The following is a 55,489-nucleotide window of genomic DNA, read 5'->3' as shown; positions in this document are numbered from 1 at the left end:
CTCGTCGACGTCGAGACGCCCGGCGGCGAGGTGCTCGCCCAGCGCGTCGAGGGCCGCGGTGCGGTCGGCGTCGCCGACGCGGAGCCCGGCGCGCCCCCGCGGCACGGGCAGGTCCCGGCCGTCCCCCGTGTGCGGATCGTCGGTGTCCACGGCGCCTCCTCACGCCGGTCGGGACGACCCCGGTGCGCCCGTCCGGCTCCTCCATCGTGCGCCTCCCGACGAGGGAGCGGTGTGAATCGCCGACAACGGACTGAGGACAGGCTCAGCTTTCTGGAATCGTTCCAATCTTTGTGGAAAGGTCGGGACATGGCCGGAGACATCTCGGGGGACGTCAGCAACGCCGTCCACCCCGAACCGCACGGCGGCGAGCTGTCCCAGCGCCTGAACTGGCTGCGCGCCGGCGTGCTCGGCGCCAACGACGGCATCGTGTCGACCGCCGGCATCGTCGTCGGCGTGGCCGGCGCGACGATCGAGCGCGGCCCGATCGCCACCGCCGGCGTCGCCGGACTCGTCGCCGGCGCGGTGTCCATGGCCCTCGGCGAGTACGTGTCGGTGTCGAGCCAGCGCGACTCGGAGCGGGCCCAGCTCGCCAAGGAGAAGCGCGAGCTGCGCGAGACGCCCCGCGAGGAGCTCGAGGAGCTGACCGAGCTCTACGAGCAGAAGGGGCTGAGCCGCGAGACCGCCCGCCAGGTCGCCGTCGAGCTCACCGCCCACGACGCCCTCGCCGCGCACGTCGACGTCGAGCTGCACCTCGACCCCGAGGAGCTCACCAGCCCGTGGCGCGCCGCGGCGGCCTCGGCCGTCTCGTTCGTCACCGGGGCGCTGCTCCCGCTGATCGCGATCCTCGCGACCCCGACGTCCTGGCGGGTCCCGGTCACCGTGGGGGTCGTGCTGCTCGCGCTCGGGCTCGCCGGGTGGATCAGCGCCCGCCTCGGCGGTGCGACGCCGCGCCGGGCCGTGCTGCGCGTCGTGGTCGGCGGCGCGCTGGGGCTGGCCGTGACCTACGGGATCGGCTGGCTCATCGGCGGGGCGGTCGGCTGACCGACAGCCTGCGTGAACCGGGCCGCGACGCGGCGGAACTCCTCGACCAGCGTGTCCGGCGACTCCACCGTGAAGTCCGCGTCCAGCCCCGTGAGGATCAGCGCCGCGGACCGCGCGTCGTCGCTCGACAGCGTCACCCGGCACGCGTCGGGGCCCAGCTCCTCGACGCGCACCTGGTCGGTCCAGATCGTCGCGCGGACCTGCGCGGCCGGGGCCTGCACGCGCACGACGCAGCGGAACGGCCGGATGTCGGCGACGCGGTCGGCGACGAACGCCGCCGGGTCGCCGCCGGGGATCTCCCGCGGCGTGAACCGGGGTCCGGTGGGCAGGCCATCGGGCGCGAGGCGCGGGGTCAGCCGGTCGACGCGCAGGGTGCGCCAGTCCTCCCGGTCGCGGTCCCACGCCACGAGGTACCAGCGCCGTCCCCAGGCCACGAGGTGGATCGGCTCGATGCGCCGGCGGGTCGGCGTGCCGTCGCGGTCGGTGTAGTCGATCTCGAGGACACGACGGTCGCGGCAGGCTCCGCCCACCGCGGCGAGCACCGCGGGGTCGACCGACGGCGCGACGCGGGGCGCCACGATCGCCACGGGCATCGCGGCGATCCGGTGGCGCAGGCGGGCGGGCAGGATGCGCTCGAGCTTGACCAGCGCCGCCAGCGCCGTCTCCCCCGTGCCCGCCACCCCGGAACCGGCCGCCGTCCGCAGGGTCACCGCGACGGCCACCGCCTCGTCGTCGTCGAGCAGCAGCGGCGGCAGCGCGGCCCCGGCACCGAGCCGGTAACCGCCGCCGGGGCCGAAGTCGACCTCGACGGGGTAGTCGAGCCCGCGCAGCTTGTCGACGTCGCGGCGCACGGTGCGGGTGGTGACACCCATGCGCTCGGCGAGCTCCGGGCCCGTCCACTCCGGGCGGGACTGCAGGAGCGACAGCAGCCGCAGGAGGCGGGCGGAGGTCTCGAGCACGCGCCCAGTGTGCCCCGGGAGGCGGACAGGAACGGTCCTCGCTGTATCGATGGTCGAGCTCTCGCTCCGCTTCGTCTCCCGCCTACCCGAAAGCCGCCCGCACCCCGTCCAGCGTCCCGAGGATCGCCGGCACGTCCGACCACACCGTGACCAGCGCGAACCCGTCGGCCGCCCGCGCCGCGGCGTACTCCGGCAGCGTCGCGTGCACCGCGGCCCGCGTCCCCGACGCCGCGCAGGCCGCGAGGACGCGGGCGAACGCGTCGTGGATCGCGGGCTCCTCGCGGTTCTGGGCCGGCCCGATCCCGAGGGCCACGCCGAGGTCTCCGGGGCCGACGAACAGGCCGTCGAGGCCGGGCACCGCGGCGATGTCCGCGGCCCGGTCCAGCGCGCCCGCGGTCTCGATCATCGCGAAGGCGAGGACGCTGTCCGCGGCGGCGATCGGGTCGTCGCCGGGGCGCAGGGCCGTGCGGACCGGGCCGAACGAGCGGCGTCCTGCCGGCGGGTAGCGGCAGGCGGCGACGAGCTCGTCGGCCGTGGCCGCGTCGGAGACCATCGGCGCGATCACACCGCGGACCCCGAGGTCGAGCACGAACCCGATGATCGACTCGTCCACGGCGGGCAGGCGCACCAGCGGGGCGAGCCCGTGCGCGGCGATCGCGCGGACGGCGTCGGCGCTGCGGGCGCGGTCGAACAGGCCGTGCTGCAGGTCGAGGGTCAGCGCGTCGAGCAGCCCGTGGCCGGACGCGTGGGCGGCGACGACCTCGGCGAGGTGCGGGTCGGGCACCGTCAGCCAGCCGTTGCGCGCGGCGCGTCCGGCCGCCCAGGCGGCGCGCACGGAGTCGTGATCAGTCACAGGTCGACACCGCCTCCCGGCCGGCGAACCGGCTCTCGAGGAACGGGACCGCGGCGGCGAAGCCAGGCGCGACCCCACCGACGTGGGTGGGCACGGGGGTGGCCACGCACTGCACGGTCGCACCGCTCGCGCACCACCGCTCGGCGAGCTCGCGGTCCTGCGCGAACGGCACGATGTCGTCGGTGACGCCGTGCACGATCAGCACCGGCGCCTCGGGGCGTCCGGTCACCGATCCGCTGCTCGTCGACGCGGGCGCGGAACGGCTCCTCGTCGAGGTGGTCGGTCGCACCCGGACCTCCTCCGGTCCAGGTCAGGCGCCGAGACCTCGGTCACCTTCTCAGGCGCTGCTCCGTTGGAGGGAACCGGGTCGGTGTTCCGTGCCCGTACAGTCGTGGGCGATGGCCGCCCCGACCCGCACTCCCGCGCCCCGGTTCACCTTCGATCGCGACACCGCCTACCGGATCACCGTGCGCGACGAGTCCGGCGAGCGCCGCGACTACACGCTCGACGCCTACCAGGGCTGGCTGTCCGGTCCCGACGGCATCCGCCACCGCTTCGGCACCCACCGGCGCACCCGCACCGAGCTGCGCGACGACAGCATCCGCACCGTCGTCGGCCCCTGATCCCACCGGGTTACTGGCTGGTATCGCTCGCTGGGCGAGCGATACCAGCCAGTAATCCGTGAACATCCCCCTCGCGCGGTGTCCCGCCGCCTCCGACTCGGCAGGACGGGCGCGGGCGAGGTCCGCTCAGGAGACCAGGCCGCAGCGGAAGCCCTGGGCCACCGCCTGGGCACGGTCGGCCGCCGACAGCTTCCGGAACAACCGGCGCGCGTGGGTCTTCACGGTGTCCTCGGACAGGTAGAGCTCGCGGCCGATCTGGCCGTTGCTCTTGCCCTGGCTCATCCCGCGCAGGACCTGCATCTCGCGCTCGGTGAGGTTGACGCCGGCGCCCGGCGAGGCGCTGCGCTGCATCGGCATCGAGCCGGCCTCGGCACCGACGGCCGAGTGGGCGAGCGCGGCGACCAGCTCGGGGCGCGAGGCGTCCCAGCGCAGGTAGCCGCGGGCGCCGCCCGCGATCGCCGCGGCGATGCTGCCGCCGTCGTCGGGCGCGCCGAAGACCATGACGTTGGCCTGCGGGTGCGCGGCCATGAGGCGCCGGGTGGCCTCGGCGCCCGAGGCGACGGCGCGCTGGGTGCCGACGAACACGACGTCCGCGCTCTGGCGCGCGTAGCGGGTGAGCAGCTCGTCCGCGGTGGACACGCAGTCGATGCGCTGGACCCCGGGCACCGCGGACATGACGCGCGTCAGTCCTTCGCGGACACTGCGCCGGTCGTCGCAGATCAGAACCGTCCTCATACAGACTCCAGTCCGAGTGGGGAGACCGCCCGTCCTGGGCGCTGCTCCCCTCATCGGCCGTCCCACCCGTCCGCTTGACCCCCGAATGACAAGAGCGTGGTTATGAACCCCCGATGGAGTGGCGTGTGAACCCCCGCCGCGTGTTGCTCGTCAACGGTCCCAACCTGGATCTCCTCGGCCGCCGCGAGCCCGAGATCTACGGCCGCGACACCCTCGCCGACCTGGAGGATCGTGCCCGGCGCGTCGGCGCCGACCTGGGGCTCGAGGTCGACGCGCGCCAGAGCAACCACGAGGGCGTGCTCATCGACACGGTGCACGAGGCGATGACCGGGCACGGCGGAGTGATCATCAATCCGGGCGGCTACACCCACACGTCCGTGGCCCTGCGGGACGCGCTGGCGGCACTGCCCGTCCCGGTGGTCGAGGTGCACCTGTCGAACGTCCATGCACGGGAGGCGTTCCGGTCGCACTCGTACGTGTCACCGATGGCCACGGCCGTGATCGCCGGGGCCGGGATCACGGGCTACGACCTCGCGCTGCGTTTCCTCGCCGAGCGGATCGTGCGTCAGGCCTGAAGCCCGGCGCGCCGGGCCAGGCCCGCGAGCTCGCCGGCCAGGGCGTCGGGGAACTGCAGGGGCAGGAAGTGCGAGCCCGGCAGGCGGACGAGCCGCGTGTCGGGCAGCACGCCCGCCAGGGCCGCCATGTCGGCGGGCGGGGCGAGGGTGTCGTAGTCGCCGGACACGACCGTCGCGGGCATGGTCAGCGTGCGCAGGACCGCGTCGTCCGGGGCCTCGTGGTCGGCGGCGGCGAGCACCATGCGCGAGAACCAGGTCCAGTCGTGCCGGGCGAACTGCCGGGCCACCTCGGCCAGCGTGATCATCGGGGCGGTCGCGCCGGTCGGGTCCGGCGCGGCCGGGTCGACGCCGGCGCGGTCCAGGGCGTCCCGCGAGGCGTCCATGCCGCGTGGCAGCAGGTCGATCACCCCGGAGATCGGCGGGCCGACCACCCGCAGCAGCCATCCCCCGAGCCGCGCGGCGCGCCGGTGGACTCCCTCGGGGACCGACGAGCCGGGGAACGCGGGCAGCACCCGGAACAGGCCCGTCGCGACGCCACCGAGCGCGAGCAGCCCCGCGACCCGCTCCGGGGCGCGCCGCGCCGCCTCGATCGCCACCGCGACGCCCACCGACCAGCCGACCACGATCGCCCGGTCCATGCCGGCGGCGTCCATGACCGCGAGCAGGTCCTCGGCGTGGTCGCCGATGCCGATGCGCGTCTCGTCCGCCGGGCGGTCCGACCCGCCGAGACCGCGGTGGTGCCAGCTCGTCGCGTGGTAGCCGCAGTCGGGGCCGTGCAGGAAGGGCCACGCCGTCGGGCTCGCGCCCAGGCCGTTGGAGATGACGACGGGCACGCCCGCGGCGTCGTTGTCCCAGCGCCGCAGGCGCGTGCCGTCCCGGGCGAGCACGTCCTCGACGTGCCCGCCGCCGTCCTCGGGGTCGCTCACTTCCTCAGGATGCCGCCGACGCCCGCTGCTTCATCTCCTCCTCGGAGAGGTAGTCGCGCGTCTCCTCGAACGAGGACGTCTCACTCTTGCGGCCGTGCAGGAAGCCGATGCGGATGAAGTCGTCGCCGCCGAACAGGTGGAGGATCCAGTTGAAGACCACGCGGGCCCGCGTGCGGGCCTGCGGCAGCGCGTAGAGGTGGTAGCCGCGGGTCACCAGCTGGGCGAGCATGCCGGTCAGGCGGAGCTTGAGGGGGTGCGCCACCGCCTGGGTGCCGCCGAGGTCGACGACGAGGCCGAGGTCGTGGTGCTTGTACTCGCGCAGCGGCTGGCCCCGCAGCGACGCGACGACGTTGTCGGCCGCGATGACCGCCTGCCGGGTGGCGTGCTGCGCGGTGGGCGGGCAGAGGGCCGACCCGGGCGGGCTCGCGGTGAGGTCGGGGACCGCGGCGGCGTCGCCGAGCACGAACACGTCCTCGTAGCCGTCGAGCCGCAGGTCCGTCGTCGTCTTCACCCGGCCGCGGACCAGCTCGACGCCGAGGGTCTTGACCAGCGGGCTCGCGGTGACGCCCGCGGTCCACACCAGCGTCTTGGTCGGGATGACGCTGCCGTCGGTGAGGGTGACGCTGTCCGCGGTGACCTCCTCGACGCCCGTCTCCAGGCGGACGCCGATCCCGCGGCGGCGCAGCAGGTCGAGGGCCTCCTCGCCGAGGCGCTGCCCGAGCTCGGGCATGAGGCGCGGAGCGATGTCGACCAGCGTCCACTTCACCAGCGTCGGGTCGAGGCGCGGGAAGCGCTTCAGCGCCGCGTCGGTGAGCAGCTCGAGCGACGCCGCGGTCTCGGTGCCCGCGTAGCCGCCGCCGACCACGACGAAGCTGCAGCGGGCCGCGCGCTCCTCGGGGTCGGTGGAGGCGTTGGCCAGCTCGAGCTGGGAGAGCACGTGGTCGCGCAGGTAGGCGGCCTCGCCGAGGTTCTTCATGCCCAGGCCGTGCTCCTCGAGCCCGGGGATGTCGAACTGCCGGGTGACACTGCCGGCGGTGATGATCAGGCGGTCGTAGGGCAGGTCGACCACGTTCTCGTCGATCTTGCGGACGACGGCGACCTTGCGCTGCAGGTCGACCCCCACGACCTGGCCCGGCAGGCGCTGCGCCCGCTTGATGGCCCGCGGCAGCGGCACGGTGACCGACTGCGCGGTGATCACCCCGGCCGCGACCTGGGGCAGCAGGGGGAGGTAGAGCATGTAGTCGTGGGGGTTGACCACCACGACCTCCACCTCGCCACGTGCCAGCTCACCCTTGAGCTCGCGTTCGAGGCGCTGGACGGCCTTCAAGCCGGCGAACCCGGCGCCGACCACCACGATGCGCTGCGCGCTCATCTGAGCATGTCCTCCTAGACCGCGTTCCTTCCGCGAAGTTCTGCCCTGGTCGGGCGTTCAGCACACCTTTCCGTGCCGACACGACCGGGCCCATGACGGTCCTCACAGGGCGACCCGGGACGGGTCGCCCGGCCGACCGTCGCCGTTCATGGTCTCCTCCCCGCACCCGACGGGCATCCCCCTGCAGGACCCGCGTACCGAGGAGACCGCATGCCGACGACCGTGCTGTTCACCGGTTTCCCCGGTTTCCTCGGCAGCGCGCTGCTGCCGCGCACCCTGCGGCGCTCGCCCGACGCCGCCGCGGTGGCGCTGGTGCAGGAGCGCTGGCTCGACCGGGCGCGCACCACGCTGGCGCGCCTCGAGGCCGCTGAGCCCGCGATCGCCGGGCGCACGCGCCTCGTCGTCGGCGACATCACGCAGCCGGGCCTGGGCCTCGACGCCGACGAGACCGACGCGCTGCGGGCGGGGCCGCTGGAGGTGTTCCACCTCGCCGCGGTCTACGACCTGTCGGTGCCCGCGGACCTCGCGTGGTCGGTCAACGTCGACGGCACGCGCCACGTCGTCGACTTCGTCCGCGGCGCCGACGAGCTCGTCCGCCTGCAGTACGTCAGCACCTGCTACGTCTCCGGACGCTACGACGGGATCTTCGCCGAGGACGACCTGGCGCTCGGGCAGACGTTCTCGAACCACTACGAGCACACCAAGCACGAGGCCGAGCGCATCGTCGCGAAGGCCCGGGACGCGGGCACGCCGGTGACGATCTACCGGCCGTCGGTCGTGGTCGGCGACAGCCGCACGGGCGAGACCCAGAAGTACGACGGGCCGTACTACGCGCTGCAGCTCATCGCCCGCCAGGGACGGGTCGCGGTGATGCCGCTGCCCGAGGACCCGTCGCGCGTGCAGTTCAACCTCGTGCCCAGCGACTTCGTCGTCGACGCGATCGCCGCGCTCGCCCCGTACCCGGGGGCCCTGAACCGGACCGTCGCCCTGGCCAACCCGGCGCCGCTGTCGGTGCTGGAGATGTGCGAGGCGTTCGCGGCCCACACCGACAAGAAGCTGCGCGTCGTCCCGGTGCCGAGCGGGCTGTCGAAGTTCTCGATCGACCACCTGCCCGGCGTCGGGCGCCTGTTCAAGCTGCCCTCGTCGACGCTGGACTACCTCACCCACCCGACCGTCTACGACGTCACGGCGACCACGGCGCTGCTCGACGAGGTGGGCGTGCGCTGCCCGCCGTTCGTCGAGCACGTCGGCGCGATGGTCGCCTTCCACCGCGAGCACCCGGACGTCGGCAGCGCCGCGATGGTGTGAGATCGGGGTGGTCCTAGACTGGACCCGATGTCCCGTCGCGTGGCGCTCATCGACTCCGGGTGCGGCCTGCTGCCCACCGCCGGATGGCTGCGCCACCTGCGCCCCGACCTCGCGCTCGACCTCTACCTCGACCCCGAGGGCATGCCCTGGGGGTCGAAGCCGTCGGAGTGGATCGTCGACCGGGTGGTCGGCACCGGGCGGCTCGCGGTCGCCCGCGGCGCCGACGCGATCGTGGTGCCCTGCAACACCGCCTCGGTGACCGCCGTGGTGCCGCTGCGCGCGGCCCTGGAGCCCGACCACCCGGTGGTGGCCACCGTGCCCGCGGTGAAGCCCGCCGGCGCGACCGGGCTGCCGTTCGCGGTCTGGGCCACCGAGCGCACCACGGTCAGCGACTACCAGGCCGACCTGCTCGACCAGTTCGCCGCGCCCGGCCAGGCCGAGTCGGTCGCCTGCCCCGGGCTCGCCACGGCCGTCGAGCACGCCGACGCCGCGGCCGTGCGCGAGGCGATCGCCCTCGCCGCGGCGCGCACGCCGGCCCGGTGCCGGTCGGTGGTGCTGGGGTGCACGCACTACCCGCTGGTCGTCGACGACATCCTCGCCGCCCTCCCGCCCGGCACCGGCCTGCACGACAGCTCGCGCGCCGTCGCCGGCCAGGCCCTGCGCCGCCTCGGCATCCCCGAGGACCCCGCGGCCGAGCCCGCCGAGGTCCGCGTCCACCTCGGCGGCGAGGAGGGCGCGCTGCCGGCGCCGGCGCTCGCCTACCCGATCGGCCGCGCGCTGGCCCGCGGCGGGCGGATCGCGCGCGCCGAGCTGCCGGCCACCGACGAGTCCGGGCGCGGGACGGACCCGGACACCGCGGAGCAGCCGGCGCTGCGGGGAGTGTGACCTCCTCGATCTCCGGTGTGAGCGTCCGATCATTCGGGCGTGCGGCGCTCCCCCGGGTGATCGGATCGTTTCCGTTGCGCACGAGCAGAACGGAGACGAGGGCATGACCACCACCGCGGACGCACTCACCGACACCGAGATGCGGCTGGTGGACCGCTACACCCGCGACGGCGTGCCCGCCGAGCACGTGCGCCTGCTCGTCACGGCCGCGCGCGAGCGGCTGGCCGACGCGCGCGTCAGCACCTTCGTACCGATCCTCGTCGAGCGCTCGGTGCGCAACGCCCTGGCCGTCTGACCCCCTAGGCTCCTCGGCGTGATCCCCGCCGAGAACATCCGCGACTGGCGCGGCCGCCCCGTCGTCGACGCCGAGGACGCGAAGATCGGCACGCTCGAGGCCGTCTACGTCGACACCCTCGGAGACGAGGCGGTGTTCGTGACGGTGAAGCTGTCCTCGCTGTTCGGGAAGGCGCGCCTGGTGTTCGCGCCGCTCAAGGGTGCCGTCGTCACCCCGGACCACCTCAAGGTCGCCTTCGGCCGCGAGCTGGTGCGCGAGGCGCCGGGCATCGACACGGACGGGGAGCTGCACGCCACCGACGAGCCGGGCGTGTTCGCGCACTACGGGCTCGCGTACCAGACGGGCTCGCTGGGCGAGCGGCGTCTCGCGCGCCGCTGAGCCGTTCGCCCGACCTACGGGCGGACCGCCGTCGCCGCGCCGACCGCTTCGCGGCGCACGCGGTCGACGTAGGCCTGGGAGCGGTTGTAGGCGAGCACCGCGGCGCGCCAGTCGTCGCCGCGGCGCAGGTCGCGGTCGTCGGCGCACAGGTAGCGGGCGGCGGCGAGGGCGGCGTCGTCGAGGTCGTCGGGGTCGCTGACGCCGTCCCCGTCGCCGTCGGCGCCGTACTCCGCCCACGTGGTGGGGATGAACTGGAGCGGGCCGACAGCACGGTCGTAGGTGGTGTCGCCGTCGAGGCGCCCGCCGTCGGTGTCCCGGATCTCCCGGTTGCCTCCTGTGCCGTCCAGCTCGGGGCCGCGGATCGGCTCGCCCGGGCGCCCGGCGTCGTCGAGGGCGGTGTCGCCGAAGCGGCCGTGGTTCGACTCGACGCGCCCGAGCCCGGCGAGCGTCACCCACGACAGGCCGCAGTCGGCGAGCTCGTCGCGCGCGGCGGCCTCGGCCCCCGCGTAGGCGACGAGCGCCCGCGCCGGGACGCCCGTGCGGGCGGCCGCGTCCTGCGCCCAGGTGCCACGGGCCACCGCGTCGGCGGGCACCGGGGCGGCGGCGGGCTGGGCGTAGGCGGGCAGCGAGTCCGCTCCGCGGCGGCTGACCGCCACGACCCCCGCCACGCCCGCGCCGACGAGCAGGACGAGCACCACGGCCGCGGCGAGCAGGTTCTCGAGCCTCCGGGCCTCGGTGGGGTCCGCGGTCTTCTCGGTCGGCTCGTCGGGCACGCCCCGACGCTACGGACCGGCCCGTGGCACCCCGGTCAGGCTCCGCCGACCGGAGCAACCGCCCGTCGGGAGGACGCGCCGTGTCGTCGATGCGACACGCGCGTCACCCGCTCGTCCCCGTGCCGCGTGCGCCGGTCACCGACAGCCCCCGATCGGTAGTCCATTCGTAGGAGGCCCCGGCCACGTTGATCGGGCACGCTGTCGTCCTCCGCCGGACAGGGAGGGCCCGGTGGATCGGTGTCGCGGGGAGGGGGCGCCATGGACATCGACGTCCGGCTGCGCATGTTCACGTGGTTCGCCGACGTCTCCGGGGCGGTGGCGGTCAGCCGCATGACCCCGGAGGAGATCGCCCGCGCGCGGGCGCGGCGTCTCAGTCACAACGTCGTCACGTCGCGGGTCTTCGGGCCGATGCCGCGCGGCGTGTTCGTCACCGACCGCATCGCGCACACCGACGTCGGGCCCCGCCCCGTGCGGCTCTACCGCCCGCACACGGCGCGCGCCCTGCCGGTGATCGTCAACTTCCACGGCGGGGGCGGCACGCTGGGCAACCTCGACCAGTCCGACTGGCTGTGCGCCCACGTCGCGGCGCGGGTCGGGGCGCTCGTGGTGTCGCTCGACTACCGCCTCGCCCCCGAGCATCCCTACCCCGCCGGCCGCGAGGACGGGTACGCCGCGGTGAGCTGGGCGGCGCGCGAGGCCGCGACGCTGGGCGCGCGCCCCGACCGTCTCGCGGTCATGGGCGACAGCGCCGGCGGCAACCTCGCGGCCGTCGTCTGCCTGCTCGCCCGCGAGTCCGGGCCGGTGATCGACTCCCAGGTCCTGCTCTACCCCGTGCTGGACCTGACCTTCGAGCGTCCCTCGGTGGCGCGCTTCGGGAACGGGCCGGTGCTCACGCGCGCGGACATGGAGGTCTTCCGCGACCACTACCTGGGCTGCGGGAACGACCCGACCGACCCACTGTGCTCGCCGCTGTTCGCCCCCGACGTCGGCGACCTGCCGCCGGCGCTGATCGTCACCGCGGGCGTCGACCCGCTGCACGACGACGGCGTCGACTACGCGCAGCGCCTCGGGGAGGCCGGCGTGCCGGTACGGCACACCGACCACCCCCGGGCGGTGCACGGCTTCCTCTCGTTCCCCGGCGTGTGCCGGGCGTCGGCGACGGCGCTCGACGACATCTGCGCCGAGCTCACCGACCGCCTGGCCTGAACCTCCGACGACGGGCCCGCGGAGCGACGAAGGAGCTCGCGGGCGCGGTCGTCTCGGAGGATCTCCCGTCACATGTGCAGGCCGCCGTTGACCGAGTAGACCTGCCCGGTGATGTACTCCGACTCGGGGTCGGCGAGGAATTCCACGACGCGCGCGACCTCGTCGGGACGGCCGAGCCGCTTCATCGGGATGCCGGAAACGATCTTCTCGATCGCCTTCTCCGGCACCGCGGCCACCATGTCGGTCTCGATGTAGCCGGGCGCGACGCAGTTCACCGTGACGCCCTTGCGCGAGCCCTCCTGCGCCATCGACATCGTCATGCCGAACAGGCCCGACTTGGTCGCGGCGTAGTTCACCTGCCCGGCGTTGCCCTGCTCGCCGATCACCGAGCTGATGTTGACGATGCGGCCGCTGCCCCGCTCGGCCATGTGCAGGTAGGCGAGGTGGGCCATGTAGAAGGTGCCCGAGAGGTTGACCTGGACCACGCGGTCCCAGTCGTCGACCTCCATCTTCGTCAGCATCTTGTCGGCGGTGATGCCGGCGTTGTTGACCAGGACGTCGACGCGGCCGTGCGCGTTGATGACCTCGTCGAACACGCGCTCGCAGTCGCCCCGCGCGCCGATGTTGCCCTGGTGGATGGTGATCCGGTCGCTGCCGTACTCGGACTGGAGGTTCTCCGCCGAGGTCGGGTCCGACGAGTAGCCGACGCCGACCTTCATCCCCCGCTTGACGAGCCGCTCGCTGATCGCCCGCCCGATGCCGCGGGCGCCGCCCGTCACCAGGGCCACCTGACCGGTCATGTCTCCCATGCGTGCTCCCTCGCTCGTCATCCGCGTCGGGGATTTCTGTACCCGGACGGTGGCCCGCGCCACACGACCCGGGGCCCATGGAAGTCGGGTTCTTCGCCGACCGGAAGTCCAGGACATCCCCTACCCGTGGGTAGGTCGCCGTTGCGAAACATCCCAAGCGGAACGTACGGTCTACACAGCGCCCAACGCCGGGTGCGATCGAGCGCCCGCTCCCCGGGCGTGAGGAGGTGCGCCATGACGGCCCCCACCGACGAGCACGCCGCCGACACCACCGCCGGCGACCCCATCGCGGCCCAGACCGAGGCCCCCTCTCCCGATCCGGCCGCGTACCTGCGCGGCTACCACGCCACCGCCGCGGTGCGCGGCGCCGCCGAGCTCACCAAGGGCGCGGGCTACGTGCTCCGCCGGGCGCTCGAGCAGTCGGTGCGCCCGGGCACCAACACCCGCGACGCCCAGCGCTGGTGGCGCCACGTGCTCACCCGGCGCCGCCCGCAGTGGCACAACGAGCACGAGATCGTCTTCGAGACGCCGATCGCGCGGCTGCGGGACTTCTCGCAGGGGTCGACCGACGACGTCGTCCCGGCGCTCGTGCTGCCGCCGCAGGCCGGGCACGACTCCTGCATCGTCGACTTCCAGCCGCGCCAGTCGCAGATGATGATGATCCGCGAGGCCGGGCTGACCAGGGCGTTCACGCTCGACTGGGTCGGCGCGACGCGCGAGACCTCGGGCACGACGATCTCCGACTACATCGCGGTGGTCGACCGCGCCGTCGAGCACTGCGGCGGCCGCGTCAACCTCATCGGCGACTGCCAGGGCGGCTGGCTCGCGACGATCTACGCGGCGATCCACCCGGACAAGGTCAACACGCTGACCCTCGCCGGCGCGCCGATCGACTTCCACGCCGGCGAGACGCCCATCGGCGCCTCCTCGCGGGTGATGACCCAGCGCTTCGGCCAGCTGCCCTACCGCGCCATGGTCGCCGCGGGCGGCGGGAACATGCCGGGCTCGTTCGTGCTCGGCGGCTTCATCGCGATCCGCCCCGACGCCGAGATCGCCAAGCACGTCGACCTGCTGCGCAACCTCGACGACCCCGGGGCCATCGCCCGCTACGAGGCGTTCGAGGACTGGTTCAAGCACACGCAGGACGTGCCCGGCACGTTCTACCTCTGGCTGGTCGAGCACCTCTTCGCCGGCAACGAGCTGATCCACGGCGAGCTCGAGGTCGACGGGAAGCGCGTGGACATGCGGAACATCGCGTGCCCGCTGTTCCTGCTGGGCGGCGCGACCGACCACATCACCCCGCCGGTCCAGGTCTTCGCGGCCGCCGACCACGTGTCGACCCCGGCCGAGCAGGTCACCCGGCGCACCGCTCCCGGCGGGCACCTCGGCCTGTTCATGGGCAACCAGGCCCTGCGCCACGAATGGCCGCCGCTCATGGCCGCGGTGGCGGAGCACTCTCGCCCGCACGGCGGGCGCCGCAGCGCTTGACCGATCGAGCCCAGCGGTGACGGTGCCCGCGCGGGCCTGGGTTTCGTCCGGGCCCCGCGGGTACTTTCCGAACACACCCGGCGCTGCGCACCGCAGTCGCCCGCCTGTCGGCCACCGACGCGGTGGCGCCAGTCGTCCCGGCCCGTCCCCGGGCCATCCAGCGACCAGGAGGACCCCCATGCCCGGTTCCGTCATCGTCTCCGGCGCCCGCACGCCGATCGGCAAGCTGTCCGGCGCCTTCGCCGGCCTGCCCGTCCAGACGCTGGGCACGGTGGCGATCCAGAAGGCGCTGGAGCAGGCCCGCGTGTCCCCGGAGCAGGTCGAATACCTGATCATGGGCCAGGTCATCCAGGCCGGCGCGGGCCAGAACCCGGCGCGCAAGGCCGGCACCGACGCGGGCCTGCCGATGTCGACGCCGTCGTTCACGCTGAACAAGGTCTGCCTGTCCGGCCTGGACGCGATCGCCCTCGCCGACCAGATGATCCAGGCCGGCGAGTACGACATCGTCGTCGCCGGCGGCATGGAGTCGATGACCGAGGGCCCGTACCTGCTGCCGAAGGCCCGTCGCGGCTACAAGTACGGCGCCGGCCAGGTCGTGGACGCCACCGAGTACGACGCGCTGACCGACGTCTACGACCACGAGTCGATGGGCGCCTCGACCGAGCGCTTCTCGAAGTCGATCGGGCTCTCCCGCGAGGCGATGGACGAGTTCTCGGCGTCGTCGCACCAGCGCGCCGCCGACGCCGCGAAGAACGGCCGCTTCGACGCCGAGCTCGCGCCGGTGACGATCCCGCAGCGCAAGGGCGACCCGGTCGTCGTCACCGAGGACGAGGGCGTCCGTGGCGACACCACCGCCGAGGGACTGGGCAAGCTGCGCCCGGCGTTCGACAAGGAGGGCGCGATCACCGCGGGCTCCTCGTCGCAGATCTCGGACGGCGCCGCGGCCGCGGTGATCATGTCGGCGCAGAAGGCCGAGGAGCTGGGCCTCGAGGTCCTCGCGACCATCGGGCACCACGGCTGGGTCGCCGGCCCCGACAATTCGCTGCTCTCGCAGCCCTCGAACGCGATCCTCAAGGCCCTCAAGCGCGAGGGCAAGGAGGCCAAGGACCTCGAGATGCTCGAGATCAACGAGGCGTTCGCGGCCGTCGCGCTGCAGTCGACCACCGAGCTCGGCGTCGACCCGGAGCGCGTGAACCCCGACGGCGGCGCCATCGCGCTCGGCCACCCCGTCGGTGCCAGCGGTGCCCGCATCGCGGTGCACCTCGCGCACGAGCTGCGTCGCCGCGGCGGCGGCATCGGCGCGGCCGGCCTCTGCGGCGGCGGCGGCCAGGGCTCCGCGCTCATCCTGCACGTCTGAGCGGGCGCCCCGGAGTGTCAGCGTGGCGGCCACGCTGACACTGGGCATCAGGAAATCCACCACGATCACCGGCGGCGCGGCGGTCACCTCACGAGGTGGCCGCCGCGTCGTCGTGCGCGAGGGAACCGCGGCAGGCCCCGCTGCGTCGAAACCGGGGGCGGGGCCGCGTCCGGTGGGAGGAGCCGGGCGCGGTTCCGCCCCCGGAATCCCCCCGGCGGGGGAGGCACGTTCGGCAGTGACCATGCTCGGGTGCGCATGCCAAGGTGGTCATCCGGGCACAGGTGACCGGGCGCACATCCTCACAACACGGAGGCCAGCACATGCCGCAGGAGGTCCGGGGCGTCGTCTCCCGGGAGAAGGGCAAGCCGGTGACGGTCGAGACGATCGTCATCCCCGACCCGGGTCCGGGCGAGGCCGTCGTCAAGGTCCAGGCGTGCGGGGTCTGCCACACCGACCTGCACTACCGCGAGGGGAACATCAACGACGAGTACCCCTTCCTGCTCGGCCACGAGGCCGCGGGCGTCGTCGAAGCCCTGGGCGACGGTGTCGAGGGCCTCGAGGTGGGCGACTTCGTCATCCTCAACTGGCGCGCGGTGTGCGGGGTCTGTCGTGCCTGTCGCAAGGGCAAGCACTTCCTCTGCTTCGACACCCACAACGCGGCGCAGCCGATGACGCTGAAGGACACCGGCGAGGCCCTCTCGCCGGCCCTGGGCATCGGCGCGTTCGCCGAGAAGACGCTGGTGCACTCGGGCCAGTGCACGAAGGTCAACCCCGACGTCGACCCCGCCGAGGCCGGCCTCATCGGCTGCGGCGTCATGGCCGGCACGGGCGCGGCCATCAACACCGGCCAGGTCCAGCGCGGCGAGACCGTCGCGGTCATCGGCTGCGGCGGTGTCGGGGACGCGGCCATCGCCGGTGCGGCGCTGGCCGGCGCCACGACGATCATCGCGGTCGACACCGAGGACCGGAAGCTCGAGTGGGCCAAGGGCTTCGGCGCGACCCACACGATCAACGCGAAGAACACCGACCCGGTGCAGGGCATCCGTGACCTCACCGGCGGCTTCGGTGCGGACGTGGTCGTCGACGCGGTCGGCATCCCGGCCACCTGGAAGCAGGCGTTCGAGGCCCGCGACCTCGCCGGCCGTCTCGTGCTCGTCGGCGTGCCCTCGCCGGACATGAAGCTCGAGGCCGACTTCCAGCCGTTCTTCTCCCACGGCGGGTCGCTGCGGTCGTCCTGGTACGGCGACTGCCTGCCCAGCCGCGACTTCCCCATGCTGGTCGACCTGGCCCTGCAGGGCCGTTTCCCGCTCGACAAGTTCGTGACGGAGCGGATCTCGCTCGACGACGTCGAGCAGTCCTTCGAGAAGATGCATCACGGTGACGTGCTGCGTTCGGTGGTGATCCTGTGAGCGCCGAGAAGATCGGCGAGGGCGTCGAGCACATCACGACGTCCGGCAAGTTCGAGATCGACGGCAACTCGTTCGACGTCGACAACAACGTCTGGATCATCGGGGACTCGTCCGAGGTCGTCCTCCTGGACGCCCCGCACGACGCCGAGGCGATCAAGTCCGCGGTCGGCGACCGCAACGTCGTGGCCATCCTGTGCACGCACTCGCACAACGACCACGTCAACGCGGCGCCGGCGATCGCGGCCGCCTTCGACGCCCCGATCCTGCTCAACCCCGCCGACCGGGTCGTCTGGGACCTGACCTACCCGGACCGCGAGCCGGACGGCGAGATCACCGACGGCGAGACCTTCACGATCGCCGGGATCGACCTGCGGGCGATCCACACGCCGGGGCATTCTCCCGGGTCGACAGTGTTCTACGCACCCGACATCGGCACGCTGTTCTCCGGGGACACCCTGTTCAACGGGGGTCCGGGGGCCACGGGCCCGTCGTACTCCGACTTCAACGTGCTCATCGAGCAGCTGGCCGACAAGGTCTTCTCGCTGCCCGGCGACACCATCGTGCGCACCGGGCACGGCGACACGACGAAGGTCGGTGACGAGGCCGCGCGCCTCGAGGAGTACCGCGAGCGGGGCTACTGAGCGCCTCCTCTGACGACGAGTACCCGGCCGACCCCTATCCCGGGGTCGCGCCGGGTTTCTCGTTCGTGCACCTGGACGCGGCGAGCCACCGCCTCGAGCCCTCGGACCGCGCCGCCGCCGGCTGGACCGTCGACGGCGCCGACCTCGACCGCTGGCTCGCCGACCGCGGCGCCGCGCCCCTGACCGCCCGGGTGCCGGTGCTCGCGTTCGGCTCGAACCGGTGCCCGTCGAAGCTGACGTGGCTGCGCGAGCACCTCGGGCTCGCCGGGCCGGTGGTCGTCCTGCGGGTGCGGGTCGAGGGGCTCGCCGCCGTCTGGGCCGCCGGGCTCCGGAAACGCGACGGGGCCCGGCCGGCGACGCTCGCGGTGGCGCCGGGCGCGGTGGAGACCCACGCGGTGTGGATGGCCACCCCCGACCAGGTGGCCGTGCTCGACCGCTGCGAGGGGCGCGGCGAGCGCTACGACCTGGTGCGGCTGCGCACCGGGCACGTCGTCACCGAGGACGGGGCGCGGCTCGACGGGGTGTGGACGTACTGGGCGGGCGATCCCGTGCGGGCTCCGCTGCTCGTCGACGGCGCCCCGGTGCCGATCACGACGCTCGACCAGGCGGGGGCCCGAGTCCTGGTCGGAGAAGCGGGTCCGCCGACGCCGGACGCGGTCCTCGTCGAGCACGGCGCCCCCGACCCGTCGGCGTGGCCGGACCGCGTGTTCGTCTACGGCACGCTGCTGCCCGGCCGGAGCGCCTGGCCGCTGATGGCCCCGCACGTGACCGGCGAGCCCGTCGAGGCGTGGCTGCCGGGCCGCGTGCACGACACCGGCCGCGGCTACCCGGCGCTCGTCCCCGGTGGGCCGGGGCGGGCACGGGGCGCGGTGCTGACCCTCGCCGACCCGTCGGGAGCGCTGCCGCTGCTCGACGACTACGAGGGCCCCGACTACGACCGCCGTCGCGCCGTCGCGCACACCGCGGACGGGCTGCTGCCGACGTGGGTGTGGACCTGGCGGGGCCCGGTCCACGGGGCGCCGCTGACGGCGGCCTGGCCGCCTACGAGCGGGTCCGGACGCTGACCGAGATCGGCGACGACGGGGTCATCGGGACCACCGGCACGACCGGCACGACCTCGGCGTCGCTCTCCTCCGCCTCCGCCGCCCGGCGCTGCACCGACCGCCCCAGCGCCAGGAGCGCCAGGCCCACGACCAGCGCCGCCCCGGCCAGGACGAGCACGCCCAGGGCCACGAGCTGCGGGATCCCGTGCAGCCGGGGGACACCGGGCACGGCGAGGGGCACGGCGCCCATCAGGAGGATCACCGTCACCGCCGACACCACGAGCACCCGCACGACGCGTCCCCCCTCGATGGATCTCCACTCTCTCCTGGTCGTCGCGCGGACCACCAGTGGTCGTTAGCCCCATCGGGGTCACGATGCGGTTCCGGTGCCGGTCGGACATCCTGATCGCCGGACCGGGGACGGGAGAGCGATGCTCGAGATCGACGGGATCTCCAAACGGTTCGGGTCCACGGTCGCGCTGGACGGGATGAGCCTCACCGTTCGCCCGGGCGAGCTCTACGGGTTCGTCGGCGCCAACGGGGCGGGCAAGACGACGACCATGCGGATCGCGCTCGGCGTGCTCGCCGCCGACGCCGGCGAGGTCCGGCTCGGCGGCCGTCCGCTCGACGCCGCCTCGCGGCGCCGGATCGGCTACATGCCCGAGGAGCGCGGGCTCTACCCGCGCATGGCCGTCGGCACGCAGCTGCGCTACCTCGCCGAGCTGCGCGGACGCTCGGCCGCGCAGGCCCGTGAGGCCGCCGACCGCTGGACCGAGCGCCTCGAGCTCGCCGAGCGCCGCGGCGACGAGGTGCAGCGACTGAGCCTGGGCAACCAGCAGCGCGTGCAGCTCGCCGCCGCCCTGGTCGCGGAGCCGGACGTCCTCGTGCTCGACGAGCCCTTCTCGGGGCTCGACCCGATGGCCGTCGACGTCATGAGCGAGGTCCTGCGCGAGCGCCGCGACGCGGGCGCGCCGGTCGTCTTCTCCTCGCACCAGCTCGAGCTCGTCGAACGCCTCTGCGACCGCGTCGGGATCGTGCGCGCCGGGCGTCTCGTGGCCGAGGGCGCGGTCGCCGAGCTGCGCGACGCGTCGGCGGCCGAGGTCGTCGTCGACGCCCCGCACGCCCCGCCGGGGTGGGCCGACGCCGTGCCCGGGGTGGCGCGGGCCCGGGCGGCCGAGGGCGGCACCGTGCTGACCCTGACCGACGCCTCGGAGACCACCCTGGGCGCCGTGCTCGACGCGGCCCGCCGCACCGGGCCGGTGCACGAGTTCCGGCGCCGCCGCCCGACGCTCGCCGAGATCTACCGCGACGCCGTCGCCGAGGAGGCCGCGGCGTGAGCCTGCGTCCCGTGCTGCTCATCGCCCGCCGGGAGTTCGCGTCGCGGGTGCGCGGCAAGGCGTTCGTCGTCGGCACGCTCGTGGTGCTGGTGCTGCTCGGGGCGTACGCCGCGGTGCTCGCCACCCTCGCCTCCGACGACGACACCGCGCGGGTCGGCGTCACCGGGCCGGCCGTCGCGCTCACCGGTCCGCTCGAGCGCGCCGCCCCGGCCCAGGGGCTCACGCTCACGGTGGTGCCCGAACCCGACGTCGCGGCGGGCGAGGCCGCGGTTCGTGCCGGGGACCTCGACGCCCTCGTGGGCGGGGACGCGGCCCGTCCGCGGGTGTTCGTCGAGTCCGAGCCCGACGCCGCCCTGGAGCGGACGATCGTCGCCGCGACGACCGCGGTCGCGCGGGATGCCTACCTCGCCGGCCGCGGGGTCGACCCGGCGGCGCTCGACGCGGCGGTCGCGGAGTCCGGGCCGGTCGTGGTGGCCGCCGAGGCGCCGGACCCGCAGGCCGGGCAGCGGCTCGGCCTCGGGCTCGCGGGCGCGTTCCTGCTGTTCTTCTCCATCCAGTCCTACGGCGCGATGGTCGCCCAGGGTGTCGTCGAGGAGAAGGCGAGCCGGGTCGTCGAGATCGTCCTGTCGTCGGTGCGGCCGTGGCAGCTGCTGCTCGGGAAGGTGCTCGGGCTGGGCGCGGTGGGGCTGCTGCAGCTCGTGGTGCTCGGCGGGGCCGGGCTCGCCGTCGCGGGCGCGGCGGGCGTGCTCGTGGCCGACGTGGGGCTGGTCTCCACGCTGGTGTCGGTGCTGGTCTGGTACCTGCTCGGGTTCGCGCTCTACGCGACGGTGTTCGCGGCGGCGGGCTCGCTGGTGTCGCGGCAGGAGGACACGCAGAGCGTGCTCTCGCCGGTGACGATCTTCGTGCTGCTCGGGTTCGTCGTGGGCTTCAACCTGCTCACCTACGACGCCCGCGGCACCGCGATCACCGTGCTCTCGCTGCTGCCGCCGTTCAGCCCGCTGTTCATGCCCGCCCGCATCGCGCTCGGCGTCGCCCCGGTGGGCCAGGTCGTGCTCGCGTTCGTGCTGACGATCGCCTTCACCGCGGGCGTCCTGGCCCTCGGCGGGCGCATCTACGCGAACTCGGTGCTGCGCACCGGCGCGCGGGTGTCGCTGCGCGAGGCCCTGGGACGCCGAGCACCGGAGCGCGCCGGAGATCGGTAGGCAGCGCGACGCAGGAGCGCTGACTGCCGCATCTCCTCGGCGCGACGGACTAGAACGGGCGGTCGCCGGCGATCGCGACGCGTTCCGCGACCCGGCGGTGCGGGTGGTAGTCGCCGACCGCGTAGTGCTGGGTCGCGCGGTTGTCCCAGAACGCCACCGTGCCCGCCGCCCACCGGTACCGGACCTGGTACTCGGGCACGTGGGCCTGGGCGAACAGGTGCCGCAGCAGCGCGTCCGACTCGTCGCGGTCGAGCCCCTCGATGTGCGTCGTGAAGGAGCTGTTGACGAACAGCGTGCGGCGGCCCGTCTCCGGGTGGGTGCGCACCACGGGGTGGCTCACGGGCGGGAAGACGTCCTCGAGGCGGGCGAGCTTCTCGGCGTCCAGGAAGCGGGCGAAGCCGGGGACCATGTCGTGCACGGCGGTCGCGTCGTCGATCCGGGCGAGGACGTCGGGGGCGAGGTTGTCGTACGCCGCCGCCATGTCGGCCCACATCGTGTCGCCCCCGAACGGCGGGGTGTCGATCATGCGGAGCATCGCGCCCATGGCCGGGTTCGGCCGGAACGACGTGTCGACGTGCCAGACGTTCTCGTAGGTCTGGGGGCCGTCGCCGCCCTTGGTGAACCGCACCGTCGCGGGGTCGTCGCCCTGCTCGAGCAGCGGGTTGGTCTCGAGCTCGCCCCAGTGGCGGGCGAGGTCGCGCTGGTCGGCGGGCTCGAGGTCCTGGTCGGGGAAGAACAGGACCTTCCACTCCAGGAGCGCCCGGTGGATCTCGGCGCGGAGCCCGGCGTCAGTGGCCGCGAGGTCGACGCCACGGACCTCCGCCCCGAGGGTGACCCCGACCGGGGTGAGCTCGAACGCGTCGTACGGACAGCGGTCCGACCCGTCGCCCGGCATCCGGCGGAGGAGACGCCGACCCTCGAGGAGGTCGGCGGCCGGGGTGCTGGTCGGTCGGAGCGTCCGCGATCCGAGCGTGCTGGTCACGATCGACCACGCTCAGACTGGCGCAGGGTCGCAGTCAACGCAATGTGGCGGAGATCGTTTCCCCCCTCGCCTTTACCTCCCGGTGGTGCAACGATCCCGCGATGCTCACACGTTCAGGGCGGGTGGTCGGCGCGACCATCGCCGTGCTCGCGTTCGTCCTCGCCGGCTGCGGCGGCCTCTCCGGCACCGGTCAGCCCCAGGCCCAGGGCGGCAGCCTCGCCGCCAGCGGTATCAACCTCGCCGGCCAGACCTACACGGTCGGCGGCCAGGAGTTCGACGAGCAGCTGCTGCTCTGCAAGATGAGCGTCGCCGCCCTGCAGTCCGTCGGGGCGGCCGTGAACGACCGGTGCAACATCACCGGCTCCGCCGCCGCGCGCCAGGCGCTGCTGTCGGGCGAGATCGACATGGGCTGGTCGTACACCGGCACCGGGTGGATCACGAACCTCGGCAACACCACGCCGATCCCCGACTCCCAGCAGCAGTACGTCGCCGTCCGCGACCAGGACCTCCAGCGCAACCAGATCGTCTGGACCAACCCGACGCCGTTCAACAACACCTACGCGATCGCCACGACCCGCGCGTTCGCCGACGCCAACAACCTGCGCACCACCACCGACTGGGCCAACTTCATCAACAGCGGCAACCCGCAGGCGACCACCTGCGTCGAGGCCGAGTTCGCCAGCCGCAACGACGGCCTGCCGAACCTCCTGCGCACCTACGGGGTCACCCGGCCCTACGACGCCCCGCCGGCCCTGACCGTGCTCGACACCGGCGCGATCTACCAGGCCACCGCCAACGGCAACCCCTGCCTGTTCGGCGAGGTGTTCACCACCGACGGCCGCATCCCCGCGCTGAACCTCGTGTCGCTCGCCGACGACCGGAACTTCTTCCCGAAGTACAACGCGTCGAACACCATCCGCAAGCAGGTCGTCGACCGGAACCCGGCCGTCGTCCAGGTCTTCGACCAGATCTCCCCGCGCCTGACCGACGACGTCATGCTCCAGCTCAACGGGCAGATCTCCTCGCAGGGCCGCGACGCCGGCCAGGTGGCGAACGAGTTCCTGCAGCAGCAGGGCTTCATCGGCTGATCGCCGGCCGCCTCCAGTACTGACCGAAGGGCCCCTTCGCTCGATCTACGCGAGCGAAGGGGCCCTTCGGTCGTCAACCGGGGCCGCGCTCAGAGCGCGTTGAAGCGCGCGAGCGCCTCCTGGCGTTCGGTCTTGTGGTCGACGATCGGGGCCGGGTAGTCCGACGGGGGCTCGCCGAGCTTCCAGGGCTGGTGCACCTTCTTGCCGTCCACGTCGGCGAGCTCCGGCACCCACCGGCGCACGTAGTCGCCCTGGGGGTCGAAGCGCTCGCCCTGGGTCACGGGGTTGAAGACGCGGAAGTACGGCGCGGCGTCGGTGCCCGTGCCGGCCGCCCACTGCCAGCCGTGCTGGTTGGACGCGAGGTCGCCGTCGACGAGCAGCTCCATGAAGTGCCGCGCGCCCCACCACCACGGCAGGTGCAGGTCCTTGACCAGGAACGACGCGACCGCCATGCGCATGCGGTTGTGCATCCACGCCTCGCCGCGCAGCTGGCGCATCGCGGCGTCGATGGCCGGGAAGCCGGTGCGCCCCTCCTGCCAGGCGCGGAACTTCTCGTCCGCCGACTTCCCGGAGTCGAGCGTGATGCGGTCGAACTTGGTGTCGAAGTTCTCGCGCGCCGAGCGCGGGAAGAACCAGAGCACCGCGGCGTAGAAGTCGCGGAAGCAGATCTCGTTGCGGTACGAGGTCGGTCCCGTGCCCGAGCCGCCGACGTCGGCGAGCAGCGTGCGCGGGTGCACGACGCCGTACTTGAGGTACACCGACATCCGGGACGTCGCGGGCCGGTCGGGCCGGTTGCGCAGGTCGTCGTAGTCGTCGAGGTGCTCGTCGACGAACGCGGCCCACTGGTCGCGGGCGGCCTGCTCGCCGGCGGCCGGCAGGTCGGCGTCGGGGGACTCGTCGTCGGGGACCTTCACGGCGCGCGGTCCGCCGTCCTTCTCCCCCGGGTCCATCCAGTCGACGGTCGACGCGTCGGTCTCGGCGGGCGCCCGCCAGCCGTGCTGCGTCCAGGCCCGGCTGAACGGCGTGTACACCTTGTACGGCGAGCCGTCGGACTTGGTGATCCTCCCGGGCGCGACGGCGTAGGGCGAGCCGGTGCGGACGAGCTCGACGCCGTCGAGCGCCTTCTCGACGGCCTCGTCGCGCTCGCGGCCGTAGGGCCCGAAGTCGGCGGCGACGTGCACGCTGCCGGCCCCGACGGCACCGGCGAGCTTCGGGATCGCCTCGGCCGGGTCGCCCTTCACCACGAGCAGCCGCCCGCCGAGGGACTCGTCGAGGTCGCGCAGGCTGCGGTACAGGAACGTCCGGCGCGCCTTCCCCGACGGCTCGAGCAGCCGCGGGTCGAGCACGAACACCGCGAGCGAGCGCCGCGCCCGCGCCGCCGCGGCGTCGAAGATCGGCTGGTCGTGGACCCGGAGATCGCGGCGGAACCAGACGATCGCGGTCGCGTCCCGCTCGTCGCTCATGGGCGGTGACTACCCAGGAGCGCGCTGAGCACGCCTGGACAGCCACCGCCCGTGATCAACGGGGACTTCGTGCGCCGAGAAGCAGCGGACGCCACGTTCGCAGCGTCAGGGGCCTCGCTACCGCTGGTCGAGCCCGACGTAGGAGCGCTCGGTCGGCCCGGTGTAGACCTGGCGCGGGCGGCCGATGCGGGTGTCCGGGTCGTCGATCATCTCGCGCCAGTGGGCGATCCAGCCCGGCAGGCGCCCGATGGCGAACAGGACCGTGAACATCTCGGTCGGGAAGCCCATCGCCTGGTAGATCAGGCCGGTGTAGAAGTCGACGTTCGGGTAGAGCTTGCGCTCGACGAAGTAGTCGTCGTTGAGCGCGTACTCCTCGAGGCGCATGGCGATGTCGAGCATCTCGTCGCCGCCGCCGAGCTTCTCGATGATCCCGCGCGCGGTGTCGCGCACGATCGCCGCGCGCGGGTCGTAGTTCTTGTAGACCCGGTGGCCGAAGCCCATGAGCCGGACGCCCGGCTCCTTGTTCTTGACCTTGCGGACGAACTCGTCGGCGTTGCCCTCGTTGTCGCGGATGCCCTCGAGCATCGTGAGCACCGCGGCGTTGGCGCCGCCGTGCAGCGGACCGAACAGGGCGTTGATGCCGCCGGAGATCGACGCGAACAGGTTGGCCTGCGACGACCCGATCATGCGCACCGTCGACGTGGAGCAGTTCTGCTCGTGGTCGGCGTGCAGGATGAACAGCATGTCGAGCGCCTTGGCGACGTCCGGGTCGACCTCGTAGGGCTCGGCGGGCAGGCCGAAGGTCAGGCGCAGGAAGTTCTCGACCAGGCCCAGCGAGTTGTCCGGGTAGAGGAACGGCTGGCCGATCGAGTTCTTGTAGGCGTAGGCCGCGATCGTCGGGACCTTGGCCAGCAGGCGGACGCTGGAGAGGTCGACGTTCGGCTCGTCGAACGGGTCGAGCTGGCGCTGGTAGAAGGTCGACAGCGCGGAGACCGCGGACGACAGCACCGGCATCGGGTGGGCGTCGACGGGGAAGCCGTCGAAGAACTTCTTCAGGTCCTCGTGCAGCATCGTGTGCCGCTGGATCTGGTCGGTGAACGTGTCGAGCTGCTGCTTGTTGGGCAGCTCGCCGTACATCAGCAGGTAGCTGGTCTCGACGAACGTCGAGTTCTTGGCCAGCTCCTCGATCGGGTAGCCGCGGTAGCGCAGGATACCCGCGTCACCGTCGATGTAGGTGATGTCCGAGCGGCAGGCGCCGGTGTTCACGTAGCCCGGGTCGAGGGTGATCAAGCCCGTCTCGCCGAGCATCTTGCCGAGAGCGACGCCCGAGGAGCCCTCGGTCGCCTCCACGATCTCCATCGTGTGCTCGCCGCCCGGGTACGACAGCGTGGCGGTGCGCTTCTCGGAATCCTCGCTGGCCATCGGCAGTCAGTCCCTCTCGCGCTCGTCGTGAGCGGGAGGGCGGCGGCGCCGGCTCGGCGAGCGAGGTGCCGGGCCGCCCGGCCGCCGGGGGTGTCCCGCGGCGCGCTCCCGCAGCAGTGGGGGTCGTACGAGCGCGAACCGTAGCGCTCGCGAGGTCCGCCACGCAGCACGAGTGGCGGCGCTGCGTGGCGTGGCCCCTGTCACTGTGTGACAACCAGGTTACGCGCCGAGCTCACGACGCCACGGCGGCTCGGCCCCGGCCCGCGAGACCGTCCACGCCGCGACCCGCGCCGCGAACTCCAGCGCGGACGCCCAGTCGTCGCCGTCGAGGCGGGTGACGGCGTCGCGGTCGAGCGCGTCGTGGTCGGCGAGCCAGCCCAGCAGCGCGCTGTGCACGCTGTCGCCGGCGCCGATGGTGTCGACGAGCGGCCCGACGCTCGCCGCGGGCACGGTGACCACGCCGCCGCCGCGGGTGTAGGCCGCCAGCCCCGACGACCCGCGCGTCAGGACGACCGCGCCGGCCCCGGCGTCGAGCACGTCCTCGGGCGAGCGGCCCCACCGCTCGGCGTCCTCGTCGGAGAGCTTGACCAGGCCCGCCACCCGCGCGATCCGGTCGAGGCGGGCGACGACGGCGTCGGGGTCGTCGACCAGCCCGGGCCGCAGGTTGGGGTCGAGGCTGACCAGGCGCCCGCGCTCGGCCTCCCGGACCGCGAGGTCGGCGTAGCGCGACGCGCCGGGCTCGAGGACCAGCGACAGGGTGCCGACGGCCACCGCCGCGGTGTCGGCGGGCAGCTCGCCGGGGTCGGCGACGAGCCGGTCGGCGCTGCCCGCGACGTGGAACGCGTAGCGCGCGGCGCCGGCCTCGTCGAGCGTGACCACCGCGAGCGTCGTCGGCTCCGGGCCGCGCTGCACCAGCGACGTGTCGACGTGGTTGGCCTCGAGGCGGCGGACCAGCGCGTCCCCGAAGGGGTCGGTCGACAGGCGCGTGAGCATCGTCGCCGGCACCCCGAGGCGCCCGAGGCCGACGGCGGTGTTGAACGGGCCGCCGCCGAGGCGCGGGGCGAGCGCGGTGAGGGCGGGGTCGTCCGGGTGCCCGTCCCCGGTGGGGACCAGGTCGACGAGCGCTTCCCCGCCGACGACGACGCGACCGGTCACTTCTCGTCCTCCGCCCGGATCCCCCAGCTCACCGTCCACGTCTCCCCCGGCGCGATCACGCGCAGATCCGTGCCCGAGTTCGCGGCGTCCGCCGGGCAGGTCATCGGCTCGACGGCCACCGCGCGTCCCCGGCCGGCGAGGTCGTCGGGCGTGAACACCATGACCCACCCGAAGGCCGCGTCGCCCCACAGCGCGGTGGACCGCCCGCCGGGCGCGGTGAGCACGCCGAGGACCCCGTCGGGCCCGGCCGCGGCACCGAAGCAGGTGTCGAGCGCCAGGTCGCCGACGCGCCGGCCCCCGCGCAGGTCCTCGTCCGGGCCCACCGGGCGCACGGCGGTGGGGATCATGCGCTCGTCGGTGTCGACGATCCGGTCCGCGGCGACCGTCAGCGTGCAGTCGGCGGGGGCGGCGTCGCCGACGCGCAGGTAGGGGTGGGTGCCGACGCCGGCCGGGACGTCGTCGCCGCCGGTGTTGGTCAGCGCGTGGGTGACGGCGAGGCCCGTCGGCGAGACGGCGTAGGTGGTCTCCACGTGCAGCGGACCGGGCCAGCCGGCGGAGGCGTCGACGTCGGCGGCGAGGCGCACCGAGTCCTCGGCGCGCTCGACCACCCGCCACGGGCGCCGCCGCAGCAGCCCGTGGATCGCGTTCCCGCGAGCGGCCTCGGTGACCTCGAGGCGGTGTTCCCGCCCCCGCCAGGTGTAGGCGGCGCCGGCGATGCGGTTGGGCCAGGGCACGAGGACGCCGCCCGCGCCCATCGGCGGGGTCGTGTCGACGTCGAAGGTCTCGACGCGGGCCAGCCCGTCGACGTCGAGCGCCCGCATGCCGGCCCCGACCTCGGTGACGACGGCGCGGTTCGGCCCGGCGACGAGGTCGATCTGCTCGCCGGTCGGGTGCACGGCGGCACACGCTAGCGGTGTGACGATCGGTTTGCGTCGTGCGGAACGGGGTTTCGTGCACCGGCCGGAACGGTCACAGAACCGGACATGGGCAGCGAGGAGCACACCCCGTCCGGCACGCCGAAGGTCGTCGTGGTCGGCGGCGGGTTCGCCGGCTTCCAGGCGGCGCGCTCGCTCGCGCGACGGATGGGCGACGAGGTCGACATCGTGCTGGTCAGCCCGACCAACTACTTCCTCTACCTGCCGCTGCTGCCCGAGGTCGCCGCGGGCATCCTCGAGCCGCGCCGGATCTCCGTGGCGCTCGCGGCGGCCCTGCCCCGCTGCGTGCGGCACGCGCCCGGCGAGGTGGACGAGCTGGACCTCGACGACCACCGCATCGGCTGGCTCGACCCCGAGGGGGTCCACCACGAGACGACGTTCGACCGCCTCGTCATCGCGGCGGGCAGCGTCCACAAGGTCCTGCCGGTACCCGGCGTCACCGAGTACGCGCAGGGCTTCCGCGGCGTGCCCGAGGCCCTGTACCTGCGCGACCACCTCATCCGCCAGGTGGAGCTGGCCGCGATGTGCGACGACCCGGAGGAGCGCGCCGCGCGCCTGACCGTGGTCGTCGTGGGCGGCGGCTACACGGGCACCGAGGTCACCGCGCAGGGCTACCGGTTCACCCGCGAGCTCGCGGCGAGCCGCGGGCTGGACGAGGTGCCGCGCTGGGTGCTCGTCAGCCGCGGCGAGCTGCTCTCCGGCCTCGACCCGCACCTCGGGCGCACCGCCGACCGGGTGCTGCGCGAGCGCGGGGTCGACGTGCGCACCCACGAGGAGGTCGACGAGGCCACCGGCAACGGGGTGCGCCTGAGCTCGTCGGGCGAGCACGTGCCCACGCGGACGCTGCTGTGGTGCGTCGGCGTGCGCCCCGACCCGCTCATCGACGACCTCGGGGTGGAGGTCGACCAGGGGCGGATGGTCGTCGACACCCGGCTGCGCGTGCCCGGCCACCCGCACGTCTTCGCCTGCGGCGACGCCGCCGCGGTGCCCGACCGCGCGCGGCCCGGCGAGTACACCGCCATGACCGCCCAGCACGCCGAGCGCCAGGGCCGCCTCGCCGGTCGCAACGTCGCCGCGTCGCTCGGTCACGGGCGCAGCAAGGCCTACAAGCACCGAGACCTCGGCTTCGTCGTCGACCTCGGCGGGTACGACGCGGCGGCGAACCCGCTGGGGATCAAGCTCACCGGCAAGCCCGCGCACGTCGTCGCCCGCGGCTACCACCTGCTCGCGATGCCCGGCAACCGCATCCGCACCGCCGTGGACTGGCTCCTCGACGCCGCGCTGCCGCGCCAGACCGCGCAGCTCGGGCTCGTGCGCTCCCCCGCCGTGCCGCTCGACTCCGCCTCGCCGGAGGTGCCGCAGCACGGCCTCGGGTTCCCGCACGCGCCGGCTCAGTCGTCGTCGGACACGACGTTCCCGCCGCGCCCGGGCGGGTCGGCGGAGGCGGCGTCGCCGGAGGACTCCTCGCCCACCGGCGCTCGGTAGCGCCAGAACACCGGGAAGACCGCGACCACCAGGACCGTCAGCACGATCACGCCGATGCCGCCGACGAACGTGGCGGCGCCGGTGCCCCACGCGTCGGCGGCCGGGCCGTGCCACAGGTCCCCGACCCGCGGGCCGCCCGCCACGACGACGGTGAACACGCCCTGCATCCGCCCGCGCATCCGGTCGGTCGCGACGACCTGCAGCATCGTCTGCCGGAACACCGCGCTGACGAGGTCCGCGGCGCCCGCGACCGCGAGCAGCGTCACCGCCAGCCAGAGCATCGAGGTCAGCCCGGACAGGGCGACGCCGAGGCCCCAGACGCAGATGGCGACCGTCACCGCGACGCCCTGGCGCCGGATGCCGTGCAGCCGCCCGGAGAACAGCCCGCCGAGCGTCGCCCCGATCGCGATCGACGCGAACAGCGCGCCGAGGGCGAAGCCGCCGCCGGGCGGGTCGCCGAACACCCGCTCCGCCGCCTCCGGGAACACCGCCCGCGGCATGCCGACCGCCATGGCCACGATGTCGACCAGGAACGACACGAGCAGCACCTGGCTGGTCGCGATGTAGCGGAAGCCGGCGAGGACGTCGGCGAACCCGGCGCTGTCGCGCACCGCGCGGAACGCGCCGCGCACGCCGCCGGGGCCGTCGCCGACCGGCAGGCGCGGCAGGTTGAAGGCGGCCCAGATCGCCGCGGCCAGGCAGGCGGTGTCGACGAAGTAGAGGATGCCGACCGAGCTGAAGGTCAGCACGACGCCGGCGAGCAGCGGGCCCGCGATGGCGCCGACCTGGTTCACCGTGAACAGCAGCGTGTTCGCCGCCGGCAGCTCGTCGTTGGGCAGGATCCGGGGCAGCACCGCCGCGCGCGTGGGCTGGTTGATCGCCAGGAACGCCGTCTGGACCGCGTAGAGGGTGAGGATCGTCCAGGGACCGCCGATCCCGGTGACCGAGACGACGCCGAGCAGCGCCGAGGTGATCGCGATCCCGGTGCCCGTGAACACCAGCAGGCCGCGGCGGTCGACGGCGTCGGCGATCGCGCCGCCCCAGAGCCCGAACACGATCAGCGGGACGAGGCCGAAGAGGCCGGTCAGCCCGACCCACGCCGACGACCCCGTCAGCTGGTAGAGCTGCGTCGGGACGGCGACGACGGTGAGCTGGGCGCCGACGACCGTGACGATCGCGGCGATCCAGAGCCGCTTGAACGCCGGGGTCCGCAGCGGCGTCGTGTCGGCGAGGAAGCCTCTCCCGGGCCTCCTCGACGGGTCCGGCTCCGCTCCGCTCCGCGTCCCTGCCACCGGCGCATCCTGCGCCTCTACGGCGCGAGGCGCTCCACGACCCACCCCGGACCGGTGCGCCGGAACCGCAGCCGGTCGTGGAGGCGGTCGCCGCGTCCCTGCCAGAACTCGACGTGCGTCGGCACGATCCGCCAGCCGCCCCAGTGCGGCGGGGGCGGGATCTCCTCGTCGTCGGCGAAGCGCTCGGTGACGTTCGCCAGCAACTCCTCGAGGGCGGCGCGGTCGCGCAGCACCGCGGACTGCGGCGAGGCCCACGCCCCGAGCTGGGACCCGCGCGGGCGCGTGCGCCAGTAGACCGCGGTCTCCTCGCGCGAGAGGAGCTCGACGGTGCCGACGACCGTCGCCTGGCGCTGCAGCGCGAGCCAGGGGAAGGTCGCCGACGCCTGGCGCGTCTGGCGCAGCTGGTGGCTCTTCTCCGAGGTGTAGTTGGTGAAGAACGTGACCCCGCCCGCGTCGACGTCCTTGGCCAGCACGGTGCGGGTGGTGAGGCGGTGCTCGTCGTCGCCGGTGGCCAGGACCATCGCGTTCGCGTCGGGCAGGCCGGCGTCCCGGGCGGCACCGATCCAGGCGAGCAGCTGCTCGTGCCAGGTCGGGGCCAGATCCCCGGCGTCGAGCGTCGCCGACCGGTAGTCCTCGCGCATGCCCGGCAGGCCCGTGCCCCGTTCCGCCACCCGAACTCCTCGTCCCGTTCCTGTCCGATTGCCCGCCGCACGGTAGGCGACCGCGGGGTGCGGGCCACGTGAGCAGGGACACAGGCCGCTCCGTTGCCCCTCCGTGGTGCGCCGGAGCAGATTCGGCGTGGGCTCGCAGCGCCGCCGTACCCGGGCGGGGCGCGCGCCGAGGTGGGCGACGGGGCCCCGACCGGGATCCCTGCGCCGCGTCGCGAGGAGGTCGTCGGAGTGAGCACTGCCGTCCCCATTGCTCCCCCGGGGTTCTCGCCGGGGCTGGAGGGCGTGGTCGCCTTCCGCACCGAGATCGCCGAGCCCGACCGCGACGGCGGGGCGCTGCGCTACCGGGGCGTCGACATCGAGGACCTCGTCGGGACGGTCCGGTTCGGCGACGTCTTCGGGCTGCTCGTGGACGGCGACCTCGGGCGCCCGCTGCCCCGCGAGGAGCCGGGGCTGGAGCCGCCGTTCAGCGGTGACGTCCGCGTCGACGCCCAGGCCGGGCTCGCTCTGCTCGGCGCGCGGTGGACGCTGCCGCCGCTGCTCGACGCCACGCCGGAGCGCGCCCGCGACGACCTCGCCCGCAGCGCCGCCGCCGCGCTGGCCCTGGTCGCCCGCTCGGCGCGGGGCTCCGAGGCGGCGGCGGTGCCCTCGACCGTGCTGGACGCGATCGACGACCCGGTGGAGCGGTTCCTCGTGCGCTGGCGCGGCGAGGCCGACCCGGTGCACGTGCGCGCGCTCGACGCCTACTGGGTCTCCGCGGCCGAGCACGGGCTCAACGCGTCGACCTTCACCGCGCGCGTCGTCGCCTCGACCGGCGCGGACGCCGCCGCGGCGCTCTCGGCGGCGGTCGGCGCGATGTCCGGCCCGCTGCACGGCGGCGCGCCGGCCCGGGTGCTGCCGATGATCACCGAGGTCGAGCGGACGGGCGACGCCGACGCCGTCGTGCGCGGGATCCTCGACCGCTCCGAGCGGCTCATGGGCTTCGGCCACCGCGTCTACCGCGCCGAGGACCCCCGGGCCCGCGTGCTGCGCCGGGTCGCGCGCGATCTCGGCGCGCCCCGCTACGAGGCCGCGGCGGCGCTGGAGACGGCGGCGCTGGCCGCGCTGCGCGAGCGCCGCCCGGACCGGGCGATCGAGACCAACGTCGAGTTCTGGGCCGCCGTGATGCTCGACCTCGCGGGCGTGCCGGCGCCGATGATGCCGGCCATGTTCACGTGCGCCCGGACCGCGGGCTGGGCGGCGCACGTGCTCGAGCAGCGCCGCACCGGGCGTCTCGTGCGCCCGTCGGCGCAGTACATCGGCCCGGGGCCGCGGGGCGTGGCGACGGTGGCGCGGACGGCCTGAGGATCGGGCCGGGGCTCGTCGCCCCTGCCGCCGCGGGCGGAGATCGACCTTCGTGGAGCGGATGTCTCGCTGAGGAGAACGTTCGCTCCACGAACCTCGATCATGCCCTCGGACTCCATGGATCCGGGGCGGCAGCGGATGCGTCGAAGCCGGTGTGAGCACCAAGCAACAGCAGATCGAGTTCCGCCGGCTGGTCCGCCGCCAGTCCGGCGTGGTGAGCCTCGACCAGGCGGCCGCGGCCGGCGTGTCACGCCAGTCGGTCGCCCGGAAGGTCGCCGAGAAGGCGTGGTTCCCCGTCGGTCCCCGCGTCTACCAGGTCGGCGAGCACGAGGAGACCCCACGCTCGCGCATCGTGGGCGCGCTGCTCTCGCTCGGCCCGGACGCGACGCTCGTCGGGCCCTCGGCCGCGTGGTGGTGGGGGTTGCGCGACGACCCGCCTGCCCGTCCCACGGTCGCCGTCCCGCCGGAGCGCCGACCCCGGCCCCGCGACGACGTCGACGTGCTCCGCCGCCGCATCGCCGACGCGGAGCGGACCCGCGTCTCCGGGATCGCCGTGACCACCCGCGCGTTGACGGTGCTCGACGCCGCGGCGGCCCTGGGGCTCGACGAGGGCGCTCGTGTCGCGGACCGGGCGCTGCAGCGGGGCGCCGTGACCGTCGACTCGTTGCGGGCCGCGCACCGTCGCACCTCGGGTCGTCGCGGCGCGCCCGTCGGCGCCGAGCTGATCGCCCTCGCGGACGACGGTGCCCGCTCGTGGGCGGAGCGGGAACTGCACCGACGCATGGTGGCCGGCGGGCTGACCGGCTGGAGAGCGAACACCGGGATCGCGCTGCCCGGCTTCGGGCGTGCCGTGGCCGACGTCGCCTTCGAGGAGCAGAAGGTGATCGTGGAGGTCGACGGCTGGGCGTTCCACCGGGACCTGCGGGCGTTCCTGCGCGACGGGCCCCGGCAGTCCGCGCTCGCCGCCGCGGGCTGGGTGGTGCTCCGGACCCACTGGTACGAGCTGCGTGGTGCGCCCGAGGCGTTCCTCGACCGCCTGCGGCGCACCCTGCGCACGAGATCGTGAATCGTGGAGCGGACGTCTCGTGTCGCGGAACGTCCGCTCCACGAATCCGGATCACGGGCGCAGACCGGGCGCTCGACCTGCGATTCCGCTCTCCGCGGCACCCGCGCAGTGGCCCACACGACAGCACTCGCGGGAGGACGCTGGGAGGATGACGCGGTGACCACGTCGACCGACACGCTGCAGATTCCCGCCGAGCTCCTGCCCAGTGACGGGCGGTTCGGGTGCGGTCCCTCGAAGGTGCGCCCCGAGCAGCTCGCCCGTCTCGCCGAGGCCGGTGACGTCATGGGGACGTCGCACCGCCAGAAGCCGGTCAAGTCGATCGTGGGGCGCGTGCGCTCCGGGCTGCGCGACCTGTTCTCGATCCCCGACGGCTACGAGGTCGTGCTCGGGGTGGGCGGCACCACCGCGTTCTGGGACGCCGCCGCGAGCGGCCTCGTGCGCGAGAAGAGCCTGCACCTGACCTACGGCGAGTTCTCCTCGAAGTTCGCGTCCGTCACCAAGGGCGCGCCGTTCCTCGCCGACCCGATCGTCGTCTCCGCCGACCCGGGCAGCGCGCCCGAGCCGACCTCCGACCCGAGCGTCGACCTCATCGGCTGGGCGCACAACGAGACCTCGACGGGCGTCGCCGTCCCCGTCACCCGGCCCAGCGGCTCGGGCGACGCGCTGGTCGCGGTCGACGCGACGTCGGGTGCGGGCGGGCTCCCGGTGCGCATCAGCGAGTCCGACGTCTACTACTTCGCCCCCCAGAAGTGCTTCGCCTCCGACGGCGGGCTCTGGATCGCGATCATGTCGCCGGCCGCGCTCGAGCGCGTCGAGCAGATCGACGCCGACAAGCCGGGCGGGCGCTGGATCCCCGAGTTCCTGTCGCTGTCGACCGCGCTCGACAACTCCCGCAAGGACCAGACCTACAACACCCCGGCCGTGGCGACGCTGCTCCTGCTCGCCGACCAGATCGAGTGGATGAACGCCGGGGGCGGGCTGGACTGGGCGACCGGGCGCACCAAGGACTCCTCGGACCGCCTCTACACCTGGGCCGAGCAGTCGTCGTTCGCGACGCCGTTCGTCGCCGACCCGGCGCACCGCTCGCAGGTCGTCGGCACCGTCGACTTCGCCGACGACGTCGACGCCGCGGCGATCGCGAAGACGCTGCGCGCCAACGGCGTGGTCGACACCGAGCCGTACCGCAAGCTCGGGCGCAACCAGCTGCGCATCGGCATGTTCCCGGCGGTCGAGCCGGACGACGTCACCGCGCTCACCCGCTGCATCGACTGGGTCGTCGAGCGCCAGTCGTGACGGCGCTGCTCTGAACGGGTCACCGCCCGCCGCGCCCGTGGTCATCGTCCGCGTGAAGGGCGAACACGGGCGCGGCGCGCCTCCCTCGTCCGAGGAGATCCGTGACCTAGCGTCGGTGGGCGAGCACCACGCCCCACCGGACCTGCGGGGCGAGGGCCGCGAGCCGACGGGGAGGCCTGATGCGTCAGCTGCGCGTCGTCGGCCTGGGTGACGACCACGAGACCGTGATCCTCGAGGACCCGATCCGCCACGAGCGCTTCGCGGTCTCCGGGGACGAGCGACTGCGGGCCGCCGCGCGCGGGGACGTGCGCCGCCTCGGCCAGATGGAGATCGAGGTCTCGAGCCCCCTGCGCCCCCGGGACATCCAGGCGCGGGTGCGCGCCGGCGAGTCCGTCGACGAGGTCGCCTCGGCCGCCGGCGTGAGCATCTCGCACGTCGAGCGCTTCGCCTATCCGGTGCTGCTGGAGCGCGCACGGGTCGCGGAGATCGCCCGGCGCGCGCACCCCGTGCTGCCCACCGACCCCACGCGCACCGACGGGCGCACGCTCGGCGAGATCGTCGGCGCCACGTTCGGTGCCCGCGGGCAGGACCTCGAGGACGCCCGCTGGGACGCGCACAAGGGCGACGACGCGCAGTGGGTCGTCACCCTGTCCTGGCAGGCGGGGCGCTCGGACAACGTCGCCCGGTGGTCGTTCCGCCCCGGGAGCTCCGGCGGCACCGTCGACCCGCGCGACGACCCGGCGCGCGAGCTGCTCGGCCGCGAGCCGGTCGGCGGCGGCCCGCGCCGCGTCGACGCCACGGCTCCCGAGCCCACTCCCGAGCCCGCGGACGTCGAGACCCCCGAGGTGGTCGAGGAGACGCCGGCGCTGGCCGTCTCGGGCGACACCGCCCCCGCGCGCCGCAGCGCGCCCGCGGGGACGCACGGCGCGACGAGCCCGTCGCGCCGCACCGACCGCGGGACGAACCGGCGCGGCTCCCCGCGCACCGAGCGCCGGGGCGCGCCCACCGTCCCGGCGCCGGCCGCCTCGGACGACCAGGTCCCGACGCCCCGCACGGAGCGCAGCGAGGCCCCGAGCGAGCCCGCCACCGTCGAGACCGCCGCTCCGGAGACCGCCGAGGTCACGCGCCGCGGCAAGCGGTCGCACCCGATCGTCCCGTCGTGGGAGGACGTCCTGCTGGGCACGCGCTCGCCGCGCAGCTGATCTCGCAAGCGCTGCTCAGAACGCGGCGACGGCGAGGAACACCAGCGCGAGCCCGGTGCCCGCGAACGTGCCGTAGACCGCCCAGCGCCAGGTCGGGACGTGGCGGTTGAGCCACAGCGCCGGCACCAGCCCTGCGACGACGGCCGCGTCGACCGCGAGCCCGATCGCGCCGAGCCCGGTGATCAGCGGCGCGGCGAGCGCGAGGTTGGCCAGCAGCACGACCCCGGCCACCAGTACGGCCAGGGTCAGCCCGACCCCCCACGGCGTCGGCTCCGCGGCCGCCGTGACCGCGGTGGGCTCCGCGTCGTCGCCGAGCGGTGCGGGCGCCGGGACGCCCTCGCCCGTCCCGTTGCGGGGCAGCGGCGGCACCGGCGGGGGGTGCGGGGTGCGGGTGACGCGACGCAGCATCACGCGGTGGCCGGTGACGGGGTCGCAGTAGTCGACGGGCGCGGCGAGCTCGACCGAGAGCCTCGCGGCGAGCTGGCGGCCGCGGCGGCTGATCGTGTCGGCGGGACTCCCCCGGCCCGGGCCGGCGGTCACGCCGGCCGCCACGCGCGCCCACTCCCGCAGCGCGTCGACGAGGTCCGGCGGCAGGCCCCAGGTCCGCACCTCGCTCCCGCCGGGGCCGGGGTCCGCGAGCGCGACCCCGGCGACCAGCGCCTGCCCCCGCTCGGCGCGCACCTCCACGACCCTCACCGGGCTCCCCCGGTGGCGTGGAAGGCGACCGCGGCCGCCGTGGCGACGTTGAGGGAGTCGACGTCGCCGGACATCGGGATGCGGACGCGGACGTCGGCGCGGTCCAGGGCCTCCGCGGACAGCCCCGGGCCCTCGGCCCCGAGCAGCAGCGCCACGCGCTCGCGCCCGGCGAGCCCGCCCAGCGCCGCGGGGTCGCCGCCGGGGGTCAGGGCAGCGAGGACGAACCCCGCGGCCCGCAGCGCCGTCACCGCCTCGTCGAGGCCCGCGGTGGCGAAGGGCACGCGCAGCACGTGGCCCATCGAGACGCGCACGCTGCGCCGGTAGAGGGGGTCGGCGCACTCCGGGCCGACGATCACCGCGTCGACGCCGAGCGCCGCGGCGTTGCGGAACAGGGCACCGAGGTTCTCGTGGTCGTTCACGCCCTCGAGCACCGCGACGCGCCGGGCGCCGTCGAGCAGGGCGGCGAGGTCGGGTGCCGGGGCGCGGTCGGCGCTCGCGAGCACCCCCCGGTTGAGGTGGAAGCCGACCACGTGCGCCATGGTGTCGGCGTCCGTGACGTAGGCGGGCACGTCGATCCCGGCCAGGTCGGGCGCCAGGTCGTCCACCCGGCGCGCCACGCCGAGCAGCGCGCGCGGCGGGTACGGCGAGGCCAGCAGGCGGCGGACCACGACGGTGCCCTCGGCGAGCACGAGGCCCCGGCCGCCGGGGCGGTCGGGACGCCGGTCGGCCCGCGAGAGGTCACGGAAGTCGGCGAGGCGCGGGTCCGCCGCGTCGTCGACCTCCACCACACGCGCCACGTGCGTATCGTTCCAGACCCCGGTGCCGGGGTCCGGACCCGGCGACGGGAGCCGACCTCCGGGAACAGGTGTCGGCGGCCCACCGTGGGGCACCCGGTGGGCTGGACGCCGAGCCCGGTGGCGGTGGAGACGAGCGGAACGCAACCCTCCGGCGAGGCCCGGGAACGTGGGAGGCTGGGGTCGTGAGCGAGATGCGGGTGGTCGGTGTACTGGCCGTGGACGACGCGACGCAACAGGGCGGATCGTCGGGCTCGGGCGAGAGCCGACACCCCGTGGTGCTGCTGCAGGAGACCGACGGCAAGCGCTGCCTGCAGATCTGGATCGGGCTGGCCGAGGCCGAGGCGATCGCGCTCGAGCAGCAGGGGCGCCTGCCGGAGCGCCCGCTGACCCACGTGCTGATCTCCGACGTGGTCGCCGCGCTGGGCCGCCGGCTCGAGCGCATCGAGATCACCGAGGTGCGCGGCGGCACCTTCTACGCCGACCTGGTGTTCGACCGGGGCCTGCGGGTCTCCGCGCGGCCCAGCGACTCGATCGCGATCGCGCTGCACGCCGACGTGCCGATCCACGCCACCGAGGGCGTCCTGGCCGACGCCGGGGTCGTCGTCGAGGACGACGAGGGCGACGAGACGCCCGGTTCCGGCGGCGCGGCCGACAGCAGCGACGAGGACGAGGTCGACCGTTTCCGCGCGTTCCTCGACAACATCTCACCCGAGGACTTCGGACGAAGCGGTTGACGGCTGGACGAAAAGGCCCGGATACCGACTGATCAGAGGTCACTCCGCGTCGGCCAGCGGTCGGCGCCGACGGTGGCCTACGCTGAACGGACGCTTTCCGCGGGCGGACGGTGTCGGCGGCTGGCGTGATCTCGCGGGCTGTGTCAGCGTGGCCGCTCGTCGGGGTTCGCGTGAGGGGCCGCGTGCCGCCGGACGTGGCGGGACGCGGTGGTTGTCGGATCGTGGACGGGAGCCGGGCGGGTAATGGGCCAGCACCTCACCGCCACCCTCTTCACCGCCTCGGACCAGGCTCGATACCGGCACCGCATCCACCGGTGCCTCGAGGCCTTCGGGACGATGGTGAGCGAGGGTCGCTTCGCCGGTGCCGAGCCGAGCACGGGCGTCGAGATCGAGCTCGCGCTGGTCGACGAGGACATGCGACCGGCGATGCTCAACCACGCCGTGCTCGACCGCTCCGCCTCCGACGTCCTGACCTCGGAGCTGGGCCGCTGGAACCTCGAGATCAACCTGCCGCCCCGGCTGCTGCCCGGCGCCACGGCGCGCGATCTCGAGCAGGACATGCTGGACGCGACCTGGTCGGCGGGCGACTGCGCGCGGGACCTGGGCGCCCGGGCGGTCACGATCGGCATCCTGCCGACCCTCGCCGCCGAGCACCTCGCGTCCGACCAGCTCACCGAGGACCCCCGCTACGCGCTGCTCAACCGGCAGATGCTCACCGCGCGCGGCGAGCCGTTCCGCCTCGACATCACCGAGCCGCCGGCCTCCCGCCACGGCCCGAGCGACGGCGGGCCCGCCGAGCACCTCGTCCTCGACGTCGACTCGATCGCCCCCGAGGCGGCGTGCACGTCGCTGCAGCTGCACCTCCAGCTCACCCCGGACCTCTTCCCGGCGTACTGGAACGCCGCGCAGGCGATCGCCGGGCTGCAGGTGGCGCTCGCGGCGAACTCGCCGTTCCTGCTGGGCCGCCGGCTCTGGGCCGAGACCCGGATCCCGCTGTTCACCCAGGCCGTCGACACCCGGCCCGTCGAGCTGCGCAACCAGGGCGTGCGGCCGCGGGTGTGGTTCGGCGACCGGTGGGCCCAGTCGGCGTACGACCTCTTCGAGGAGAACGTCCGCTACTTCGGGGCGCTGCTGCCCCTGGCCGAGGACGAGGACCCGTTCGCCGAGCTCGACGCGGGCCGCCCGCCGAGCCTGCAGGAGCTGCGGCTGCACAACGGCACGGTGTGGCGCTGGAACCGCCCCGTGTACGACGTCGCCGACGGCGTCGCGCACCTGCGCCTGGAGAACCGCGTGCTGCCCGCGGGCCCGACGGCCGTCGACGCCGTGGCCAACGCGATGTTCTTCTACGGCGTCATCCGGGCGCTGGCGGAGTCCGACCGCCCGCCGTGGCAGCTGATGTCGTTCGACGCGGCGGAGGCGAACTTCACCGCCGGCGCGCGGCACGGCATCGAGGCCGCCCTGTACTGGCCGGGCATCGGCACCGTGCGTGCCGACGAGCTGCTGCTGCGCCGGATGCTCCCGCTCGCCCAGGAGGGCCTGGCGGCCTGGGGCGTCGACTCGGAGGCGGCCGACCGCTACCTGTCGGTGATCGAGCAGCGCTGCGTGCGCCGGTCCACGGGCGCGACCTGGCAGGTGCGCGCGGTCGCACAGGCCGAGCGCCGCGGGCTCGACCGGGGCAACGCGGTGATGGAGATGATGAAGCGCTACCTGGAGGGCATGGAGGCCAACGTGCCCGTGCACGACTGGCCGCTGGACTGACGGCGCCGTCGCTGGAGCACCGTCCACACCCCGGCGACGACCACCGCGGCGACCACCGACGCCGCCCCGCCCAGCACCAGCGGGGCGCGCCCGCCGAGCTCCTCGGCGAGCCAGCCGAGCGCCGGACCGCCCACCGGCGTGCCGCCGAGCAGGACGACCATCCACAGGCCCATCACCCGCCCGCGGACCTGCTCGTCGACGCCGAGCTGCACCGCGGCGTTCGCGGCGCTGGTGAACAGCAGCTGCGCGGCGCCCGTGGGCACGAGCAGCAGCGCGACGAGGGGGTAGCTGGGCATGAGCCCGGCGGCGACCTCGCAGACGCCGAACACGACCGCGGCGACCACGACCGTGCGCAGGCGCGGGCGTCCCACCCGGCGGGCGGCGGTGAACGCCCCGAGCAGGCAGCCGACGGCGAGCGCGGAGGTCAGCAGGCCGTAGGACTCGGCGCCGCGCCCGAAGACGTTGCGGGCGACGATGGCGAGCGTCACGAAGAAGTTGATGCCGAGCGTCGAGACGAAGAAGACGAGCACGAGCAGCAGCACCACGTCGGGGTGGCGGCGGACCTCGCGCAGGCCCGCCCGGATCGCGCCCGGCTCCCGCGGGGCGCGGGCGTAGGCGAACATCTCGGCGGGGCGCATGCGGTGCAGACCGGTGAGGACCGCGACGAACGTGACCGCGTTGATCAGGAAGACCCAGCCGGTGCCGACCCCGGCGATCAGCAGGCCACCGACCGCGGGACCCAGCACGCGCGCGGTGTTGAACGTCATCGAGTTCAGCGCGACGGCGTTGGCCAGCGCGCCGGAGCCGACCATCTCGCCGGCGAACGACTGGCGCACCGGGCCGTCGAGCGCGGAGAAGCAGCCCAGCAGCACGCACAGGACGTAGACCTGGGCGATCGTCACCAGGCCCGTCACGTCGAGCAGGCCGAGCACCAGCGCGCACGCGCCCATGGCGACCTGCAGGCCCATGAGCAGGCGGCGCTTGTCGTAGCGGTCGGCGATCGACCCGCCCCAGAGACTGAGCAGCAGGGTGGGGCCGAACTGCAGGGCCGCGGCGATGCCGAGGGCGACCGGGCTGCCGCCGGAGAGCTCGAGGACCAGCCAGTCCTGGGCGACGCGCTGCATCCACGTGCCGACCAGCGAAACGACCTGCCCGGAGGCGAAGAGGCGGTAGTTGCGGACGCGGAGGGCGGCGAAGACGCTGCCCCGCGCGTTCTCCGGGTGCGTGCTGTCGACCTCGCTCACCGGAGATCGCCGTCGCACGCCATAGTGCTGAGCTTACCTAACTAGTTGTGTCAGCGACGTGGCGCTGCAGACACTCAACGTCCGCAGCGCCACGCGCTCACATCACCACGCCGGCTCAGGGCTTGGTGTCCTCGAGGGCGAAGCCGATGTTCAGGGTCACCTGGAAGTGACCGACCTCGCCGTCCTCGACGTGCCCGCGGATCTCCGAGACCTCGAACCAGCTGACCTGGCGCAGGCTCTGCGAGGCCCGGCGCACGGCGCCACGGATGGCCTCGTCGACGCTCTCGCTGGAGGTCCCGACGACCTCGGTCTTCCGGTAGATGTTGTCCGCCACCCGGGGGCTCCTTCGCTCGTAGGGGATTCGGGCTTCCGTCGAACCGGTACCCGTTCTCCGGCGGAGGACCACGTGCAGCGCCCCGGCCCGAGAAGAGGAACACCCACGGTGACGCGCACGACCGAGCCCGCCGACGGCATCCGGGACCCCCGCGTGCCGCCCCCGTTCTCCCCGCGCACGTGGCGCAGCCCGCTGCGCGGACCGTGGCTGACCTCGGTGTTCGGCGTCGTCCTGCTCGCCGGGCTGCCGATCGTGATCCTCACCGGGCTGCTCTCGTACCTCGCGTACGGCCCGCAGTTCGGCCAGGCGATCCCCGCCGACGTCGGGGCGCTGCGCCTGCCGCTGATCGACTGGCCCACCTCGCCGTCCTGGCTCTACCGGCTCACCCAGGGGCTGCACGTCGGGCTCGGACTGGTCCTGGTGCCGGTGATCCTGGCCAAGCTGTGGTCGGTGGTGCCGAAGCTCTTCGCCTGGCCGCCGGTGCGCTCGGTCGCCCAGGTGCTGGAGCGCGTCTCGTTGCTCGCGCTGGTCGGCGGGATCCTGTTCGAGCTGGTCACCGGCATCATGAACATCCAGTACGACTACTCGTTCGGCTTCGACTTCTACACCGCCCACTACTGGGGCGCGTGGGTGTTCATCGGCGGCTTCGTGTCGCACGTGCTGATCAAGCTCCCGACGATGGTGCGCTCGCTGCGCTCCGGGGGTCCGGGGCGCTGGCTGCACGACGCGGTGGACGAGACGGTGCCCGAGCCCCCCGACGAGCACGGCCTCGTCGCCGTCGCCCCGAGCCCGCCGACGATGAGCCGCCGCACCCTGATCGGCACCGTCGCCGCGGGCAGCGCGCTGGTCGGGTTGACGACGATCGGGACGACGGTCGACGCGCTGCGCCCGCTCGCGGTCCTCTCGCCGCGCGGGCGCTCCTACGGCACCGGCCCGAACGACTTCCAGGTCAATCGCACCGCGTTCGGCGCCGGGATCGGGCCGGGTGTCGGCGATGGCTACGCCCTCGTCCTGCGCGGGGGCCCGGCCGGCGAGCTCCGCCTGGACCGGGCGGCGCTCGCCGCGATGCCCCAGCACACCGCCACTCTGCCGATCGCGTGCGTCGAGGGCTGGTCGGTGACGCGGACCTGGAGCGGGGTGCGGCTGCGCGACCTCGCGGCCCGGGCCGGCGTGCCGGAACCCGCGACCGCGTTCGTCGCGTCGCTCGAGCGCGCCGGCCCGTTCGCGCGGGTGACCCTGCAGGGCAACCAGGTGCTCGACCCGGACTCGCTGCTCGCGCTGCGGGTGGGCGACGACGCGGGCGGCCCGATGGCGGACCTCTCGCTCGACCACGGGTTCCCGGCGCGCGTGATCGTCCCGGCGCTGCCCGGCGTCCACAACACCAAGTGGGTCGGCGCGATCGACTTCCGGAGCGCGTGATGGCCTGGTTCAAGCGCGTCTACGGCGCCAACCCGCTGCACCTGCTCGCCCTGCTCGGCTGCTTCGCGCTCGCGGGGGCCGCGGTGCTGGCGCTGGTGCCGAACCCGAGCGCGGTGACGATCGCGATCTGGTTCGCCGCCGCGGTGATCGGCCACGACCTCGTGCTCTACCCGCTGTACGCGCTCGCCGACCGCTCTCTGGTGCTCGCCCGGTGGGCGCGCCGGCGGGTGTCGTCGCGGCCGGTGACCGTGGCGGCGACGAACCACCTACGCCTGCCGGTGCTCGGCTCCGCGCTCCTGGGGCTGGTCTGGTTCCCGACGATCTCGGGCGGCGGCGCCGACGTGCTGGCCTTCGCGGCGGGCCTCCCGCCGACCGTCGACTACGTGAGCCGCTGGCTCCTCGTCACCGCCGCCCTCTTCCTCGCCAGCGCCGTCGTCTACGCGATCCGGCTGGGCCGGTCGGCGGTACGTGAGCGGACTTCGGCGCTATAGCACCGAAGTTCGCTCACCTGGGATCGCGGTAGGGGGCGCGCCAGTCGGGGGCCTCCCAGGGCGGTCCGCCGTAGATCGTCTCGCGGACCACGAGGCCGTCGCGGAACTCGAGGATCGTCACGCCGTACGAGGGGTCTCCGCCGTCGTAGCGGATCTCGCCCTCGCCCACCCAGAGGTCGCCGCCGCCCACGAGCCGCCGCAGCGTCATCGTGACCTGCGCGGGGTAGCGCCGCCGCCACTCCAGGAAGTTCGCCCGGCCGACGAAGCGCTCGCCGGACTGCGGGAACTCCAGCACGGCGTCCTCGGCGAAGATCTGGTGGCCGAGCTCGGGGTCGACGCCGGTGGCCTCCAGGTACCGCAGGATCCCGGCCCGCGTGCGCGCGTCGGCGTCCTCGCTCAGCATCCGTCCTCCAGCCCGCCCGCGTCGGCGGTCGGCCGCCGCGCCACCACCGCGAAGATCGCGACCATCAGCTCCGGGCGCTCGGTCCACGCGTCCATCGCGTCGGCCGCCGCACCCCAGCGGGCGACCTCGCCGGCGTCCGCGAGCCCCGCGGCGACCAGCGTGTCCCGCGCGGCCCATGCCGGCCCGCGCATGCCGACGGGCAGCGGCTGGATCTCGAACCAGCCGCGGAACGCCTCGACCACCAGCCCGGCGCCGCGGGCGAGCGCCGCCAGCCGCCGGCCGACCCGCACGTCGTTGCCGCGGTCGGCGTGCCAGCGCGCATAGCGCGCGGTCATCTCGGCGATCTCGGGCAGCGCCGGCGTGATGCCGGCCGCGACCGCGTCCACGTCGACCAGGTAGACGTGCCCGCCGGGGCGCACCAACGTGGCGAGGTGGTCGACGATGCGCTGCTCGGCGCCCCCGTTGTGGGCGAGGACGTGGCGCATCACCGCGACGTCGTAGCTCCCCGCGGGCAGCCCGGTCGCGTCGGCACGACCCCGCCGCACGCCGGCGCGGTGGACCCCGGCGCGGGCGAGGACGGCGCGGGCGGTCGCGACGGCCTCGGGGTCGGCGTCGACGCCCGCCACCGCGCCGTGGGGCCCGACGCACGCGGCGAGCACCGGCAGCAGCGCGCCCGGCCCGCAACCGACGTCGGCGACGCGGGCGCCCGGGCGCAGGCCCGCGAGCTCCCACAGGTCGGCCTCGTGCTCGCGGGCCAGCCGCGCCCAGCTCTCGTAGCGCGCGACCTCGTCGTCGGACAGGCGCAGGCCGTAGCCACCCTCGACGGCGGTCACGGCGCGACCATCGGGCGCTCGGCGGACAGCGCACCGGCGCGGTCCTGCGCGACCAGCAGCCGGCGCAGAATCTTCCCGGACGGCGAGGTCGGGATGGCCTCGACGAACGCGACCTCGGTGATCCGCTTGTGCGGGGCGACGCGGGCGGCGACGAACGCCAGGATCGCCTCGGCGTCCACGGGACCGCTCGCGACGACCACCGCCTTGGGCCGCTCGCCCGCCCGCTCGTCGGGGACCGGGATCACGGCGGCGTCGGCGACGGCGGGATGCGTCCGCAGGAGCGCCTCGAGCTCGGCGGGCGCCACCTGCAGGCCCTTGACCTTGACGAGCTCCTTGAGCCGGTCGTCGACGAACAGGTTGCCGTCGGCGTCGAACCGGGCGAGGTCGCCGGTGTGCAGCCAGCCGTCCGCGTCGATCGTGGCGGCGGTGGCCTCCGCGTTGTTCAGGTAGCCGGCCATCAGCTGCGGGCCGCGCACCACGAGCTCGCCCGTCTCGCCGGCGGGCAGGTCGGCACCGGTCATGACGTCGACGATCCGGGCCTCCACGCCCGGCAGCAGCATCCCGACCGAGCCGGGCACCACCGGGAGGTCCGCGTCGAACAGGGCGATCGCGGCCACGGCCTCGGTCATGCCGTACCCCTGGCCGACCGGGCAACCGATCCGCGCGGCGCACTCCTGCTGCAGGTCGGCACCCAGCGGGGCGGCCCCGGACCCGAGCAGCCGCAGCGAGGACAGGTCGTAGCGGTCGACGGCGGGGTGCCGGGCCATCGCGAGCACGATCGGCGGCACGACGACCGAGACCGTGACGCGGTACTCGGCGATCGCGGCGAGGTAGGCGTCGACCTCGAAGCGGGGCAGCGTCACGACCGTGCCGCCGGCGCGGAGCGTCACCCCGGCGACCACGACGAGCCCCACGGCGTGGAAGAACGGCGCCGCCGCCACCGACCGGTCCGCGGGCGAGAGCGCCATGACGGCCTGCATCTGCTCGACGTTGGTGACCATGGCCCGGTGGGTGAGCATCACGCCCTTGGCGAGGCCGGTGGTGCCCGAGGAGTACGGCAGCAGCGCCAGGTCGACCGCGGGGTCGACGAGGCCGCCCGGGAGGTGGCCGCCCTCCCCGGCGGCAAGGACGTCGGCGAACGGGGTCGCGCCCGCCCCGTCGTCCGGGGCCTCGCCCAGCACCATGATGTCCGGCTCCACTCCCCCGGCGGCCGCGCTGCGGACCAGCGACAGGAAGGGCGGGATCGTCAGGAGGAACCGCGCGCCGTGGTCGCGCAGCTGCGGGGCGATCTCGTCGGCGGTGTAGAGCGGGTTGATCCCGGACACCATCCCGCCCGCCGCCATGGCCCCGAGGCACGCGACCAGCCACTCCGGGCTGTTCGGCGCGACGATCGCCAGGACGTCACCGGGCCGCATCCCGCGCCGGCGCAGCCCGACCGCGCAGCGCCGGACGTCGCGGCGCAGCTCGCCGTAGGTGACCGTGCGGCCCGACGCCGCGTCGATCACCGCCGGGGCGTCGGGACGGTCGTCGGCCGCGCGGAGCAGGAAGTCGGGCAGCGAGAGGTCGGGGACCCGGACGGCGGGACGGTCGCTGACGACGCGCGTGGCGGGCATGGTGCCTCCGGAGGTCGGACGGTCGGCGACCAGGAGACCCGCCGCGGCACCCCGGCGGCGTCGGGGAGCCACCCCGAGAAAGCCGTCAGACGGGCTTCGCGGCGACGATCTGGACGAGGTTCCCGCAGGTGTCGTCGAGGACCGCCATCACCACCGGGCCGGCGTCGGTGGGCGGCTGGGTGAACACGACGCCGCGCGCGGTCAGCCGCTCGTGCTCCGCGTACACGTCCTCGACGGCGAACTGGACCAGCGGGATGCCGTCGTCGGCCAGTGCGTCGCGATAGGGCTTGACCGCCGGGTGCCCGGCCGGCTCGAGCAGCAGCTCGGGACCGTCGGGGTCCTCCGGCGAGACGACGGTGAGCCAGAGGTCGTCGCCGAGGGGGATCTCGTGGCGCACGGCGAAGCCCAGGACGTCGGTGTAGAACGTGCGGGCGGCGCGCTGGTCGTCGACGAAGATGCTGGTCAGGCGGATCCTCATGGGGTGTCCCTCCGGCTGGCGGGCCAGCGCTCGGTGATGGCGGCGAGCGGCTCGCCGCGGAAGTAGTGGATCTTGGTGCGGCCGCGGCGTTCGGTGACGACGAGTCCGGCCTCCTCGAGCACGCCGAGATGCTGCGAGATCGCCTGGCGCGTCGATGACAGGCCGTGCCGGGTGACGAGCGTGCTGCAGAGCTCGAAGAGCGTCTGGCCGTCGCGCAGGACGAGCTCGTCGAGCAGCAGACGCCGGGTCTCGTCGTCGAGAGCGCGGAACACGTCGGCCACGCGGGCAGAATAGGCAAGTGCTGGCTTGCCTTTCAAGGGCAAGCGATGACTTGCCTGTCGGTCGATGCCCACGGACGGCCCTGTCCACTACGCACTTCTCGTGATGGTCGGCCCGCGACCGGCGCCGTACGGTCGCACTCCAGGGGGGTGTCGCCATGGCCGTGATGCCGGCGGCGCACGGCACGGCGATCCTCGAGCGCGACCGCGAGCTGGCCGTGCTCGCGGCCGTCGTCGACGCGGCGCGCGCGGGACGCGGCGGCCTGGCCTGGGTCGAGGGCCCGCCCGGCATCGGCAAGACGCGGCTCCTCGAGACGACGCGCGCGGACGCGGACGGCGCCACGGTGCTCGCGGCGCGGGGCGGGCGGCTCGAGCGCGACTTCGCGTTCGGCGTCGTGCGCGGCCTGGTGGAGCCGGTGCTCACCGCGGAGCTCCTCGCCGGGGCCGCGCGGCTCGCCGCGCCCGCCGTGGCGCCCGGGTCCGCGGAGGCCGGTGAGCACGACACCGCCAGCACCCTGCACGGCATCTACTGGCTGGTCGCGAACCTCGCCGAGCGCGGACCGGTGCTGCTGGTGGTCGACGACGCGCACGTCGCCGACGCCCCGTCGCTGCGCGCGCTCGCCTACGTGGCGCGCCGCGTCGGCGAGCTGCCCGTCGCGATCGTGATCGCGGCCCAGAGCCCCGTCGACCACGTCGAGCCCGCCGTCGTCGACGCGCTGCGCGATGCCGCGACGGTGCTGCTCCCGGGCCCGCTGAGCCCCGCCGCGGTCGGCGAGCTCGTCGACGCGCGGCTGGGCCCCTCCCCCGACGGCGTCGTCACGGCCTGCCACGAGGCCACGGGCGGGAACCCGCTGCTGGTCGCGGCCCTGCTCGAGGCGGTCGCGGAGTCGGGTGCCCGCGGTCCGGACGGGGTGGCCGCGCTCGCGCCGAGTGTGGTCGCGACGTTCGTGGCGCGGCGACTGCGGGAGACCGGCGCGGACGCCGCCGCGGTCGCCGAGGCGGTGGCCGTGCTCGGGGGCGCCGCGGAGCTGCGCCACGTCGTGGCCGTGTCCGGGCTCGACGCCGACCGCGTCGCCCGGGCCGCGGAGACCCTCGTCGCCGCGCGCCTGCTGGCGCCCGGACGCCCGCTGGCCTTCGGGCACTCGCTGGTCGAGCAGGCCGTCAGCGACCGGATGGGACCCGCCGAGCGCCACCGCGCGCACCGCCGCGCCGCCGACGCGCTGGCCGCCGAGGAGGCGTCGGCGGAGCTCGTCGCCGCCCACCTGCTGCACACCGAGGCGCTCGGCGACCCGACCGTCGTCGCCGGCCTGCGCGAGGCCGGGCGGGTCGCGCTGGGCAAGGGCGCGCCCGAGACGGCGTGCCGCTACCTGCGCCGCGCCGTCGCCGAGCCGCCGCCCGTCCCGGAGCGCGCGGCGGTGCTCCACGAGCTCGGCACCGCGACCGCCCGGGTCTCCTGGCGCGAGGGCGTCGCGCTGCTCGAGGAGGCGTTCGCGCTGGCGACGCACCCGATCCGGCGCGGGCTGATCGCGCTGGAGCTCGCCCGGGCGCTCAGCGTGACGCTGGCGTTCGACCGCGCCCTGCAGGTCCTCGACGAGGCCGCGGCCGGGCTCGACGAGGGCGAGCTCGCGACGGAGCTGGCGGCGGCGACCGTGAGCCTGGCCCGCCGCGACCCGGCGCGCCGGGCGGCGGCGGCCGAGCTCACCCGGACGCTGCGTCGCGACGGGCGCCTGCCCCCGCAGGGCGGACCGGCGCTGCTCGCCTTCGCGGCCCTCGACGCCCTGCAGACCGGGGACGTCACGGCCGCCGACCTGGCCCGCGAGGCGCTCGACGCGACGCTGCGGGCGACCGCGCCCGACCCCGGCGTGGTCCTGCCCGCGACGATGGTGCTGGTCGCGATCGACCACCTCGACCCGCTCCGCGTGTGCGCCGAGGGCATGCTCGCGAGCGCGCGGCGGCGCGGGTCGACGTACGACTTCGTGTCCGCGAGCGTCCTGCGCGCCCAGACCCGCTACCTCGCGGGCGACCTCGTCGAGGCCGAGGCCGACGCCCGCCTCGCGGACGCCCTCGCCGACGAGCACGGGATGCACGCCGCGCGCCGCTACACCGTCGCCTGGCTGGTGATCGTCCTCGTGGACCGGGGGCGGGCGGACGAGGCCGCGGCGGTGCTCGCCGCGAGCGGGGTGCGGGGCGACCTCGCCTACCTGCTCGCCGCGCGGGGCCGCCTGCACCTGGCGCTCGGGCGGCCGGCGGAGGCCGTCGCCGACTTCCGCGCCTGCGGCGAGCGCCTGGTGCACCGCGGCATCCACCACCCCGGGCTGCTGCCGTGGGAGGTCGGCGTCGCGTCGGCGCTGCACGCGCTGGGCCGCGAGGACGAGGCCGTCGAGGCCGCCGACCGGGCGGTGCGCGCCGGGCGCCGGTTCGCGGCCCCCCGGGCGCTCGCGATGGCGCTGCGCACCCGGGGGCTGGTCGGCGGGACGGTGGAGCCGCTGCGGGAGGCGGTCACGCTGCTGTCGCCGACCCCGGCGCGTCTCGAGCTCGCGCGCACGCAGGTGGAGCTGGGCGCGGCGCTGCGGCGCGCCAACCAGCGGGTCGCCGCGCGGGCGGAGCTGGCGCCGGGCCAGGACCTCGCGGCCCGCTGCGGCGCCGACGGCCTCGTGGCGCGGGCGCGCAAGGAGCTGCAGGCCGCCGGCGCGCGGCCCCGGCGGGTCGCGGTGACGGGGGTCGACGCGCTGACCGCCGGCGAGCGGCGCGTCGCCGAGCTCGCCGCCGACGGCCTGACGAACCGCGAGGTGGCCCAGGCCCTGTTCGTCACCACCAAGACCGTCGAGACCCACCTCGGCCACGTGTACCGCAAGCTCGGCGTCACCGGACGCGACGAGCTCGCGCGGCGGCTCTAGGAGTCCTGGGTCTTCCGCGGATCGGGCGGCGGGAAGTCGGCGTGGCGGTGGGTGAGCCGCCAGTCGCCGTCGACGCGCCGGAACCCGTGGGTGACCCGGATGACCATGGGCGCGAGGGGTCCGCCGTCGACCCGCACGTGCCCGCGCTCGAACCCGACCGTCCAGGCCAGGTCGCCGTCGACCACGATGACATCCGGCTCCTCGCGCTCGCGCGTGCCGTCGCTGAACCGCGAGCCGACCCACGCGAACGTGCGCGTCACGTCGGCGTGGCCCTTCTCGACGGTGCCCCAGGCGCCGCACAGGGTCACGTCGTCGCGCTGCGCCCACAGGTCGGCGTAGGGCTGCGGGTCGCCGGTGAACATGGCGTCGAGGGCGTCGTCGACGCGGTCGAGGAACGCGCGGAAGTCGGCGGGCGCCTCGGTGGTGGTCGTCATGGTGCCCGAGGCTCCCCCGCCGCCCCGCCCGTCGCGTCGGGGCGCCACCCCGAGGTTCCCGCGCTCGTTGCGCGCGACCGCGCGGGCGGTTTCGTCGGTTACTGGCCGGTATCGCTCGCCTGTCGAGCGATACCATCCAGTAATCGCGGGCGGTCTCGGCGGTTACCGGCCGGGGTTGCGCCGGGGTTGCGCCGGGTTCACGCCGCGGCGCTCGCGCACAGCGCCCGGACGACGACGTCGACGAGGTAGTCGGGCTTCTCCTGGAGGTCGTACCAGGTCACGCGGATCACCCTCCAACCGCCGATGACGACTTCGTTTTGCCGCAGGGCGTCGCGCCGGAAGCGGTCGACATCGCGGTGGAACGCCCAGCCGTCGATCTCGATCGCGATCCGGTGCTCGGGGAAGGCGATGTCGAGGACGGCGCGACCGAGGCCCGGGAGGTCGACGGGCAGGTTCGCGGTCCACCCGGTGATCCGGGCGCGGGCGAGCCGGCGATGAGCTCTGCGCTCCGCCTCCGACCGCGCGCCGCCCTCGGCGAGGGCGACCAAGCGGCGGGCGAGCACCACCCCGTGACGCTGTCCCATGGCCTCCAGGGCCTTGCGCAACGCCGGGAGCCCGACGCGTTCCTGCTGCAGCGCGCGGTCAAGGAGACGTGCGCCCTCGAGGAGGCCGAGCGACACGGCCGCCTCCGGCGCGGTGTCCGCCCGGTGCGCCACCCACACGCCGTCGACCTTCACCCGGGCGAGGTCGCCCACCGTCCGGCGCACCGTGCGGATGCCCGCCGGCGGCGAGTGGCCCCCGCCGGCGCCCACAGCGAGGGCGACCGTGTCCGGGTGATGGTCGGTGAGGTTCCACCATGCCGCCCCGGCCGCTCCGATCAGCGTCGCTCCGTCGCCCGCCCACAGCGCCGCCGCGCGGAGCGAGGCGCGCGGCGTCAGCTCGTGGGAAGCCGAGCGGTAGACGCGAGGGTGGACCTCGATCCACTCCTCGGCACCGAGTCGGCGCCCGATGGCGGCCGGGGACATGCCGAGACCCCGGGCCTGGCCGTGGCTGACGAGACCGTTCTGGGTGCGCAGGAGTTCGAGGAGTTCCACACCCGGTTCGACGCAGCCGGCCGCTGCGCGGCTCCATCGATCTCGGTGCCGGGTGGGCGATGTCTGGTTACTGGCTGGTATCGCTCGCCTGGCGAGCGATACCAGCCAGTAACCGCCGCCGGCGCGGTGCGGGTGCGGGTGCGGTGCAGACGCCGGGTCAGGCCTGGGCGAGCGCGGGGGCCGGTTCGGCGTCCGGGAGCTCCGCCTCCTTCTCGCGGATGATCGGCAGGACCTCCTTGCCGAACTGCTCGATCTCCTCCTTCACGTGCAGGAAGCACAGGAGGTTGAGGTCGACGCCGAGCTTCTTGTACTCGATGATCCGGTCGGCGACCTGCTCGGCGGTGCCGATCAGCTGCGTCTTGAAGCCGTCGTTGTACTGCACGAGGTCCTCGAACGACGACTCCGCCCACATGCCCTTGCCGTCCGACGCCGACGCGCCGGCCTGCTGGACGGCCTGGCGGAAGCCCTCGACCTGGTCCTTGTTCGCCTTGTCGACGATCTCGCGCAGGGTGTCGCGGGCCTCCTTCTCGGAGTCCCGGACGATCATGAAGCCGTTGAGGCCGAAGTTCACCGTGCGGTTGTTCTCGGCGGCCGCGGTGTTGACGTCGTGCAGCTGCTCGACGACGCCGTCGAAGTCCTTGCCGTTCGAGAAGTAGAAGTCCGAGACGCGGCCGGCCATCTGCCGGGCGGCCGTGGAGTTGCCGCCCTGGAAGATCTCCGGGTGCGGGCGCTCCGGGGTGTTCAGCGGCTTGGGCTTCAGCGAGTAGTCGTGGAACCGGTAGAAGTCGCCGCGGAAGGTGAAGTCGTCCTCCTCCCAGATGCCCTTGAGGCAGCGGATGAACTCCTCGGTGCGCCGGTAGCGCTCGTCGTGCTCGAGCCAGGGCTCGCCGAACGCGGTGAACTCGCCCTTGAACCAGCCCGAGACGATGTTGGTGGCGAAGCGCCCGCCGTGGCCGGTCGAGGCGGTGAGGTGGTCGACGGTGGCGCCCATGTTGGCGAACACCCCCGGGTGCCACAGGCCCGGGTGGACCGCGGCCATGACCTTGAGTCGCTCGGTGGCCATCATCAGCGCGGTCGAGAGCGACGTCGACTCGTGCTGGTACTCCGCGGAGTAGCTGGCCATGTAGCGGACCTGGGAGAGCGCGAACTCGAACCCGGAGTTCTCCGCCGCGATCGCGGTGTCGCGGTTGTACTCCCAGCTCCAGTCGGTGCGCTGCTCGATGCCGCTGGTGACCAGGCCGCCCGAGACGTTGGGGACCCAGTAGGCGAAGCGCAGCGGCTTGGTGGGGATGCCGACGGACACGGCGGGATGCCTCCTCGTCGAGGGGGTGTGTGGACGCGCAGGCGCGCAGAAAAGGGCAGGGCGGGACGAACGGGGCTCAGCGACAGATCGCGGTCGCGAGCAGCCCGAAGTCGACGTGACGACGGCGCGTCAGTGGTGCGCTACCCATTGCGAGACGACGCTTCCGGTACTGCTCGACCCTGTCAACCGCAGCCCGAGGTCGGTCACAGTCAGGGTCGGCGCCAGACGTCGCGGGTATGGAGCAGCTCGATCTGCTTCTCGGTGACCTCGCGCCGGTAGTCGGCGTGGTCGTAGGGCGCGCGGTCGAGGTAGAGGTTCTTCGGGTAGATCGGCTCGGAGTAGATGACCTGGTACTGCTCGGTGGTCAGGTCCTTGAGCCAGTTGCCGAACTGGGCGCGCGCCCGGAAGTCGCGCAGCGCCTGGATGTCGATCGTCCCGGCCATGTACGTCGAGTGGCCCGCGTACCCGACCTCGCCGACGACGCTGCCGCGGTAGTCGCAGATCATGCTGGGCGAGCCGAAGGTGTCGATGGGGACGTCGGAGTCGGTGTGCAGGTAGTACGTGCCGACCTGGTTGGCGACGACGTACATGTTGTTGTCCAGCGCCCGCGCCCTGTTCTGGATCTCGTAGAAGCCGTTGCCGGCGTGCGGGTGCGGGTACGGGCCGCGGTAGGCGACCTCGCAGCCGTTCATCGCCAGGCCCCGCGCGTTCTCCGGGTACGACGCCTCGTTCGCCATCATGATCCCGAGGCGCCCGATCTCGGTGTCGGCCACGGGGTAGAACGCGTCGAGCCCGTCGCCGTACAGCTCGACCCAGCGGTCCCAGACGTTGTGCGGCGTCACCGAGTGCTCGACGGGCAGCAGCGGGACGACCTTGTGGTGCTTGAGCACGATCTCGCCCTGCGGGGAGATCGCGAAGCCGACGTTGAAGAAGCGCCCGGGGAACTCGGGGTGGCGCGCCTTCGCGGTCGCCATGACGTACGCGTCCCACGTCGCGGCCATCCGCCCGAGCGCGTCGGTCTCCGGGCCCGGGATGTCGATCGCGCACTCGCGGGCGAACCACTCGTGGTCGTGGTCGAGGACCTCGTCGTTGAAGCCCTGCAGCGCGCCCTCGGGGATGGTGATGAGCCGGACCGGCAGCGCCATCGCCGAGAGCCACGACGCGGCCTTCGCCAGGTGCTCGAGGTGCTCGATGTTGACCTTGATCTCGTCGCGGTAGCGGATCCCGCGCATCGTCGGGATCAGGCCGACCACCTGGTAGGGCTCGATCGCACGGGGCCTGGTCACAGGGACAAGTCCCTCACAGCCCGAAGAGCACGCGCAACGGTGTGACGGCGAAATAGAGGACGAACGCGACGGCGACGACCCACATCAGCGGGTGGATCTCCCGCACGCGGCCGGTGGCGGTGCGCAGCAGCACCCAGGTGATGAACCCCGCCCCGATGCCGTTGGCGATCGAGTAGGTGAACGGCATGACGACGATCGTCAGGAACACCGGCAGGGCCACCGAGAAGTCGGACCACTCGACGTCGCGGACGCCGCCGATCATCAGCGCGCCGACGATGACGAGCGCCGGCGCGGCCGCCTCCACGGGGACGATCTCGTAGAGCGGGGTGAAGAACATCGCGGCCAGGAAGAGCAGGCCGGTGACGACGTTGGCGAGCCCGGTGCGCGCGCCCTCCGCGATGCCCGACGCCGACTCGACGAACACGGTGTTGGAGCTCGACGACGCCGCGCCGCCGGCGATCGCGCCCGCACCCTCGACGACCAGGGCGCGCCCGACCCGCGGCAGCTGCCCGTTCTCGTCGAGCAGTCCCGCCTGGCGGCCCAGGCCGGTCATGGTGCCCATCGCGTCGAAGAAGTTCGCGAGCACGAGCGTGAAGACCAGCAGCGTCACCGCGAGCGCGGGCAGCCGCGCGAACGCGCCGAACGAGACGTCGCCGACCAGCGAGAGGTCGGGCAGCGACACGATCGAGGACGGCAGCCCCGGGTAGCCGAGGTTCCAGCCCTTGGGGTTGGTGCCGTTCGACGGCCCGACCGCGACGATCGCCTCGACGACGATCGCGACCACGGT

At 74.3% G+C, this 55,489-nt stretch carries 57 protein-coding genes (2 of these 57 running past the window's edge); 26 read left to right on the top strand and 31 right to left on the bottom strand.

Annotation, left to right across the window (positions count from 1 at the left end; translation table 11 throughout):
- A protein-coding gene (locus WCD58_RS09385; protein WP_337701925.1) for a DUF1707 SHOCT-like domain-containing protein crosses the window boundary here: on the bottom strand, window positions 1-150 show its 5' end (the start). The gene continues 372 nt to the left of window position 1, outside the view; 150 of the gene's 522 nt are visible here — the first part of the coding sequence; its start codon is at window positions 148-150; the stop codon falls past the left edge of the window.
- Between the two features lie 156 nt (window positions 151-306).
- On the opposite strand from WCD58_RS09385, the gene WCD58_RS09380 reads away from it, so the two are divergent.
- A complete protein-coding gene (locus WCD58_RS09380; protein ID WP_337701923.1) occupies window positions 307-1,041 on the top strand; it encodes a VIT1/CCC1 transporter family protein in 735 nt (244 codons plus the stop codon).
- Here WCD58_RS09380 and WCD58_RS09375 read toward each other — a convergent pair.
- From WCD58_RS09375 to WCD58_RS09365, 3 genes are all read right to left on the bottom strand, one after another.
- Window positions 1,002-2,000: a helix-turn-helix transcriptional regulator gene (locus tag WCD58_RS09375; RefSeq protein ID WP_337701921.1), complete on the bottom strand. Its 999-nt coding sequence runs from the start codon at window positions 1,998-2,000 to the stop codon at window positions 1,002-1,004. The genes WCD58_RS09380 and WCD58_RS09375 overlap by 40 nt on opposite strands.
- A gap of 82 nt (window positions 2,001-2,082) precedes the next feature.
- Entirely contained in the window at window positions 2,083-2,853 is a 771-nt protein-coding gene (locus tag WCD58_RS09370; protein ID WP_337701919.1) for an HpcH/HpaI aldolase family protein, read from the bottom strand.
- Window positions 2,846-3,082, bottom strand: a complete 237-nt coding sequence (locus WCD58_RS09365; RefSeq protein WP_337701917.1) for a lipase family protein — start codon at window positions 3,080-3,082, stop codon at window positions 2,846-2,848. Before WCD58_RS09365 ends, WCD58_RS09370 begins: the two co-directional genes overlap by 8 nt.
- Before the next feature lie 169 nt (window positions 3,083-3,251).
- On the opposite strand from WCD58_RS09365, the gene WCD58_RS09360 reads away from it, so the two are divergent.
- Window positions 3,252-3,476 (top strand): hypothetical protein, encoded by a 225-nt coding sequence (locus WCD58_RS09360; RefSeq protein ID WP_337701915.1) that lies wholly within the window; start codon window positions 3,252-3,254, stop codon window positions 3,474-3,476.
- A 126-nt stretch (window positions 3,477-3,602) separates the two neighbouring features.
- Here WCD58_RS09360 and WCD58_RS09355 read toward each other — a convergent pair whose 3' ends face one another.
- The gene (locus tag WCD58_RS09355) at window positions 3,603-4,211 is read right to left on the bottom strand and encodes a response regulator transcription factor (protein WP_133825664.1); all 609 of its coding nucleotides are present in this window, start codon (window positions 4,209-4,211) and stop codon (window positions 3,603-3,605) included.
- Between the two features lie 125 nt (window positions 4,212-4,336).
- Here WCD58_RS09355 and aroQ point away from each other — a divergent pair, with 125 nt between their 5' ends.
- Entirely contained in the window at window positions 4,337-4,786 is a 450-nt protein-coding gene (gene aroQ / locus WCD58_RS09350; protein ID WP_337701911.1) for a type II 3-dehydroquinate dehydratase, read from the top strand.
- On the opposite strand, the gene WCD58_RS09345 is transcribed toward aroQ, so the two are convergent.
- Window positions 4,777-5,712 (bottom strand): alpha/beta fold hydrolase, encoded by a 936-nt coding sequence (locus tag WCD58_RS09345; RefSeq protein ID WP_337701910.1) that lies wholly within the window; start codon window positions 5,710-5,712, stop codon window positions 4,777-4,779. The two genes, aroQ and WCD58_RS09345, sit on opposite strands and share 10 nt — an antisense overlap.
- Window positions 5,713-5,716: 4 nt before the next feature.
- On the bottom strand, window positions 5,717-7,084 hold the full coding sequence (locus WCD58_RS09340; protein ID WP_337701908.1) for an NAD(P)/FAD-dependent oxidoreductase: 1,368 nt from the start codon (window positions 7,082-7,084) through the stop codon (window positions 5,717-5,719).
- 210 nt (window positions 7,085-7,294) lie between these two features.
- Between WCD58_RS09340 and WCD58_RS09335 the strand changes: the two genes are divergently transcribed.
- The 4 genes from WCD58_RS09335 (at window position 7,295) to WCD58_RS09320 (ending at window position 9,950) form a co-directional block, all read left to right on the top strand.
- Window positions 7,295-8,392, top strand: a complete 1,098-nt coding sequence (locus WCD58_RS09335; RefSeq protein ID WP_337701906.1) for an SDR family oxidoreductase — start codon at window positions 7,295-7,297, stop codon at window positions 8,390-8,392.
- A gap of 27 nt (window positions 8,393-8,419) precedes the next feature.
- On the top strand, window positions 8,420-9,277 hold the full coding sequence (locus WCD58_RS09330; protein ID WP_337701904.1) for a glutamate racemase: 858 nt from the start codon (window positions 8,420-8,422) through the stop codon (window positions 9,275-9,277).
- A 103-nt stretch (window positions 9,278-9,380) separates the two neighbouring features.
- The gene (locus tag WCD58_RS09325; protein ID WP_337701902.1) at window positions 9,381-9,572 is read left to right on the top strand and encodes a three-helix bundle dimerization domain-containing protein; all 192 of its coding nucleotides are present in this window, start codon (window positions 9,381-9,383) and stop codon (window positions 9,570-9,572) included.
- Window positions 9,573-9,590: 18 nt separating this feature from the next.
- Entirely contained in the window at window positions 9,591-9,950 is a 360-nt protein-coding gene (locus WCD58_RS09320; RefSeq protein ID WP_337701900.1) for a PRC-barrel domain-containing protein, read from the top strand.
- Between the two features lie 14 nt (window positions 9,951-9,964).
- On the opposite strand, the gene WCD58_RS09315 is transcribed toward WCD58_RS09320, so the two are convergent.
- Complete coding sequence (locus WCD58_RS09315; RefSeq protein ID WP_337701898.1) at window positions 9,965-10,723, bottom strand: lytic murein transglycosylase; 759 nt, start codon at window positions 10,721-10,723, stop codon at window positions 9,965-9,967.
- A gap of 258 nt (window positions 10,724-10,981) precedes the next feature.
- Between WCD58_RS09315 and WCD58_RS09310 the strand changes: the two genes are divergently transcribed.
- The gene (locus tag WCD58_RS09310) at window positions 10,982-11,929 is read left to right on the top strand and encodes an alpha/beta hydrolase (protein ID WP_337701896.1); all 948 of its coding nucleotides are present in this window, start codon (window positions 10,982-10,984) and stop codon (window positions 11,927-11,929) included.
- A gap of 68 nt (window positions 11,930-11,997) precedes the next feature.
- Here the strand turns inward: WCD58_RS09310 and WCD58_RS09305 are convergent, their stop codons facing one another.
- On the bottom strand, window positions 11,998-12,729 hold the full coding sequence (locus tag WCD58_RS09305; protein ID WP_337701894.1) for a beta-ketoacyl-ACP reductase: 732 nt from the start codon (window positions 12,727-12,729) through the stop codon (window positions 11,998-12,000).
- 243 nt (window positions 12,730-12,972) lie between these two features.
- On the opposite strand from WCD58_RS09305, the gene WCD58_RS09300 reads away from it, so the two are divergent.
- The 5 genes from WCD58_RS09300 to WCD58_RS09280 all read left to right on the top strand — a co-directional run bounded on the left by WCD58_RS09300 (window position 12,973) and on the right by WCD58_RS09280 (window position 18,697).
- The gene (locus WCD58_RS09300; protein ID WP_337701892.1) at window positions 12,973-14,226 is read left to right on the top strand and encodes an alpha/beta fold hydrolase; all 1,254 of its coding nucleotides are present in this window, start codon (window positions 12,973-12,975) and stop codon (window positions 14,224-14,226) included.
- Window positions 14,227-14,404: 178 nt separating this feature from the next.
- On the top strand, window positions 14,405-15,583 hold the full coding sequence (locus WCD58_RS09295) for an acetyl-CoA C-acetyltransferase (protein ID WP_337701890.1): 1,179 nt from the start codon (window positions 14,405-14,407) through the stop codon (window positions 15,581-15,583).
- A 320-nt stretch (window positions 15,584-15,903) separates the two neighbouring features.
- The gene (locus WCD58_RS09290; RefSeq protein ID WP_337701888.1) at window positions 15,904-16,992 is read left to right on the top strand and encodes an S-(hydroxymethyl)mycothiol dehydrogenase; all 1,089 of its coding nucleotides are present in this window, start codon (window positions 15,904-15,906) and stop codon (window positions 16,990-16,992) included.
- Entirely contained in the window at window positions 16,989-17,633 is a 645-nt protein-coding gene (locus WCD58_RS09285) for an MBL fold metallo-hydrolase (RefSeq protein ID WP_337701885.1), read from the top strand. The genes WCD58_RS09290 and WCD58_RS09285 overlap by 4 nt, the downstream gene beginning before the upstream one ends.
- Before the next feature lie 65 nt (window positions 17,634-17,698).
- Window positions 17,699-18,697: a gamma-glutamylcyclotransferase family protein gene (locus WCD58_RS09280; protein ID WP_337701883.1), complete on the top strand. Its 999-nt coding sequence runs from the start codon at window positions 17,699-17,701 to the stop codon at window positions 18,695-18,697.
- On the opposite strand, the gene WCD58_RS09275 is transcribed toward WCD58_RS09280, so the two are convergent.
- Window positions 18,675-18,968: a hypothetical protein gene (locus WCD58_RS09275; RefSeq protein ID WP_337701881.1), complete on the bottom strand. Its 294-nt coding sequence runs from the start codon at window positions 18,966-18,968 to the stop codon at window positions 18,675-18,677. The genes WCD58_RS09280 and WCD58_RS09275 overlap by 23 nt on opposite strands.
- Before the next feature lie 139 nt (window positions 18,969-19,107).
- Between WCD58_RS09275 and WCD58_RS09270 the strand changes: the two genes are divergently transcribed.
- Window positions 19,108-20,013, top strand: coding sequence for an ABC transporter ATP-binding protein (locus tag WCD58_RS09270; protein ID WP_337701879.1), 906 nt, complete (start codon window positions 19,108-19,110; stop codon window positions 20,011-20,013).
- Window positions 20,010-21,215: an ABC transporter permease gene (locus tag WCD58_RS09265; protein ID WP_337701877.1), complete on the top strand. Its 1,206-nt coding sequence runs from the start codon at window positions 20,010-20,012 to the stop codon at window positions 21,213-21,215. The genes WCD58_RS09270 and WCD58_RS09265 overlap by 4 nt, the downstream gene beginning before the upstream one ends.
- Before the next feature lie 49 nt (window positions 21,216-21,264).
- On the opposite strand, the gene WCD58_RS09260 is transcribed toward WCD58_RS09265, so the two are convergent.
- Window positions 21,265-22,110 carry a TauD/TfdA dioxygenase family protein gene (locus WCD58_RS09260; protein WP_337702045.1) on the bottom strand — a complete coding sequence of 282 codons (846 nt, stop codon included), beginning with the start codon at window positions 22,108-22,110 and terminating at the stop codon, window positions 21,265-21,267.
- Window positions 22,111-22,298: 188 nt separating this feature from the next.
- On the opposite strand from WCD58_RS09260, the gene WCD58_RS09255 reads away from it, so the two are divergent.
- The gene (locus WCD58_RS09255) at window positions 22,299-23,285 is read left to right on the top strand and encodes a glycine betaine ABC transporter substrate-binding protein (RefSeq protein WP_337701875.1); all 987 of its coding nucleotides are present in this window, start codon (window positions 22,299-22,301) and stop codon (window positions 23,283-23,285) included.
- A gap of 89 nt (window positions 23,286-23,374) precedes the next feature.
- Here the strand turns inward: WCD58_RS09255 and WCD58_RS09250 are convergent, their stop codons facing one another.
- From WCD58_RS09250 to WCD58_RS09235, 4 genes are all read right to left on the bottom strand, one after another.
- Window positions 23,375-24,748: a cryptochrome/photolyase family protein gene (locus WCD58_RS09250; protein ID WP_337701872.1), complete on the bottom strand. Its 1,374-nt coding sequence runs from the start codon at window positions 24,746-24,748 to the stop codon at window positions 23,375-23,377.
- Between the two features lie 117 nt (window positions 24,749-24,865).
- Complete coding sequence (locus tag WCD58_RS09245) at window positions 24,866-26,170, bottom strand: citrate synthase (RefSeq protein WP_337701871.1); 1,305 nt, start codon at window positions 26,168-26,170, stop codon at window positions 24,866-24,868.
- Between the two features lie 219 nt (window positions 26,171-26,389).
- Window positions 26,390-27,325 carry a carbohydrate kinase family protein gene (locus WCD58_RS09240; protein ID WP_337701868.1) on the bottom strand — a complete coding sequence of 312 codons (936 nt, stop codon included), beginning with the start codon at window positions 27,323-27,325 and terminating at the stop codon, window positions 26,390-26,392.
- Window positions 27,322-28,221, bottom strand: a complete 900-nt coding sequence (locus tag WCD58_RS09235; RefSeq protein WP_337701867.1) for an aldose 1-epimerase family protein — start codon at window positions 28,219-28,221, stop codon at window positions 27,322-27,324. The genes WCD58_RS09240 and WCD58_RS09235 overlap by 4 nt, the downstream gene beginning before the upstream one ends.
- A gap of 87 nt (window positions 28,222-28,308) precedes the next feature.
- Between WCD58_RS09235 and WCD58_RS09230 the strand changes: the two genes are divergently transcribed.
- Window positions 28,309-29,745 carry an NAD(P)/FAD-dependent oxidoreductase gene (locus WCD58_RS09230; RefSeq protein ID WP_337701865.1) on the top strand — a complete coding sequence of 479 codons (1,437 nt, stop codon included), beginning with the start codon at window positions 28,309-28,311 and terminating at the stop codon, window positions 29,743-29,745.
- Here the strand turns inward: WCD58_RS09230 and WCD58_RS09225 are convergent.
- On the bottom strand, window positions 29,652-31,037 hold the full coding sequence (locus WCD58_RS09225; protein WP_337701863.1) for an MFS transporter: 1,386 nt from the start codon (window positions 31,035-31,037) through the stop codon (window positions 29,652-29,654). The genes WCD58_RS09230 and WCD58_RS09225 overlap by 94 nt on opposite strands.
- 17 nt (window positions 31,038-31,054) lie before the next feature.
- Entirely contained in the window at window positions 31,055-31,678 is a 624-nt protein-coding gene (gene pdxH / locus WCD58_RS09220) for a pyridoxamine 5'-phosphate oxidase (protein ID WP_337702042.1), read from the bottom strand.
- A gap of 258 nt (window positions 31,679-31,936) precedes the next feature.
- Between pdxH and WCD58_RS09215 the strand changes: the two genes are divergently transcribed.
- The 4 genes from WCD58_RS09215 (at window position 31,937) to sepH (ending at window position 36,610) form a co-directional block, all read left to right on the top strand.
- Window positions 31,937-33,049 carry a citrate synthase 2 gene (locus WCD58_RS09215; protein ID WP_337701861.1) on the top strand — a complete coding sequence of 371 codons (1,113 nt, stop codon included), beginning with the start codon at window positions 31,937-31,939 and terminating at the stop codon, window positions 33,047-33,049.
- A 154-nt stretch (window positions 33,050-33,203) separates the two neighbouring features.
- Window positions 33,204-34,115, top strand: a complete 912-nt coding sequence (locus WCD58_RS09210; protein ID WP_337701858.1) for a DUF559 domain-containing protein — start codon at window positions 33,204-33,206, stop codon at window positions 34,113-34,115.
- A 156-nt stretch (window positions 34,116-34,271) separates the two neighbouring features.
- The gene (gene serC / locus WCD58_RS09205) at window positions 34,272-35,408 is read left to right on the top strand and encodes a phosphoserine transaminase (protein ID WP_337701856.1); all 1,137 of its coding nucleotides are present in this window, start codon (window positions 34,272-34,274) and stop codon (window positions 35,406-35,408) included.
- A 179-nt stretch (window positions 35,409-35,587) separates the two neighbouring features.
- Entirely contained in the window at window positions 35,588-36,610 is a 1,023-nt protein-coding gene (gene sepH, locus WCD58_RS09200; protein WP_337701854.1) for a septation protein SepH, read from the top strand.
- Between the two features lie 15 nt (window positions 36,611-36,625).
- Here the strand turns inward: sepH and WCD58_RS09195 are convergent, their stop codons facing one another.
- Window positions 36,626-37,306 carry a DUF2537 domain-containing protein gene (locus tag WCD58_RS09195; protein WP_337701852.1) on the bottom strand — a complete coding sequence of 227 codons (681 nt, stop codon included), beginning with the start codon at window positions 37,304-37,306 and terminating at the stop codon, window positions 36,626-36,628.
- Window positions 37,303-38,103 (bottom strand): TrmH family RNA methyltransferase, encoded by an 801-nt coding sequence (locus WCD58_RS09190; protein ID WP_337701849.1) that lies wholly within the window; start codon window positions 38,101-38,103, stop codon window positions 37,303-37,305. Before WCD58_RS09190 ends, WCD58_RS09195 begins: the two co-directional genes overlap by 4 nt.
- 182 nt (window positions 38,104-38,285) lie before the next feature.
- Here WCD58_RS09190 and WCD58_RS09185 point away from each other — a divergent pair, with 182 nt between their 5' ends.
- Both WCD58_RS09185 and WCD58_RS09180 read left to right on the top strand, forming a co-directional pair.
- Window positions 38,286-38,837, top strand: coding sequence for a bifunctional nuclease family protein (locus WCD58_RS09185; RefSeq protein ID WP_337701847.1), 552 nt, complete (start codon window positions 38,286-38,288; stop codon window positions 38,835-38,837).
- 243 nt (window positions 38,838-39,080) lie between these two features.
- Window positions 39,081-40,595 carry a glutamate-cysteine ligase family protein gene (locus tag WCD58_RS09180; RefSeq protein WP_337701846.1) on the top strand — a complete coding sequence of 505 codons (1,515 nt, stop codon included), beginning with the start codon at window positions 39,081-39,083 and terminating at the stop codon, window positions 40,593-40,595.
- Here WCD58_RS09180 and WCD58_RS09175 read toward each other — a convergent pair.
- Complete coding sequence (locus WCD58_RS09175) at window positions 40,541-41,839, bottom strand: MFS transporter (RefSeq protein WP_337701844.1); 1,299 nt, start codon at window positions 41,837-41,839, stop codon at window positions 40,541-40,543. The genes WCD58_RS09180 and WCD58_RS09175 overlap by 55 nt on opposite strands.
- A gap of 115 nt (window positions 41,840-41,954) precedes the next feature.
- A complete protein-coding gene (locus WCD58_RS09170; RefSeq protein WP_337701842.1) occupies window positions 41,955-42,173 on the bottom strand; it encodes a dodecin in 219 nt (72 codons plus the stop codon).
- A gap of 108 nt (window positions 42,174-42,281) precedes the next feature.
- Here WCD58_RS09170 and WCD58_RS09165 point away from each other — a divergent pair, with 108 nt between their 5' ends.
- Together WCD58_RS09165 and WCD58_RS09160 are read left to right on the top strand one after the other, a co-directional pair.
- Entirely contained in the window at window positions 42,282-43,592 is a 1,311-nt protein-coding gene (locus WCD58_RS09165) for a molybdopterin-dependent oxidoreductase (protein WP_337701840.1), read from the top strand.
- Window positions 43,592-44,083 (top strand): hypothetical protein, encoded by a 492-nt coding sequence (locus WCD58_RS09160; protein ID WP_337701838.1) that lies wholly within the window; start codon window positions 43,592-43,594, stop codon window positions 44,081-44,083. Before WCD58_RS09165 ends, WCD58_RS09160 begins: the two co-directional genes overlap by 1 nt.
- Window positions 44,084-44,096: 13 nt before the next feature.
- Here the strand turns inward: WCD58_RS09160 and WCD58_RS09155 are convergent, their stop codons facing one another.
- From WCD58_RS09155 to WCD58_RS09135, 5 genes are all read right to left on the bottom strand, one after another.
- The gene (locus tag WCD58_RS09155; protein ID WP_337701836.1) at window positions 44,097-44,486 is read right to left on the bottom strand and encodes a nuclear transport factor 2 family protein; all 390 of its coding nucleotides are present in this window, start codon (window positions 44,484-44,486) and stop codon (window positions 44,097-44,099) included.
- Entirely contained in the window at window positions 44,480-45,319 is an 840-nt protein-coding gene (locus WCD58_RS09150) for a methyltransferase domain-containing protein (RefSeq protein ID WP_337701833.1), read from the bottom strand. Before WCD58_RS09150 ends, WCD58_RS09155 begins: the two co-directional genes overlap by 7 nt.
- Window positions 45,316-46,932: an AMP-binding protein gene (locus tag WCD58_RS09145; protein WP_337701831.1), complete on the bottom strand. Its 1,617-nt coding sequence runs from the start codon at window positions 46,930-46,932 to the stop codon at window positions 45,316-45,318. Before WCD58_RS09145 ends, WCD58_RS09150 begins: the two co-directional genes overlap by 4 nt.
- Window positions 46,933-47,017: 85 nt before the next feature.
- Window positions 47,018-47,410, bottom strand: coding sequence for a VOC family protein (locus tag WCD58_RS09140; RefSeq protein WP_337701829.1), 393 nt, complete (start codon window positions 47,408-47,410; stop codon window positions 47,018-47,020).
- Window positions 47,407-47,691, bottom strand: coding sequence for an ArsR/SmtB family transcription factor (locus WCD58_RS09135; RefSeq protein ID WP_337701827.1), 285 nt, complete (start codon window positions 47,689-47,691; stop codon window positions 47,407-47,409). The genes WCD58_RS09140 and WCD58_RS09135 overlap by 4 nt, the downstream gene beginning before the upstream one ends.
- A 155-nt stretch (window positions 47,692-47,846) precedes the next feature.
- On the opposite strand from WCD58_RS09135, the gene WCD58_RS09130 reads away from it, so the two are divergent.
- Window positions 47,847-50,585: an ATP-binding protein gene (locus tag WCD58_RS09130; protein WP_337701825.1), complete on the top strand. Its 2,739-nt coding sequence runs from the start codon at window positions 47,847-47,849 to the stop codon at window positions 50,583-50,585.
- Here the strand turns inward: WCD58_RS09130 and WCD58_RS09125 are convergent.
- The 5 genes from WCD58_RS09125 to WCD58_RS09105 all read right to left on the bottom strand — a co-directional run.
- The gene (locus tag WCD58_RS09125; RefSeq protein WP_337701823.1) at window positions 50,582-51,019 is read right to left on the bottom strand and encodes a YybH family protein; all 438 of its coding nucleotides are present in this window, start codon (window positions 51,017-51,019) and stop codon (window positions 50,582-50,584) included. The two genes, WCD58_RS09130 and WCD58_RS09125, sit on opposite strands and share 4 nt — an antisense overlap.
- Before the next feature lie 197 nt (window positions 51,020-51,216).
- Window positions 51,217-52,113, bottom strand: a complete 897-nt coding sequence (locus WCD58_RS09120; RefSeq protein WP_337701821.1) for a DUF559 domain-containing protein — start codon at window positions 52,111-52,113, stop codon at window positions 51,217-51,219.
- Between the two features lie 157 nt (window positions 52,114-52,270).
- Complete coding sequence (gene sfnG, locus WCD58_RS09115; protein ID WP_337701818.1) at window positions 52,271-53,416, bottom strand: dimethylsulfone monooxygenase SfnG; 1,146 nt, start codon at window positions 53,414-53,416, stop codon at window positions 52,271-52,273.
- A 209-nt stretch (window positions 53,417-53,625) separates the two neighbouring features.
- Window positions 53,626-54,702 carry a nitrilase-related carbon-nitrogen hydrolase gene (locus WCD58_RS09110; RefSeq protein WP_337701816.1) on the bottom strand — a complete coding sequence of 359 codons (1,077 nt, stop codon included), beginning with the start codon at window positions 54,700-54,702 and terminating at the stop codon, window positions 53,626-53,628.
- 13 nt (window positions 54,703-54,715) lie between these two features.
- Window positions 54,716-55,489, bottom strand: the 3' portion of a protein-coding gene (locus tag WCD58_RS09105; RefSeq protein ID WP_337702040.1) for an NCS2 family permease. Its footprint extends 672 nt past the window's final position; the window shows 774 of its 1,446 coding nt (coding positions 673-1,446); its start codon lies beyond the right edge, outside the window — the gene reads right to left on this strand; it ends in the stop codon at window positions 54,716-54,718.

This window comes from Actinomycetospora flava (assembly GCF_037400335.1).
Classification (GTDB): domain Bacteria; phylum Actinomycetota; class Actinomycetes; order Mycobacteriales; family Pseudonocardiaceae; genus Actinomycetospora; species Actinomycetospora flava.
This window is presented reverse-complemented; position numbering and strand designations above follow the sequence as displayed.

Excerpts from the sequence above, each read along its gene's own strand:
- WCD58_RS09380 (WP_337701923.1), top strand. The coding sequence starts at position 307 with ATGGCCGGAGACATCTCGGGGGACGTCAGCAACGCCGTCCACCCCGAA.
- WCD58_RS09360 (WP_337701915.1), top strand. The coding sequence starts at position 3,252 with ATGGCCGCCCCGACCCGCACTCCCGCGCCCCGGTTCACCTTCGATCGC.
- WCD58_RS09355 (WP_133825664.1), bottom strand. The coding sequence starts at position 4,211 with ATGAGGACGGTTCTGATCTGCGACGACCGGCGCAGTGTCCGCGAAGGA.
- WCD58_RS09340 (WP_337701908.1), bottom strand. The coding sequence starts at position 7,084 with ATGAGCGCGCAGCGCATCGTGGTGGTCGGCGCCGGGTTCGCCGGCTTG.
- WCD58_RS09335 (WP_337701906.1), top strand. The coding sequence starts at position 7,295 with ATGCCGACGACCGTGCTGTTCACCGGTTTCCCCGGTTTCCTCGGCAGC.
- WCD58_RS09330 (WP_337701904.1), top strand. The coding sequence starts at position 8,420 with ATGTCCCGTCGCGTGGCGCTCATCGACTCCGGGTGCGGCCTGCTGCCC.
- WCD58_RS09325 (WP_337701902.1), top strand. The coding sequence starts at position 9,381 with ATGACCACCACCGCGGACGCACTCACCGACACCGAGATGCGGCTGGTG.
- WCD58_RS09310 (WP_337701896.1), top strand. The coding sequence starts at position 10,982 with ATGGACATCGACGTCCGGCTGCGCATGTTCACGTGGTTCGCCGACGTC.
- WCD58_RS09305 (WP_337701894.1), bottom strand. The coding sequence starts at position 12,729 with ATGACCGGTCAGGTGGCCCTGGTGACGGGCGGCGCCCGCGGCATCGGG.
- WCD58_RS09300 (WP_337701892.1), top strand. The coding sequence starts at position 12,973 with ATGACGGCCCCCACCGACGAGCACGCCGCCGACACCACCGCCGGCGAC.
- WCD58_RS09295 (WP_337701890.1), top strand. The coding sequence starts at position 14,405 with ATGCCCGGTTCCGTCATCGTCTCCGGCGCCCGCACGCCGATCGGCAAG.
- WCD58_RS09290 (WP_337701888.1), top strand. The coding sequence starts at position 15,904 with ATGCCGCAGGAGGTCCGGGGCGTCGTCTCCCGGGAGAAGGGCAAGCCG.
- WCD58_RS09270 (WP_337701879.1), top strand. The coding sequence starts at position 19,108 with ATGCTCGAGATCGACGGGATCTCCAAACGGTTCGGGTCCACGGTCGCG.
- WCD58_RS09260 (WP_337702045.1), bottom strand. The coding sequence starts at position 22,110 with ATGCCGGGCGACGGGTCGGACCGCTGTCCGTACGACGCGTTCGAGCTC.
- WCD58_RS09255 (WP_337701875.1), top strand. The coding sequence starts at position 22,299 with ATGCTCACACGTTCAGGGCGGGTGGTCGGCGCGACCATCGCCGTGCTC.
- WCD58_RS09250 (WP_337701872.1), bottom strand. The coding sequence starts at position 24,748 with ATGAGCGACGAGCGGGACGCGACCGCGATCGTCTGGTTCCGCCGCGAT.
- WCD58_RS09245 (WP_337701871.1), bottom strand. The coding sequence starts at position 26,170 with ATGGCCAGCGAGGATTCCGAGAAGCGCACCGCCACGCTGTCGTACCCG.
- WCD58_RS09230 (WP_337701865.1), top strand. The coding sequence starts at position 28,309 with ATGGGCAGCGAGGAGCACACCCCGTCCGGCACGCCGAAGGTCGTCGTG.
- pdxH (WP_337702042.1), bottom strand. The coding sequence starts at position 31,678 with ATGCGCGAGGACTACCGGTCGGCGACGCTCGACGCCGGGGATCTGGCC.
- sepH (WP_337701854.1), top strand. The coding sequence starts at position 35,588 with ATGCGTCAGCTGCGCGTCGTCGGCCTGGGTGACGACCACGAGACCGTG.
- WCD58_RS09180 (WP_337701846.1), top strand. The coding sequence starts at position 39,081 with ATGGGCCAGCACCTCACCGCCACCCTCTTCACCGCCTCGGACCAGGCT.
- WCD58_RS09160 (WP_337701838.1), top strand. The coding sequence starts at position 43,592 with ATGGCCTGGTTCAAGCGCGTCTACGGCGCCAACCCGCTGCACCTGCTC.
- WCD58_RS09155 (WP_337701836.1), bottom strand. The coding sequence starts at position 44,486 with ATGCTGAGCGAGGACGCCGACGCGCGCACGCGGGCCGGGATCCTGCGG.
- WCD58_RS09145 (WP_337701831.1), bottom strand. The coding sequence starts at position 46,932 with ATGCCCGCCACGCGCGTCGTCAGCGACCGTCCCGCCGTCCGGGTCCCC.
- WCD58_RS09140 (WP_337701829.1), bottom strand. The coding sequence starts at position 47,410 with ATGAGGATCCGCCTGACCAGCATCTTCGTCGACGACCAGCGCGCCGCC.
- WCD58_RS09130 (WP_337701825.1), top strand. The coding sequence starts at position 47,847 with ATGGCCGTGATGCCGGCGGCGCACGGCACGGCGATCCTCGAGCGCGAC.
- WCD58_RS09125 (WP_337701823.1), bottom strand. The coding sequence starts at position 51,019 with ATGACGACCACCACCGAGGCGCCCGCCGACTTCCGCGCGTTCCTCGAC.